The organism is Rhizobium sp. Leaf341, assembly GCF_001424325.1.
GTDB lineage: Bacteria > Pseudomonadota > Alphaproteobacteria > Rhizobiales > Rhizobiaceae > Ferranicluibacter.
In genome coordinates this window covers 123,852-180,101 of record NZ_LMPE01000002.1, presented here as the reverse complement: position 1 = coordinate 180,101, position 56,250 = coordinate 123,852, and the positions used below count along the sequence as shown (strand labels likewise).

Here is a 56,250-nt window from a genome sequence, read left to right as displayed (position 1 = left end):
TGATCAACGAGCTGACCTTGATTCGCAGATTGGCAGGCCAGATGTCGATGGGTCCGAGGGACGTCGCGGCCCAGTCGAAATTCCGGATGCGCTGGCCAAGCTCGCCGCCGCCGAAGGGCCAGGTCGCCTCGCTGGAACCAATGCTCATGATGTTCGTATCTCGCCGGATGTGCGTGATGGATCGGGACAGCATGACTAGTACTGCATTCTCCGGAAAATCGGAATCGATTCGCGGCAAAAAATCCTGCGAAAGCTCAGAGCTTTAGAGCCTGGGAGGAGTGCTTGTGAGGCTCCTTTGTCGAAGGCAGGGTTCACTCTGATGGGGGGCCTTTCTGCTGCTCGACGGAACCCAGATCGCAAACGGTAGTTCGACATGGCATCCATTCAAAGGAGATAAACCCATGAAACGAATTCTTGCTGCCGTAACGGCATCCCTTCTTCTCGCGACCGTCGCCCATGCCCAGTCGGCCGCCGAGAAATCCGGCATCAACAGCGTGGCCGGGATTGCGCCGAAAACGCAGGACTTCGTGCAGGAAGCTGCTGCCAGCGACATGTTCGAGATCGAGTCCAGCAAGCTTGCCGTCGAGCGTGGTGACGAGGCCACCAAGGCTTTCGCGCAGCAGATGATCGCCGATCACGAAAAGACGACCAGCGAGCTGACAAAGATGGTTGGCGACCTCAAGCTCAACCCGCCGGAAAAGAAGATGTCGTCTGCACAACAGGGCATGCTCGATGATCTGAAGGAGCTCAAGGGCGAGGACTTCAGCGAAGAATATCACGACCAGCAGGTTACCGCTCATGAAAATGCTGTCGACCTCTTCAAGCGCTATGGTGAGGAAGGGGAGACCGCGGAACTGAAGGCCTGGGCTGCCAAGACGCTGCCGGCTCTCCAGCACCACTACGAGATGGCTCAGAAACTCGACGCCGAATAACGGCGCCACGCTCGCCGGGGCATTTCATTCACGCACCTGAAATCGGCCAACTGGAAAGGCAGTGTCGACGCTGCCTTTCCAGGAACCCATCGTCTGGTGGATAATGATCCGGCAAACGGAACCAATATTCGGCATCAGTGTTCTCTAAAGCTCGGCCGGAAGCCGCGCTACGCGGGTTTTGGAGAGACATGTGAGCAGCAACGCGACCGTTACACCGCCTCTTCACAAGACCGGTCTCCCTCTGCCGCGCGATCCCGGCACAGGAAACAGATTGTCGGGCCATGTCCTGTTGATCCTGATCGGCGTTACCGTCGTGCTCAAGGTCGGGCAGGAGATCTTCGTTCCGCTCGCGCTCTCCCTCCTCCTGACCTTCACGCTCGCGCCGATCGTCTCGTTTCTGCGGCGCCGCTCGGTTCCGAAAATCGCCGCGGTGATGATCGCGGTCGCCTCCGCCTTTTGCGCGATCGCGCTGTTCAGCGTCATCGTCGCCTCGCAGGTGGCAAACCTCGCGCAGAATATCCCGGCCTATCAGCGCAACATCGTCGTCAAGGTCCAGACATTGGCGCAGGCGGGGTCTGGCGACGGCATCATGAAACACCTCAGCGGCATCGTCGAACGGGTCGGCGAAGAGATCGAGACCCGCGCGGAAGAGAGCCGGGATGCCACTGCCGCCCCGACCTCGCGGGAGCCGATGCCGGTCGAGATCGTCACGCGCTCGAATCCGATCCAGACGCTCGGAAATCTCATCCTGCCACTGATCAGCCCATTCGCCACGGCCGGCCTCGTCATCGTGCTCGTTATCTTCATGCTTCTTGAGCGAGAGGATCTACGCGACCGATTTATCCGGCTTGTCGGTCTCAACGACCTGCATCGCACCACCGAAGCCCTGCAGGATGCCGGAAAACGCGTCGGCAAATATTTGCTGATGCAGCTGGTGGTCAATGCGCTTTATGCCTTTCCGATCACCATCGGCCTTTGGCTTCTCGGGATTCCCAACGCCATTCTCTGGGGCCTTCTGACGCTCGTCCTGCGCTTCGTCCCGTATATCGGACCTGTCATCGGCATGATCCTGCCGCTTTTCCTGGCCCTGGCGATCGCTCCCGGCTGGTCGCTTGTCCTCTGGGTCGGTGCGCTGTTCCTGGTGACGGAACTGATCAGCAACAACGTCGTCGAACCCTGGCTTTACGGGTCGCATACGGGCCTGTCTCCTCTCGCGATCATCATCTCTGCGATCTTCTGGTCCTGGCTCTGGGGACCGCTCGGTTTGATGCTGTCGACGCCGCTGACCGTCTGCCTCGTCGTCCTCGGTCGATATGTTCCGCAGTTCAGTTTCCTTGACGTACTGCTCGGCAACGATCCCGTGCTTGAGCCACACGAAAAGCTCTATCAGCGCCTTCTGGCGGGCGACCCGGACGAAGCGACGGCCAATGCCGAGGACTATCTAGAAGACGAGTATCTGCTCGACTATTATGAAAAGGTCGGCATGCCGGCGCTGCTGCTGGGCGAGGTCGACAGGCAGCGCGGTGTCATGTCCGATGCACAGGTCGAACGCTTTTCCGGCAGCGTTCGTTCGCTGATCGACAATCTTTCGGAGATCGCCGACGAAGAGGAAGCCGAGGAAGAGGCGCCGAACGACCAGCAGACGGACAACGGCACGGATGAAAGTGTGGCGATGGACCTGCCCGACGGCACCGGTCGTTCTCTTCTCTGCATCGGTGGACGCGGAGACATCGATGACGCTGCGGCGACCATGCTGGCCCAGCTCCTGGAAATCCAAGGTGCGGATGCGCTCGTTGCCGCCCATTCCATGACGGACATGCGCATGCTGAAGGAAAACGACACGATCGACACGGTCGTGTTCACGTTTCTCAACGGAAACTCCAAGACACATGCACGTAATCTCGTCCGGCGACTGAAACGCTTGAAGCCCGGCCTACGCGTGGGTCTTTTCGTACCGCTTGCCAACGGCGAGGATAACCCGCGCTTGAAGCTGGAAGATACGAATGCGGACTTCATCACGCTTACACTTGCCGAAACGGTGCGTTCGGCGTTGACCGACACCGGTCCGGTGCCGCTGATGAGCTTGACGCGAAAGCTCGGCAGACCGCGCATCCGTCTTGCCAAAACGGCCTAAGAAAGCGCATCCCGATAACCGACGGGTTGATGATTGCCCTCGTCCGACGTTTTCGGACGCGGTCCGCTTGCGGCCCTACGGCGACAGTCCGGCGCATCGCGCCGTGTTGCGGATATGCGCTTCCATCTCACCGCGCGCCGCCGCGGCATCGTTGTTGCGCAAGGCCGCAATGATGCGGCGATGCTCGGCGATCGAATGGCGCATGCGTTCGGGGTCGGTGATCGGGATCGGTTGGCGCTGGGTCTCCGTGATCTGGTCGCGCACCGTCTGATAGAGCGCCTTCAGCATGGCGTTCGAACAGGCCGAAACGATCGTGCCGTGAAAGGCGAGATCCGCCTCCACGTTGGAGAGCAGGTCCTGGCGCGCCCAGCATTCTTCCATCGTTCGCGTCGCCGTTTCCATGCGGTCGAGCTGCAACTGGGTCAGACGACCGGCCGACAGCCGCGCGATCTCTCCCTCGAGAAGGATCCGGGTTTGGAAAACGTCGAACACGGAATAGCTGTCGGAATATCGCCACGGCGCCATGTGCCCGGACGCGCTTTGGGTTCCTTCTCCTGCCGTTGCGACGAACGTACCGCGTCCTGCCTCCGTCTTCAAAAGCCCGAGTGTCTCCAGGGTCAGAAGGGCCTCGCGCAGAGAAGCGCGGCTGACGCCGAGCGTCTGGGAGAAGCCGCGCTGCGAGGGGATCTTCTCACCCGCCTTCAACGTGCCGTTCTGAATCATCGCCTGGATTTCACGGGCGACCGACTGTGGAACGAGCGTCTTGTTCAGCATGAAAACCCCACTTCAGCCCGATCCTGCGTACTCAGCCCGGCGTCACAACGCTTTCTGTGAAGGCGTGTGCATCCTCGGTCCGCGGTCGACCCATCCATCCTGTATCCGGGCTCGCTCCCGTGAGCAGGCGCACAATCTATTTTTTTCGCAGCCATTGCCAAGCAGAAAGCATCGTGCTTCTTTGGCCTGACTGGTCTGACCAGTCAGGCCACTGTAGATTGAGTCATGTTCAAATAACAAGGGGAACTCTCATGACACGAACGAACGCAATCAAGACCACACTTTTCGCGGGCGTCCTCGCGATCTTCGGAACCACCGGTGCTTTCTCGGCCGACCTGACAGTCGGCGCCAATATCGGGAACGTGCCGTGGGAATTCGAGGATGCGAGCGGCAAGGTGACCGGCTTCGAGGTGGATCTCGTCAACGAAATCGCCAAGCGCCTCGGCAAGACGGTCGAATTCGTCAACACGCCGTTCAACGGTCTTTTCCCGGCCGTCCAGTCCGGTCGCATCAACATGGCGGTGTCCTCGATCACCATCACCGAGAAACGCCTTGCCTCCGTCACCTTTGCGCAACCCTATTATGACAGCGACCAGTCGCTGACCGTAACGGCCGCCTCCGGCATTGCCGGTCTGAAGGACATGGGCGGAAAGGTCGTCGGCGTCGACACCGGCTCCACCGGCGACATGTGGGTGGATGCGCACAAGTCCGAATACAAGCTGGGCGAAGTTCGCCGTTTCGAAGGCCTGCAGCCTGCCATGCTCGATCTGGTGGCTGGCCGTGTCGATGGTTACATCTCCGACATCCCGGCACTGCTCTATTATGTCAAGGACAAGCCCGAGCTGAAGGTCGTCGAACGCATCCCGACCGGCGAGAAGTACTCGATCATGTTCAACAAGGGCGATCCGCTGGCCACGGAGGTCAATGACGTGATCACCAAGCTAAAGGGCGAAGGCTTTATTGCCAAGCTTCACGAGACCTGGTTCGGCGCCAAGGCCGAGGATAGCACCTCGACCGTGGCCGTCATGGACATGCCAAAGGCCAAGTAAGCCGCAACCGCACCGGCAGGACGCAAGACCCGTCCTGCCGGATGCCAGGGAGCCGTCTCGGCCATGAATCTGATCAATACCTTCTTCAACATGCAGGTGCTGGCCGATAGCCTGCCGCAGCTGCTTTGGGGGCTTGTGGTCACGCTGCAGATCGGCGTCACCAGCATTCTCTGCGGCCTCGCCGGCGGCCTGTTTCTGGCCATCGCGCGGTTGTACGCGCCTGCCTTCTTCAAGCTGCTGATCCGCATCTATATCGACATCTTCCGTTCGATCCCGCTGCTCGTCCTGCTGATCGTCGTCTACTATGCACTTCCCTTCGTGGGCATCCGTCTTTCTCCCTTCCTGTCCGCGGTTACCGCCCTTTCTCTTGTCTCGGCTGCCTATACGGCGGAAATCTTCCGTGCCGGGATCGAGGCTATTCCGCACGGGCAGTTCGAGGCATCCGCCGCACTCGGACTGTCCAACAAGGACACGATGATCGACGTGATCCTCCCGCAGGCCATCCGGATCGTGATTCCGCCGCTCACCAACAATTGCATCAACGTCATGAAGGATACGGCGCTCGCGTCCGTCGTCGCCATGCCGGACCTCTTGAAGCAGGCAACGCAGGCGCAAGCCCTTTCCGCCAATCCGACGCCGCTGATCGGTGCCGCGATCATCTACGTCATGCTGCTCTGGCCGATGGTGGCGATCGTTGCTCGTCTCGAAAAGCATTTCGCACGGGGAAAACGCTGATGTCCGCATCCATGTCCACGTCATCATCGCCGTCGGCGCCTTCGATCATCTCCATTCGTGACCTGAAAAAGGCCTACGGCACCTTCACGGTTCTCCACGGCATCGATCTGGATATTGCCGAAGGGGAAGTTGTCTGCGTCATCGGGCCGTCCGGATCCGGCAAATCCACGCTGATCCGCTGCATCAATCACCTCGAGGCCTTCTCGCCGGACAGCACCATCACGGTCGACGGCATCAGGGTCGCGCCCGGCAAGGCGCTGGCCAAGGTTCGCGCCGAGGTCGGCATGGTGTTCCAGTCGTTCAACCTCTTTCCCCACATGACCGTCCTGAAGAACGTCATGCTTGCCCCGATGCGGGTGCGGGGCACGACAAAAACCGAGGCCGAGCGCAAGGCGCGCGACCTGCTCGCGCGGGTCGGCATCGCCGAGCAGGCCGAGAAATACCCGGGTCAGCTTTCCGGCGGACAGCAGCAGCGCGTCGCCATTGCCCGCGCGCTCGCCATGGAGCCTCGCGTGCTGCTTTTCGACGAGCCGACCTCGTCACTCGATCCGGAAATGGTGGGCGAAGTGCTCGATGTGATGCGCAAGCTCGCCGGCACCGGCGTCACCATGATCATCGTCACGCACGAAATGGGCTTTGCCCGCCAGGTTGCCGACCGCGTCATCTTCATGGACGGCGGACGCCTGGTCGAGGCAGGGACGCCGGCCCGGATCTTTGACAATCCGGCAGAAGAGCGGACACGCAGCTTCCTGCGCGCCGTTCTCAATCACTAACAAGAAAACGATACGGAGGAACACCCATGGCCACCACGACGCCGCTCGATCTCGAGTATGTGCGCAGCCAGTTTCCCGGTCTTAGCCGAGGCTGGACCTTCTTTGACAATGCGGGAGGATCGCAGATCCTCAAGGGCGCGCTCGACCGCATCAACACATTCCTGATCGAGAAGAACGTCCAGATCGGCGGCTCGTACGACGTTTCGCAGGAGGCTGCCCGTGCGCTCTATGAGGCGCGAACGGCCGCCATGCATCTGGTCAATGCACACCGGCCAGAGGAGATCGTATTCGGCAGTTCGACCACGGCGCTCCTGCAGAACCTTGCCCGCGCCATGCAGAGCCAGCTGTCGCCGGGCGACGAGATCATCATCACCGTCAGCGACCATGAGTCCAATATCGGGCCTTGGGACCGGTTGCAGGCAGCCGGCATGACGCTCAAGATCTGGCCGCTGAATACGGAAACGATGACGCTCGATCTTGCCGATCTCGCGCCCCTGATGACCGAGCGCACGAAGCTCGTCTGCGTCACCCACGTTTCCAACATCCTCGGCTCGGTCAACCCGATCCGTGAAATCGCGGATTTCGTGCATGCGCGCGGCGCGCGAATTTGCGTCGATGCCGTGGCCTACGCGCCGCACCGCGCCGTTGATGTGCAGGCCTTCGATGCCGATTATTACGTCTTCAGCCTCTACAAGACCTATGGTCCACACTACGCCTTGATGTACGGCAAATACGATCTGCTGCTCGAGCTCGACACGCTCTATCACTACTTCTACGGCAAGGACAAAGTGCCGGGGAAGCTGGAACCGGGGAACCCGAACTACGAGCTTGCATACGCCACCTGCGGTATCGTCGATTACCTCGCGACGCTGGGCGAGCAGGCCGGCGAGACCGGCACGACCCGCCGCAAGATCGAGGCCGCCTTCTCGGCAATCACCGCGCAGGAGAATGCGCTGGCCGAGCGTCTGCTGGGCTATCTCCGTGCGCGCAACGACTGCCGCATCGTCGGGCAGGCCACCAATCGAGACGATGCACGCGTGCCGACGATTGCCTTCCGCTTCGACGGCCGCGATGCGGGCGAGCTCTGCAAGGCCATGGACGCGGAGAGGATCGCCATGCGCTTTGGCGATTTCCATTCGCGTCGCCTGGCGGAATATCTCGGCCTCACCGACCATGGCGGCATGCTGCGGGTTTCCATGGTTCACTACAACACGCTGGACGAGGTCGATCGCTTCACGGAAGCCCTCGACCGTATTCTCGCCGGCGATGCCGGGCTTGCCAAGGCGAGCTGAGCAAGCGGCCCTGGCCAAGGGAAGAAGGAGAGAACGATGCGCTTCGACACGGTGATCCGCAACGGAACTGTGGTAACGGCCTCCGATACGTTCAAAAGCGATATCGGCATCCGCGACGGCCGCATTGCGGCCCTTGCGGCCGAGCTGACGGATGCCGACGAGATCATCGACGCGACCGGTCTTCTCGTTCTTCCCGGCGGGATCGACAGCCATGTGCATCTCGACCAGCCCTCCGGCGATGGCATCGTCATGGCAGATGATTTCGACAGCGGTACCCGTTCCGCCGCCGTCGGCGGCAACACGACGGTGATGGCCTTCTGCATGCAGGAGAAGGGCCAATCGCTGCGCGAAGCCTTGAAGATCTATCACGCCAAGGCAGAGGGCAAATGCCATGTGGACGTCTCGTTCCATATGGTCATCACCGATCCGACGCCGGAGGTGCTGGGTCAGGAAGTGCCGGCGCTGGTCGAGGACGGCTATACCTCGATGAAGGTCTTCATGACCTATGAAGGCCTGCGCCTTCGGGATGACGAGATCCTCGCCACGCTCGACACCGCGCGGCGCACCGGCGCACTCGTCATGGTCCACTGCGAGAACGAAGATGCCATCCGGTATCTCATCGGCCGCCATGAGGACGAGGGCAAGTTCGCTCCAAAGTTCCACGCGACCACACGTCCGGTTGCGGCGGAACGCGAAGCGACCCACAGGGCTCTGTCGCTGGCCGAAATCGTCGATGTCCCCATCGTCATCGTGCACGTCTCCAACCGCGAGGCGATGGAAGAGATCCGCCGGGCCCGCCAGCGCGGCCAGAAGATCGCCGGAGAGACATGCCCGCAATATCTTCTCCTGACGGCGGATGATCTGGATCAGGATGCACTCGAAGGCGCAAAATACGTCTGCTCGCCGCCACCGCGCGACAAGGCCAGTCAGGATGCCTGCTGGGAAGGTCTCGAACAGGGTGTGTTCGACCTTTTCTCCTCGGACCATTGCCCCTTCCGGTTCGATGACCCCGAGGGCAAGTTAAACGAAAAGGGCAAACGGCATTTCCGGTGGATCCCCAACGGTATTCCGGGCGTCGCCACGCGCCTTCCCATTCTCTTCTCCGAAGGCGTCATGAAAGGTCGCATCGACCTCAATACCTTCGTCGCGGTTACCGCCACTAACCATGCCAAACTGTACGGTCTGTATCCGCAGAAGGGCACGATCGCGATCGGTTCGGACGCCGACCTTGCGCTCTGGGATCCGGAAAAGCGTACCACGCTGACGAACGACCTTCTTCATCATGGCGCCGATTACACGCCCTATGAAGGTTTGGCCCTCAAAGGCTGGCCTGTCCGCGTCCTCCTGCGTGGACGGACGATGGTCGAAGACGGCAGGCCGGTCGCCCTGGACCAGCCAGGCGGCACCTATCTGCCGCGCGGCAAGTCTGCCCTGATCCGATAGGAAGGGTTGTCGTCGGGCGATCGTCGTGGCACGGCGTCGTCAGGGCACTGGGTGCCGCCCCTTCGCAGGGGCGCGCCTAGTGCGTGCGATTGGCGACGAAGGCAGCGGCCTCGACCAGCGTCCTTGCAGCATCACCGTACGGCGTTAGGAGAGCGCTTGCCTCCGCGACAAGACGCGCAAGCTCGCCTTCTGCCCAATCCGGACCTCGGCAAGCGACCAGGGTGGCCTTGCCGCGGGCCTCGTCCTTGCCTGTCGCCTTGCCCATCGTCGCCGCATCCGCCGTGAGGTCGAGCAGGTCGTCCGCCAGCTGAAATGCGCGGCCGATATGCTCGCCGAACTGTCGAAGCCGCGCCCGGTCGCTGGCATCCCTGCCGGAAACGATGGCGCCGGCTTCGCAGGCAAAGCGGATCAGCGCACCCGTCTTCATGGCCTGAAGCGTGACGATGCCCTGCTCGTCAGGCGCGCGGCTTTCCGCGGCAAGATCGAGCGCCTGCCCACCGGCCATGCCGCCAAGACCGGAGGCGCGTGCCAAGGCCAGCACAAGAGCCGTCTTTACGGCATCCGGAAGCACCGTCTCGGGGCCTGCCAGGATGTCGAAGGCAAGCGTCAGCAAGCTGTCGCCGGCCAGAATGGCATTCGCCTCTCCATAGGCGATGTGGACCGTCGGCTGGCCGCGCCGGACGGCGTCGTCGTCCATTGCCGGCAGGTCGTCATGCACGAGAGAGTAGCAATGCACGCATTCGAGGGCCGCCGCGACGCGAAGGGCAGCCTTTGCGTCTCCTGCGAACAACGCGGTGCTTTCCATGACCAGAAAGGGGCGCAAGCGCTTGCCGCCGTTCAGCACGCCATGCCGCATAGCGGCCAGAAGAGCTGGCGGGCGGGCGATCTCGTCGGACGCTGGCGTGTCGCCGAGGAGCGCGTCAAGGCAGGCCTTGACCTGGTCGGCACTCTGCCGGAGTCGGGCGTCGAAGGTCGGGGCGGCTGCGTTCATGGCGGCTCTTTGGCATGGGCAGGCGGCGACTTGCAATGAATTTCACCGGGAATGCCCTTTCCACCGGGGACAGCGGTGAAAATGACGTTCAAATTGCAAGCGTCTTGGATTAAGACAAGAAGCACGGATGGGGCCACGGACGGGTTGATCAGGCGGGACGATCAGAGCTGGGATATCGTACCGGAGCCACGTGATCCAGGATCGCGGGGATCAGAATCCCGTAAGCTACAGGCCGATACGTCCTGGACGACGCCGGAGGACGACGAGGGCCGCGAAGCCGACCCTGCGCCGCAGCCGGAACGCGAGGCTCCTCTTGCGCAAGTGTCGTCAGACGCTCTCGAGGGATCGGCTGCGCCGCCTTTGCTCACGGCCGAAGAAAGACGTTCGGCGGCGCAGGAAGGAAGCGGTCCGGACACAGCTGGAGATGAGGCGCTGCCATCAAACGCCAAACGAGGCATGCTCGCACGGATCCGGCGCCGGTGGCGCCAGCTCGTCGTCGTTGCCGTCATCCTTTTGCTGATGCCCTATGCGCTGATCATTCTCTATGCCCCGAATTTCGTGCATCCGGTGTCGTCGCTGATGCTGCGCGACCTCGCCCTGTTGCGCGGCTACGACCGGCAATGGGTGCCGTTCGAGAAGATCTCGCCCAATCTCGTCCAGTCGGTCATGATGTCGGAGGACGGACAATTCTGCATGCATGCCGGCGTCGACTGGGTCCAGATGCGCGGTGTCGTGGACGACGCGCTGGAGGGCGAGCAAACGCGGGGTGCGAGCACCATTCCCATGCAGACGGCCAAGAACCTGTTTCTCTGGAACGGCCGCTCCTTCGTGCGCAAGGCCATGGAGCTGCCCTTGGCGCTGGCCGCCGATTTCGTCTGGACCAAACGACGCCTGATGGAGATCTACCTCAACATTGCCGAGTGGGGGCCGGGAATCTACGGCGCTGAGGCCGCGGCGCAGCATCATTTCGGCGTCCCGGCGTCGAAGCTGACACGCCGACAGGCCGCGCTCCTTGCCGTTTCCCTGCCCAACCCGATCGACCGCAATGCCGGCAAGCCCGGGCGGGGGCTGAAGCGGCTCGCCGCCATGATCGAGCGGCGGGCGGGGGCGTCGGGCGAATACATCAAGTGCCTTTATCCCTGAAATCACGCCTTTTGATTGGATGGGCACTCCGGCGTCTGCTCTAACGCAAGGACGGTTACAGGAGAACCTTGCATGAGCGACCTCGTCCTTTATGTCGGCAACAAGAACTATTCCTCCTGGTCGCTGAGGCCGTGGCTGGCTTTGAAAGCCTGCGGCGTTCCTTTTGTCGATGTGGTGATCCCGTTCGACTTTCCTAACGGCAATCCGAAATTCCGGGAGATCTCGCCAACGGCACGGGTTCCTGTCCTGCATCATGGCGATATCAGGGTCTGGGAATCGCTGGCGATCATCGAATATGTCGCAGAACTCTTTCCGCAGGCCGCCTTGTGGCCCGAGGGCCAGATCGACCGTGCGATAGCCCGGAGCATCTCGATGGAAATGCTGGCCGGCTTTCGCGCGCTCCGCGGCGCCTGCCCGATGAACATTCGCCGCCCCGTCGGAGCCATCGCTCTGCCGAACGGCGTCGCGGAAGACGTTGCGCGGATCGAGGCAATCTGGGCCCAGGCTCTGGCCAGGTCCGGCGGACCCTTCCTCTTCGGGCGGTTCACGGCCGCAGATGCCATGTTCGCGCCGGTCGTCAATCGGTTCGAGATCTATGCGCTCACGCAGGATCCGGTATCGTTGGCCTACATGGCGGCCGTCAAGGCGCATCCGGCTTTTCTTGCCTGGCAGGCCGATGCCCTCAAAGAGACCTGGATCGTACCGGAAGACGAAGCCTGAGAGCGACCTGCTGTTCGTTCGCGATGCGGCGTCAAAAAAAACCTGTGGGGTCTGGCCAAGAGGACATCTAGCATGTATAAGCCCGGCCAATTCCGAGATTGAAACGCCTTCATCCCGGCCCGTTCAACGGTCCGCAGACTGGTGGTTTCCCCCGATACGTGGAGTGTTTGAAATGGCTGTTCCTAAGAGAAAAACGAGCCCGTCGAAGCGCGGCATGCGCCGTTCTGCTGATGCGCTGAAGACCCCGACCTACATCGAAGACAAGAACTCCGGTGAACTGCGTCGCCCGCATCATATCGACATGAAGACCGGCATGTATCGTGGTCGTCAGGTTCTGACCCCGAAGGCGAGCTGATCCTCGTCTGTCCGGCTAACGGCTTTTGGCCATGCCGAACGACGTAAAAGCGATCGAATTTGCAAAAGGCTGGCCTCGCGCCGGCCTTTTCTGCGTTCTCAAGGTCTGCTGCTCTCGTTGTCGCCTGCTCTGCCCGTGCCTTGCTTGCTGTGCACGGCTGGTTCATACCTCGGCACGACCCGGACCAAGCCAGATGATCTCGACAGACAGGAACCTGCCATGCTCGCATCCATCCCCCTCCTGATCCTGCCGTTCGCGCTCTACAATCTTGCCATGACCGGAGCCTTCGGATCGGGTGGCGTTGCCGCTTTCGACAACACGGTCACAAGCCTTGCCATGCTGTCGGGCGCGACCTGGCAAATGAGCGTCGGCGATGTCCTGATCGTCGGAAGCCTGGCTCTCCTGTTCGTGGAAATTCTCAAAGCCACCCGCACAAGCTCGAAGACCCTTTTCGATCATATTCTGTCGATGGTGCTCTTCATCGTCTTTCTCATCGAGTTCCTGCTCGTGGCGGGGGCCGCAACCGACGTCTTCTTCATCCTGATGGTGATCAGTTTCATCGACGTCGTCGCCGGATTCACGATCTCGATGCGCACTGCCGGGCGGGATGTCTCGATCGGGCTCTGATTGCACATCCTGGAAGCGTATCGAGGGTGAAGCGCGACGGGCGACAAAACCCGTCGCCCACCGTGTCCCGTCGCTCATGGTGAGTCAGGCTCGGTTCGGGCCGAGCGCACAACAAACCCGCGCCTTTAAGGTCAGGTCAGGTTCTCGAGCTTGCTCTGGAGCGCGCGCAACTGCTCCTTGAGCTCGTCAATGTCCTTGGCCTCTGCCTTGCGGGGCTCGCGCGCCTGCGGTGCTGCCGCCATGAACGGCGAGAACATCTGCATGGCTTGATGAAACATCTCCGTGTTCCGCTTCACCTGTTCTTCGACAAGCTGTAGCGGAACCTGAAGGTTCTTGCTCAGGGGCGTGTCTCCGAAGGCCTTGCCGATCTGCTCGCGCATCTGGGCCTGCTGGTCGGTGAAAGCCTGCATGGAATGCTCGAGATAGCTCGGCACGACGGCCTGCATCTGGTCGCCGTAGAAGGCGATGAGCTGGCGCAGGAACGATATTGGCAGGAGCGTGTTGCCGGTTTTGCTTTCCTGCTCGAAGATGATCTGCGTCAGGACGGAATGGGTGATGTCCTCCCCTGTCTTGGCGTCCTGGACGTTGAACTCCTCGCCTTTCTTGACCATGACCGCGAGATCGTCGAGCGTGACATAGGTACTCGTGCCGGTGTTGTAGAGACGTCGGTTCGCGTATTTCTTGATTACGATCTGCCCGTCCTGCTTCGCCATCAGGGTCTCCTCCCCAAATTGCTGTTTTTATGGCATTTCAGAAGGATATGCGGAAAGAGCGGCATAAGACAATCTCTTTGTGCGCTGCAGTGATCACGCCTGCGTATCAACTTACAGGTTTATTGAGTTACGCTTTGACTTGTCAGCTGACCTCGTTCAGACTCTCCTCATAGAGGGTCTCGGCAGCAGGATCCGTTTGCATCAACAGGGAGGAGACCGTGATGAGCACATCATCCATCGTCATCGCCAGCGCAGGCCGTACCGCCGTCGGCGCGTTCAATGGTTCCTTTGCCAATACGCCAGCCCACGAGCTGGGCGCCGCCGTGATCAAGGGCGTGCTCGCTCGCGCAGGCGTTGAAGCCGCCGAGGTTGACGAGGTCATTCTCGGCCAGGTGCTCGCCGCTGGCGAGGGGCAGAACCCGGCGCGTCAGGCAGCGATGAAGGCCGGCGTCCCGCAGGAGAAGACGGCCTGGGGCATGAACCAGCTTTGTGGTTCCGGTCTGCGGGCCGTCGCACTCGGCATGCAGCAGATCGCGACAGGCGACGCCGCCATCATCGTGGCCGGTGGCATGGAGTCGATGTCCATGGCGCCGCATTGCGCGCATCTGCGCTCGGGCGTGAAAATGGGCGATTTCAAGATGATCGACACCATGATCAAGGACGGCCTGACGGACGCTTTTCATGGCTACCATATGGGCGTGACAGCCGAGAACATCGCCAAGAAGTGGCAACTGTCGCGCGATGACCAGGATCAGTTCGCTCTCGCCTCGCAGAACAAGGCCGAGGCTGCCCAGAAGGCGGGTCGCTTCACGGACGAGATCATTCCGTTCGTCGTCTCGACGCGCAAGGGCGACGTGACCGTCGATAGTGACGAGTATATCCGCCACGGCGCAACGATCGAAAGCATGGCGAAGCTTCGTCCGGCCTTTGACAAGGACGGCACCGTGACGGCCGCGAACGCGTCGGGCCTCAATGATGGTGCTGCCGCAACGCTTCTGATGAGCGAGCAGGAAGCGGTGCGCCGGGGCATAACGCCACTTGCCCGGATCGCCTCCTGGGCAACGGCCGGCGTGGATCCGCAGATCATGGGCACCGGCCCGATTCCCGCATCGCGCAAGGCGCTGGAGAAGGCCGGTTGGTCTGCCTCCGACCTCGATCTCGTGGAAGCCAACGAGGCGTTTGCGGCGCAGGCCTGCGCCGTCAACAAGGATCTCGGCTGGGACACGTCCATCGTCAACGTCAATGGTGGTGCGATTGCGATCGGACATCCGATCGGAGCGTCGGGTGCGCGTATTCTCAACACGCTGCTTTTCGAAATGAAGCGCCGGGGCGCCAAGCGCGGCTTGGCGACGCTTTGCATCGGCGGCGGCATGGGCATCGCCCTCTGCGTCGAAGGTCTTTGAGGAGAGGCTTACAGCCAGGACTGGCGGTGCGGGCGGCACCCCGCCGGCCCGCGCACGTCTTGCGGAGGTTCATCGGGACGACACGATCGCTTTGTAGACCGTCACGAAGAGGGAGGACGTGCATGAGCAGGGTTGCCTTGGTTACGGGAGGAACGCGCGGCATCGGCGCTGCCATTTCGATTGCGCTTAAGGGGGCTGGTTATCGCGTTGCAGCGAATTATGCCGGCAACGATGAAAAGGCCCAGGCCTTCTCCGACGTCACAGGCATTCCGGTCCTCAAATGGGACGTATCAGATTATGCCGCTTGCGCCGCAGGCGCTGCCAAAATCGAGGAGACGCTCGGACCGGTCGAGGTTCTCGTCAACAATGCCGGCATTACGCGCGATGCCATGTTCCACAAGATGACGCCGGCCCAGTGGAACGAGGTCGTGAACGTCAACCTCAATGGTCTTTTCAATATGACGCATCCGGTCTGGTCCGGCATGCGGGACCGGAGCTTCGGCCGCATCGTCAATATCTCGTCCATCAACGGTCAGAAGGGGCAGATGGGCCAGGCCAATTATTCCGCCTCCAAGGCCGGCGACATCGGGTTTACCAAGGCGCTGGCGCAGGAAGGTGCCGCCAAGGGCATCACGGTCAATGCCATCTGCCCAGGCTATATCGGCACCGAGATGGTGCGAGCGATCCCGGAAAAGGTTCTGAACGAGCGGATCATCCCCCAGATCCCGGTCGGGCGGCTCGGCGAGCCCGAGGAAATCGCGCGTTGCGTGGTGTTCCTGGCCTCCGATGATGCCGGTTTCATCACCGGATCGACGCTCTCAGCCAACGGCGGACAGTTTTTCGTCTGAGAATTCGCGGTCATCGCACCGGGAGGGGCGGTCTTTTTGCCGGCATGCCCTTGTGTTTCCCGCGCGGCGTGGTCATGTGTGTCGCGCCGCCGACGTTTTGATGTCTGCCGCCCGTACAATGCGCAAGGTCTGAAACGTGCCTGACCAACCGATGATCTTGAGCGGCCGCGGCGTGATCGCGGTCCTCGGCCCGACCAACACCGGCAAGACGCATTATGCAATCGAACGCATGGTCGCGCACGAAACCGGCGTCATCGGTCTTCCCCTGCGTCTTCTCGCCCGCGAAGTCTACACGCGCGTGGTCGAGCGGGTCGGAGCGCACAATGTCGCGCTTGTCACCGGCGAAGAAAAGATCACCCCGCATCTTGCCCGCTATTCCGTCTGCACCGTGGAGGCGATGCCGCGCGAGACGAAGGCGGCCTTCGTCGCCATCGATGAAGTCCAGCTGGCTGGCGATCTCGAGCGCGGGCATATCTTTACCGATCGCCTGATGCACCTGCGCGGCCGGCAGGAGACGTTGTTGCTCGGTGCTTCGACCATGCGGCCAATCCTCGAGCAACTGCTGCCGGGGATCACGATCGTCGAGCGTCCCCGCCTGTCGCAGCTTCTCTACGCAGGCTCCAAGAAGATTACGCGCCTTCCGCAGCGCTCGGCCATCGTCGCCTTCTCGGCCGACGAGGTCTACGCCATCGCAGAGCTCATTCGACGGCAACGCGGCGGCGCGGCCGTCGTCCTCGGAGCGCTGAGCCCGCGCACGCGCAATGCGCAGGTCGCGCTCTACCAGGAGGGCGACGTCGAATACCTGGTGGCGACCGATGCCATCGGCATGGGTCTCAACCTCGATGTGGACCATGTCGCCTTTGCGCAGGATCGCAAGTATGACGGCTATCAGTTTCGCAGTCTCAATCCGGGCGAACTCGCACAGATCGCGGGCCGCGCCGGACGACATCTGCGTGATGGAACCTTCGGCGTCACGTCGCGCGTCGAGCCTTTCGACGACGAACTCGTTCACCGCATCGAGCAGCACCAGTTCGATCCGGTCCGCGTGCTGCAATGGCGCTCCAAGGCGCTCGACTTCACGTCGCTGACCACGCTGAAGAAGACGCTGGAGACACCCCCCGCCGTGCACGGGTTGACGCGGGCGCTGCCGGCGGTTGACCAGCAGGCTCTCGAATTCCTCACGACCTATCCCGAGGTCAAGTCGCTGGCGACGACGGCGCCGCGTGTCGAGAAGCTCTGGGAAGCCTGCGCGCTCCCCGATTATCGCCGCATCGCTCCCGCGCAGCACGCTGATCTCATCGCGACCATCTATTCCGATCTTGTGCGACGTGGCACCGTCAACGAAGAGTTCATGTCCGAGCAGGTGCGCCGGGCCGACCATACAGACGGCGAAATCGATACCCTGTCGGCGCGAATCGCGCAGATCAGAACGTGGACCTATGTGTCGAACCGGCCCGGCTGGCTTGCCGATCCGACACACTGGCAGGAAAAGACGCGGGAAATCGAAGATCGATTGTCCGACGCGTTACATGAACGGTTGACGAAACGGTTCGTTGACCGCAGGACATCTGTGCTCATGAAGCGGCTGAGAGAGAATGCGATGCTGGAAGCGGAAATCAGTGTGAATGGCGATGTCTTCGTGGAAGGACATCATGTGGGACAACTCACCGGTTTCCGGTTCGTGCTGGCCACCACGACGGACGGGCTCGATGCCCGCGCCGTGCAGGGTGCAGCGCAGAAGGCTCTGGCGCTCGAGTTTGAAGCCCGCGCCGCTCGTCTGCACGCTGCCGGCAATGCTGATCTTGCCCTGTCGTCCGACGGCCTCGTGCGCTGGCTTGGCGATCCCGTGGCGCGGCTCGCTCCCAGCGAGCACATCATGCGTCCGCGCGTCATCCTGCTGGCGGACGAGCAGCTGCAGGGTGCAGCGCGCGATCATGTCGCCGCCCGCATCGAGCGCTATGTCAATCACCACATCGCGACCGTGCTGAAGCCGCTCGACGACCTGTCGCGCGCCGAAGACCTGCAAGGTCTTGCCAAGGGTCTGGCCTTCCAGCTGGTCGAAAGCCTCGGCGTCCTCTTCCGTCGCGATGTTGCCGAAGACGTGAAGTCGCTCGATCAGGAGGCGCGTGCCTCGATTCGCCGCCACGGTATCCGGTTCGGCGCCTATCACATCTTCATGCCGGCGCTGTTGAAGCCGGCCCCGGCCGAACTGATCACGCTGCTCTGGGCGTTGAAGAATGATGGCCTGGACAAGCCGGGCTATGGCGAACTTATCCCGGTTCTTGCGGCGGGCCGGACCTCGATCGTGACCGATCCGTCCTACGAGCGTATGTTCTACAAGCTTGCCGGGTTCCGATTCCTCGGCAAGCGCGCGGTGCGCATCGACATTCTGGAGCGCCTTGCCGATCTCATTCGCCCGCTTCTGCAATGGAAGCCCGGCACGACTGCGCGGCCGGATGGTGCGTATGACGGCCGCCGGTTCACGACCACCACCGCCATGCTGTCGATTCTTGGCGCAACACCCGACGACATGGAAGAGATTCTCAAGGGTCTTGGCTATCGCGCCGACAGCGTGAAGCCGGAAGAGGCTGCAGCGTTTCTCGGTGCGCAGGCCCCGGCAACGAGCACGGCTGTTGCGACAGCCGAAACAGCGCAGGCAAACGAAACCGATGCGATCGCGGAAGCGCCCACCGACGACAGTGTTTCCGCGGCAACGAAGGGCATGGCCGAACCGGCTGCCGAGGCTGAAGCCGCCGAACCGGTGGTCGTGCCGTCCGACGTCGTGCCGGAGACCCCTGTCGCTGCCGACGCGCCGAGCGGCGAAAGCGCGCCGGAATCCGAGCAGGCATCCGCGGCGTCGTCCATTGCTGCGGATACCGCAACATCGGACGCGGTTGCCAGCGATGTGCCTGAAGCCGAGGCAAAGCCGGTGCTTCTGTGGCGTCCGGGTGGGCGCAGCGACAACCAGCGCCCGGGAGATCGTCGTCCTGGGCAACGCGAGGCGCGGTCCGGCGACCGCCGTGGCGGAAACCGCTCCGGTCAGGATCGCACGGCCTCTGGGCCGAGCGACGGTTCCCCGCCATCGGAAGGCCGCCCGCAGGGTCGTGACGGCGATCGCAAGGCCGGCGGTGGCCGCACCGACGGCGGACGCCCGGACCGGCATCGCGGCCGTGATGGCAAGCCGGGTGAGGGCCCTCGTTCCGACCAGAAGGGTGATCGCGCCGATCGTCGCGACCGCAACGATCGTCCGGGTGGCAAGCCTGGCAATGGTGGGCATGGCAAATCACAGGCGCCGGCGACGTTCGAGGCGCGTCCTCCACGCAAGGACAAGCCGATCGATCCCGATTCACCTTTCGCCAAGCTCGCTGCCCTCAAGGAGCAGATGAAGAAGTAGGGAGCCGCAGCGTCATGGCCGAACCGGAGATCACGCCTGCAGAGGCTGTTTCCCGCCAGCGCCTCGATAAATGGCTCTTCTTCACACGGCTGACGAAGTCTCGCTCGATTGCCCAGAAGGCCATCGAGGGCGGCAAGGTTCTCGTCAACGCGCATCGCGTGACGCAGCCTTCGCATGCCGTGAAGGCTGGCGATGTCGTGGTGTTGTCTCTCGATCGCCGCGATATCACGGTGCGCATGCGCAGCGGCGGCAACCGACGGGGCCCCTATGAGGAAGCGCAAAAGCTTTATGACGACCTGACGCCGGTCCCTATTCCCGGAGAGCGCCTGACGCCTTTCGAGCAGGCCACGCGCGAGCCAGGCAGCGGCCGGCCGACCAAGCGGGAGCGCCGCGAGATCGACCGTTTGCAAGACGGGTGGGACAGCGGGGACGAGGAGTAAAATCGTCCGTTTTCAGGGCTGAGATCGGAACGTAAGAGCCTTGCAAAGGTTGGGCAAAGCCGTTACCTCACGCTACAACACCGGGAATGCCACGGGGCGCGGTGCGCTGAGGCCCGACGATCTGGGCCCATTTTGCGCAGGCGTTCGAGCAAATCCGGGCGACAGGCCGGCGCGGGCGTGCAACGTGCCATAGGAATTCTTCTGATGATCGGGTTCTCGCGAAGGGAACCGCAAGATCCTCGCTCATGCCAGGGCTTCCCAAGCGCCCCGGGTTCGAGACGAGAGCGACTGGAGTGAGAGCATGACCTACGTCGTCACCGACAATTGCATTCGCTGCAAGTACACCGACTGCGTCGAGGTGTGCCCGGTCGATTGCTTCTACGAGGGCGAGAATTTTCTGGTCATTCATCCGGACGAGTGCATCGACTGCGGTGTTTGCGAGCCCGAATGTCCGGCAGGCGCGATCAAGCCCGACACGGAGCCGGGCCTTGATATGTGGCTCCAGGTGAATGCCGAATTCTCGACGCAGTGGCCGAACATCACGATCAAACGCGAAGAGATGCCGGAAGCCAAGGAAATGGACGGCATTGAAGGGAAGTACGAAAAGTTCTTCTCGCCCAACCCGGGTCAGGGCGACTAAGCTCGCCGGAACGTGCTCCTGCAGTGCGTGATTCGAAAGCGGTCTTCCCCGCGAAACCAGCGCGCCGTTTTTAACGACATGCGGCGAAGCTTGCCTGTGGCTTAAGCAAAACATTGATTTCGACAGATTTTTGTGGTAGGGTTCACATACTGATCCACATCGTGGCATTTTTGCATGCCCGAAACCATCACGAAAGCAAATTCTCCTTCGCCACGGTTCATGTCTCCATGCAACGTCCGTTGCCTGTGTGTGATCTGTTTGCCGAAGCGTTTGAATTCGTTTGGTGCGTTTCAGTAAGGAGTGACCCGCAGGATGCCCGTCCATCCCGGGCCTGACTGACCCGACCCCGGCCCATGCCGGGAGCGTAACAGGGAGTTTTTGAAACGAATGACGACCCAGCAGAAAAAATCCTCCACGCGCCATGGCTTCAAAACCGGTGAATCGATTGTTTATCCGGCTCATGGTGTTGGACAAATCGTCGTTATTGAAGAGCAGGTTGTCGCCGGCATGTCGCTCGAACTCTTCGTGATCGATTTCGACAAGGACAAGATGCGCCTGAAGGTGCCGGTCGCCAAGGCCGTCAGCATCGGCATGCGCAAGCTGTCTGAGACGGATTTCGTCGAGCGTGCGTTGAAGGTCGTCCAGGGCAAGGCACGTGTCAAGCGGACCATGTGGTCGCGTCGTGCGCAGGAATATGATGCCAAGATCAATTCCGGCGACCTGATCGCCATCGCGGAAGTCGTTCGCGATCTGTACCGTGCGGAAAACCAGCCGGAGCAGTCCTATTCCGAACGGCAGCTTTATGAGGCCGCTCTCGACCGCATGGCGCGCGAAATTGCCGCCGTCAACAAGATGTCCGGCACCGAAGCCGTGCGCTTGGTCGAAGCAAACCTTGCCAAGGGTCCGAAGCGCGGCAAGACCGTCGAGGAAGACGAAGCTCAGGAAGAAGAAGCCGCATAACCGGCGCTGCATCTTTCTGTTCAAAAACCCTGCCTTGCGAAAGGCGGGGTTTTTTTATGCCGCTCACGAGGGGCAGGGATGCCGAACCGGTGTCTTGAGGTGCGCAGCGTCGATGCCCTGTCTGTCGTGTGACGGCCGTTGAAGGTGGGCGGCATGCAGCCGTTGTTGCGAGTACTTCATAAGCGCGTCGGGGCAAGCTGAAGCGATTGCGCCTGACGTCGAATCCGATCCTGGGCAACTGTGCCGCCACCATCGCGGCGTTGCACCCGCACAAAAAAGCCCCGCCTTTTGCAAGGCAGGGCTTCATGGTCAGGTCTTCGTCAACGCCTTATGCGGCGCCAGCCGTGCGGCTCTTTTCGAAGCGCTTGCGGTCGTTCGGGTCGAGATACATCTTGCGAAGACGGATCGACTTGGGGGTCACTTCCATCAGCTCGTCGTCCTGGATCCAGGACAGCGCGCGGTCGAGCGTCATGCGGATGGGCGGCGTGAGCTTCACGGCTTCATCCTTGCCGGCGGCGCGGATGTTCGTGAGCTGCTTGCCCTTGAGCACGTTGACCTCGAGGTCGTTGTCGCGCGAGTGAATGCCGATGATCATGCCGGCATAGACCTTCTCGCCGGGCTCGATGATCATCGGACCGCGATCTTCCAGGTTGAACATGGCGTAGGCCACGGCTTCGCCCGAGCCATTGGCAAGCAGCACGCCGTTGACGCGGCCGCCGATGGCGCCCTTGAAGGGCTGATAGTCGTGGAACAGGCGGTTCATGATCGCCGTGCCGCGTGTGTCGGTCAGAAGCTCCGACTGGTAGCCGATCAGGCCGCGCGTCGGAGCGTAGAAGCGCAGACGCAGACGGTTGCCGCCCGACGGACGCAGCTCGACCATTTCGGCCTTGCGCTCGGACATCTTCTGCACGACGACGCCGGAATGTTCCTCATCCACGTCGATGACGACTTCCTCGATCGGCTCCAGGAGCGTGCCGTCCTCGTCCTTGTGCATGACGACGCGCGGACGCGACACAGCCAGCTCGAAGCCCTCGCGACGCATGGTTTCGATCAGAACGGCGAGCTGCAATTCGCCGCGGCCGGAGACGTAGAACGAGTCCTTGCCCTCGGCTTCCTCGATCTTCAGCGCCACGTTGCCTTCGGCTTCCTTCAGCAGGCGGTCGCGAATGACGCGGCTTGTGACCTTGTCACCTTCGGTGCCGGCAAGCGGGCTGTCGTTGACGATGAACGACATGGTGACGGTCGGCGGATCGATCGGCTGTGCCTTCATCGGCTCGGTGACCGAGGGGTCGCAGAAGGTATCGGCAACCGTTCCCTTGGAAAGCCCGGCGATCGCGACAATGTCGCCCGCCTGGGCTTCTTCGATGGCCGTGCGCTCGATGCCGCGGAAAGCAAGAATCTTGGAAATACGGCCGGTTTCGACGAGCTTGCCGTCCTGGCCCAGAACCTTGACGGCCTGGTTCGGCTTGATCGTGCCGGATGCGATGCGGCCGGTGATGATGCGGCCGAGGAAGGGGTTAGCTTCCAGGATCGTGCCGATCAGACGGAAGGGGCCTTCTTCGACGGTCGGTTCGGGAACGTGCTTCAGCACGAGATCGAGAAGCGGTGCGAGACCCTCGTCCTTCGGGCCTTCCGGGTTGACGTTCATCCAGCCATCGCGGCCCGAGCCGTAGAGGATCGGGAAATCGAGCTGCTCGTCGGTGGCGTCGAGATTGGCAAAGAGGTCGAACACCTCGTTGATGACTTCCTCGTGGCGGCCGTCCGGGCGGTCGATCTTGTTGATGGCGACGATCGGACGGAGGCCGACTTTCAACGCCTTGGAGACCACGAACTTGGTCTGCGGCATCGGGCCTTCCGAGCTGTCGACCAGGACGATCGCGCCGTCCACCATCGACAGGATACGTTCGACTTCACCCCCAAAGTCGGCGTGGCCGGGCGTGTCGACGATGTTGATGCGAACACCCTTCCACTCGATCGAGGTCGCCTTGGCGAGAATGGTGATGCCGCGTTCTTTTTCGAGGTCGTTGGAGTCCATCATGCGCTCGACGGTGCGCTGGTTTTCGCGGAACGAGCCCGACTGCTTCAGAAGTTCGTCGACGAGGGTCGTTTTCCCATGGTCGACGTGTGCGATGATCGCGATATTGCGCATATTCATGATTTGGGTATCCGGGGGCTCGGGGCGTGTCTTGGGAACGCCGCAACTTCATTGCCCGGGCTCTTACATGTTTTTTTGCAAATGCGAAAGAGGGTGCCCGGCGCTCGGTTCAATGAGCGCCGGTTGAGGCCTTTTCAGGCGTCGCTGCCGGCCAGCGCCTCCATGACGCCCAAGCCCTTCTTCCGCAACATGGCTTCCGGGCTTGGCAGCTTGCCGCGGAATGCGGTGTAGGCGTCTTCGGGATCGATCGACCCGCCAACGGAATAGATATGATCGCGTAGCCGCTTTGCCATGGCGGGATCAAACGGATTTCCGGTTTCCTCGAAAGCGGCGAACGCATCGGCATCGAGCACTTCCGACCACATGTAGGAATAGTAGCCGGCCGAATATCCGTCGCCGGAGAAGATGTGCTGGAAGTGCGGCGAACGATGCCGCATCGTGATCGATTGCGGCATGCCGAGCCGATTGAGGACGGCTGCCTCGAATTCCGAGGGGTCGTCCACGCTCTCGGCCGTATGATAGGCCATGTCGACAAGAGCCGACGCGGTGAATTCGACCGTGTTGAAGCCGGAGTTGAAGGTGCGCGCTGCCATCACCTTGTCGAACAGGGCCTGTGGCATGGGTTCGCCCGTCGTCTCATGGACAGCATAGCGTTTCAGGATATCCGGCACCGTGAGCCAGTGCTCATAGAGCTGGGACGGGAGCTCGACGAAATCGCGCGAGACGCTTGTTCCGGACACGGACGGGTAGGTTACGTCCGACAGCATGCCGTGCAGACCGTGGCCGAACTCATGGAACAGCGTGCGGGCATCGTCGAGCGACAGGAGCGCCGGCTTGCCGTCGGCAGGCTTGGCGAAATTGCAGACATTGTAGATGATCGGCAGTTCACCCTTTGCGCCATTCGGCAGCGGCAGGCGATGCTGGGACTGGAAGGCGCTCATCCAGGCACCGGAGCGCTTCGATGCGCGAGCGAAATAATCCCCAAGGAAGAGCGCGACGAGCGTCCCGTCCGCATTGCGGATGTCGAAGACGCGGACATCGGGATGATAGCCCCGCACGCGTGGCTTTTCCGTGGCGGTGATGCCGAACAGCCGGTTCGCGACATCGAAGCAGGCTTCGATCATGCGATCGAGCTGGAGATAGGGCTTCAGCTCGCTTTCAGAGAAATTGAAACGCTCAGCACGAAGCTTCTCGGCATAGTGCCGCCAATCCCATGGCATGACCGGATGGTCGCGCCCTTCTCGGGCAATCAGCGTTGCGAGATCGTGCTCCTCCCGACGCGCCTTGGCCACGGCCTTGTCCCACACCGCGCTCAGGAGGCCGTTCACGACTTCCGGTGTCTTTGCCATGGTGTTGTCGAGCTTGAGGGCGGCATAGTTGTCGTAGCCGAGCAGCCTTGCCTTTTCGGCACGTAAAGACAGCGTTTCCCGGATAACCGCGCCATTGTCCGTCGCACCGCCGTTCTCGCCGCGGGACGACCAGGCGCGGAACGCCTTTTCGCGCAGATCGCGAACGTCGGAGAAGGTCAGGAAGGGCTCGATGATCGACCGGGAGAGGGTGACGGCATAGCCGCTCTCCGCGCCGCTGTCTCGCGCTGCCGACGCCATGGCATCACGCAGGAAGCCGGGAAGGCCTGCCAGATCCGCCTCGTCTGTCAGGATCAGCGACCAGCCCTTCTCGTCCGCCAAGACGTTCTGTCCGAAGGCCGCACCGAGGCCCGCAAGCCGCTCGTTGATGGCGGCAAGGCGCTCCTGCTCGGGCTTGGCGAGCTGCGCACCGGATTTGACGAAGCCTTTCCAATGTCGCTCGAGCACGCGCGCCTGTTCCAGGGACAGGCCAAGCGTTTCGCGCTTGTTCCACAGGGAATCGATTCGCGCGAAAAGGGCGGTGTCCATTCCGATCTTGGAATAGTGTCGCGACATCTTTGGTGCGATCTCGCGCTCCAAAGCCTGGATCGTCTTGTTGGTATGGGCACCGGCGCGGTTCCAGAAAAGCGCCGATACGCGAGACAGGCGATCGCCGGCGATTTCGAGAGCTGTGATGGTGTTTTCAAACGTCGGAGCATCCGGATGATGCGCGATGCCGGCAATTTCCGTCTCGTGCTCGGAAAGCGCTGCATCGAAGGCCGGTGCAAAATCGGTATCGTTGACCGCTTCGAAATGCGGCAGCCCGTTCGGGCCGATCCATTCTGTCAATGCGGGGTTCAGATCGGGGGTGGCCATCGTCAAATCCTTCAAGGCGTGGTCTGTGATCATGGAATGCCGCGGGTCGGCGAACCAGCGTTCGTGGCGAAAGAGGTAGCATTGCTATAGGGCGGCTTGCAAAGCCGGGCTCAAAGAAGCAATTGCTTGTAAGCCCATTGAATGATAAGCAATGCTTATTGCATGTATTCTGAAACAGGAATGGATCCAGCGCGTTATGCCGCGGCGATCATCGCCTGTCACCCCACACGGCGGCGCATTACGGAGATTTCATGACCGTCCGACTGGAAGCCGACACTGTCGGCATGCTTCTCACCGATGTTTCCCGTTTGCTGCGCAGTGCATTCGACCGGCGGATCAATGCCGCCAATCTCGGGGTAACCCCCGGTGAGGCACGCGCTCTCATCCAAGTGGCAGTCAACCAGCGCATCAAGCAAGCCGACATTGCCGTCCGCATGGGCATCGAGCCGATGACGCTTTCGACGTATCTTGATCGGCTCGAGGCGCTGGGCTTCGTGGAGCGAATCCCCGATCCGTCGGATCGGCGCGCAAAGAACGTGGTAGCGACGCCGGCGGCCGATGGCGTGCTGTTGGATATCCGCACGCATGTTCGTGCGCTGATGGACGAGGTCACCGCCGGCCACGATGCCGCGGAGCTTGAAATTCTGAGGCGCAGCCTTAAGATGATGCGAGATAACCTGCACGATCTCGATCGCAATCTGACGCCATCCTCCGGGACGGGAGCAGCACCGGCAGGCGAGGACGTACCAGCGAACATCTTCCGGGCGGCTGATCGAAAAAATTGATGAGCCGAGCGACACGGGGACGCATGAGCGAGCGTCGGACCAGCATTCTCGGCGCGTTGCTGGCGACGCTGGGCCCGATTTCCATGTCCATCTACACGCCGGCCATGCCGCAGCTGGTAAGCGCCTTTTCCAGCACCGAGTCGATGATCAAGATGACGTTGACCGTCTATTTCGCCGGCTTCTCGGTGGCGCAGCTCGTATCCGGGCCGTTCTCGGATGCGTTCGGGCGGCGAACTGCGACCCTGCTCTTTGTCGGCATCAATGCGATTGGAGGCCTCGTCTGCATCTTTTCGCCGGATGTCACATGGCTACTCGGCGGGCGGCTGGTGCAGGGTATCGGCGCATCCGTCGGCATTACGGTGGCGCGCGCCGTCGTGCGGGATCAGTTCAAAGGCGCCGAGGCGTCGCGCATCATGAACCTCATCGGGATCATGCTTGCCATCGGTCCGGCGACAGCGCCTGCGATCGGCGGGCTGTTGCTTGGCGCTTTCGGGTGGCACGCTATTTTTCTTGCGTTGATCGGCTTTTCTCTGGCGATCATCGTCTCCGTGCTTGTTTTCATGCGGGAAACAGGACGACCGGATCCGGCCCTCGCGACGCCGAGACGGGTCGTCGCGTCCTATCTGGAGGTGCTCGGCGATCTCCGGTTTATCGCGGCCACGGCTGTGCTCGGCGGATCGATCGGTTCGCTCTATGCGCAGGCGACCCTGCTGCCCTTCATCCTGATCGACCAGGTCGGTCTGTCTCCCACCGCCTTTGGCGTCGGCATGCTGATGCAATCCGGGTTCTATTTTCTCGGATCGGTCTGCCTTCGGTTGACCTCAGCCCGGCTTGCAGGCGAGCGTTCCGTGCAGGTAGGCTTGGCGATGCTGGCCTCGGGCGGCATGCTGATCGCGCTCTCGACCCACCTGCTGCCGCCGACCTATCTGTCGGTCATGGCACCTGTCGCCTTCTCGAGCTTCGGCATCGCATTCCTGACGCCGCACATGACGACGGCCGCACTTCAGTCGTTCCCGCACATTGCGGGTTCCGCCTCCGCCATGCTCGGCTTCATTCAGATGGCGAGCGGGTTTCTCGGAGGACTGGCAGCCGCGCGCATCGGCGCGCCGCTGGTCGCTTTCGGTACGATCATACCTTTGATGTGTCTTTGCGCCGTCGCAGCTTATCTGGTCTTTCTGCGCATGACGCAGATATCGGTCGCAACGTGATCGCCAGAGCGGCCGGTTTCCCGACCGTTCCGGCGTTGTCGTTTATCGGTTGCGGGCCGCCAGAGTGCGCAGGCGCAATGCGTTGAGCTTGATGAAGCCGGCAGCATCCTTCTGGTCGTAGGCACCCTGGTCGTCCTCGAACGTGACGAGCTTGTCGGAGTAGAGCGACTTTTCGCTTGTCCGTCCGATGACCATGACATTGCCCTTGTAGAGCTTCAGCGTCACTTCGCCTTCCACATGCTCCTGGCTCTTGTCGATCAGGGCCTGCAACATGTCGCGTTCGGGCGAGAACCAGAAGCCGTAATAGATCAGCTCGGCGTAGCGCGGCATGATCTCGTCCTTGAGGTGTGCAGCACCCCGGTCGAGCGTGATGCTTTCGATGGCGCGGTGCGCCGTCAAAAGAATGGTACCGCCGGGCGTCTCGTAGATGCCACGCGACTTCATGCCGACGAAGCGGTTTTCCACGAGGTCGAGACGGCCGATGCCATTGTCGCGGCCGAGCGCGTTGAGCGCGGTGAGGATCGAGGCCGGGCTCATCTCCTTGCCGTCGATCGAAACGGCGTCGCCCTTGCGGAAGCCGATCTTGACGGTGGTCGCCACATCTGGCGCCTCTTCCGGCGAGATGGTGCGCATGTACACGTAGTTCGGTGCTTCCTGCGCCGGATCCTCGAGCACCTTTCCTTCGGACGAGGAGTGCAAAAGGTTTGCATCGACGGAGAAGGGAGCTTCCCCCTTCTTGTCCTTGGCCACGGGAATCTGATGCTTCTCGGCAAATTCCAAAAGGTCGGTGCGGCTCTTGAACGACCAGTCGCGCCAGGGCGCGATGATCTTGATGTCGGGATTGAGCGCATAGGCCGAAAGCTCGAAGCGGACCTGGTCGTTGCCCTTGCCGGTCGCGCCGTGCGCGATCGCATCGGCACCGGTTTCCCGGGCGATTTCGATCAGATGCTTGGAGATCAGCGGACGTGCGATCGAGGTGCCGAGCAGATAGACCCCTTCATAGACGGCATTGGCGCGAAACATCGGGAAGACGAAGTCGCGCACGAACTCCTCGCGGACATCCTTGATGTAGATGTCCTTGATGCCCATCATTTCGGCCTTCTTCCGTGCCGGCTCCAGTTCCTCGCCCTGGCCGAGATCGGCGGTGAACGTCACGACCTCCGCGCCGAGTTCCGTCTGCAGCCATTTGAGGATGATGGATGTGTCGAGCCCGCCGGAGTAAGCGAGCACGACCTTCTTGACGTCTTTGGGAAGTGCCATGGTGATCCGATCCGTCTGATGTAGCGGCGGCAGGATGCGCCGTATCTCTTGGAAATGGCGGAACTCTTACTGCATATTCCGGAAATCCGAAATCCCGCACCGGGAGAAATTCGCAGCGCCGCGGGACGCTTGTCAGGTACGGTCGAGACCCATCTGCCAGAAGTCTGCCTCCAGCCGGGTCGCCTCGCCGAATATTTTCGAGAGGCGATCGACCGCACGATCATCAAGCCCCGCGAGCTGGTGGTCGAGCCAGCGGATCTCGCTTTCCAAAAGCGTCTGATATTCGGGGCTCCCATACACGGCGATCCAGGCGGTGTAGGGGTTCCCTTCGGTTTTCAGGAACGGTTGCGCCTGAAGCCAGAGTGCGATGTCGCCATAGCCGATGATGCAGGGTGCCAGCGCCACATGCAGGTCGAGTAAGTCTCCGTGCAGCCCCGTTTCGAGAACATAGTCCGTATAGGCAAGCGTCGCGGCCGATGGCGAGACCTCGGCAAGGGATGTTTCCGAAATGCCCCATTCGGCGCAATAGCCGACGTGCAGACCGATCTCGACGTCGACAATGGCCTTCAAGCTGTCCAACCCTTGCCGGATCTCCTGAAGATCTCGGCTCTTGTAGACGGCAAGGCCCCAGGCGCGGGCGAACTGGACGAGGAAGAGATAATCCTGCTTGAGATAGTGGCGGAAGCTCTCCTCCGACAATGTGCCATCCCCCAGGCAGCGGACGAAGGGATGCTCGCAGTAAGCCTGCCATCCCTTGATGTTTCGGCTCTTCAGGCTTTGGAAAGACGATGTCATCAGGAGCCTTCACGTCGAGATTGCGGGTTCTTGCCTTGCCAAGGAATAGCTGCAAAAGCTGAGGAAGCACAGAACCGTTCTGCGAGACGATGCCATGGACCTCATCCCCAGCCTGCCAACCCTCCTGGCCTTCGCCGCGGCGAGCCTCCTGCTTGCGATCACACCCGGACCGGACATGACGCTCTGGATCAGCCGCGCGCTCTCGCAAGGGAGAGCGGCGGCTTTTCAGGTCAGTCTGGGCACCAATCTCGGTTGTCTGGTGCACACATTTCTCGTCGCCTTCGGGGTCTCGGCGCTCGTCACCGCATCGCCCACCGCCTTCTTCGTCCTGAAAACGGGCGGTGCGGCCTATCTGCTCTACATCGCCGTTCAGGCCGTCCGGTTCGGGTCGAGCCTTTCGGTAAAGCGTCTTGCGGCCCCCAAGGCGTCGGCCATGACGAACGTCCTGTCCGGCCTGTCGGTCAATCTTCTCAATCCCAAGGTCATCATCTTCTTCATGACCTTCCTGCCGCAATTCGTGACGGCCGGAGATCCGAACATCCGAACGAAGCTGATCGTGCTCGGATTGGTTCTGATCGGTGTTTCGCTGCCGATCAATATTGCGGTCGTGCTCATGGCGGACCGCCTTTCGGGATGGCTTCAGGCGCGCCCGGGCGTCATGCGCACCATCGACTACGTCTTTGCCGGGGTGTTTTCACTGTTTGCCGTGAAGATCGTTCTGACGCAGGCCCGCTGAGCGGCGTCCCCCTTCGTTTGCCCAGTGTCGATCCGGCGCCTCAATCGTCGGCGCCGTGATTTGCGATCATCATCGCTTCGAAGGCCATGCGATCGACCTTTCTCATGCGCTCGGACTCCGACTTCAACTGACCGCAGGCGGCGAGGATATCGCGGCCGCGCGGTGTGCGAATGGGTGAGGCATAGCCGGCGGCATTGATGAAATCCGCAAACTTTTCGATCTGGTCCCAGGAAGAGCACTGGTAGTTCGTGCCGGGCCAGGGGTTGAACGGGATCAGGTTGATCTTGGCCGGCACGCCCTTCAAGAGCTTCACGAGTTCCTTGGCGTCCTCGAGGCTGTCGTTGACGCCTTCCAGCATCACATATTCGAACGTGATCCGGCGGGCATTGGACAGCCCCGGATAGGCGCGGCACGCCTCCATCAACGCCTTGAGCGGATACTTCTTGTTGATCGGCACCAGCATGTCGCGCAGATCGTCGCGCACGGCGTGGAGCGAGATCGCCAGCATGACGCCGATTTCCTCGCCGGTGCGATAGATTTCCGGCACGATGCCGGAGGTCGACAGCGTCACACGTCGCTTCGACAGAGACAGGCCGTCGCCATCTGTCGCGATCAAAAGCGCGGTCTTGACGCTTTCGAAATTGTAGAGCGGCTCGCCCATGCCCATCATCACGACGTTGGAGACTTTGCGGCCTTCGGCGGGTGCGATCGTGCCGGGCGGGGTGTCGCGGTCCGGGAAATCACCCAGACGGTCGCGGGCCAGCAAGAGCTGGGCGAGAATCTCTTCAGCGGTGAGATTGCGCACGAGTTTCTGCGTGCCGGTATGGCAAAACGAACAGGTCAGCGTGCAGCCAACCTGGCTGGAGATGCAGAGCGTTCCCCTGCCTTCCTCGGGAATATAGACTGTTTCGATCTCGACCGGGCGACCAGCGCCGCGCGCAGGAAACCGCAGAAGCCATTTCCGGGTCCCGTCGGTGGAGATCTGCTCCTCGACGACCTCGGGCCGCGCAATCGTGAAATGTTGCTTCAACATCTCCCGCATGTCCTTGGAGACGTTCGTCATATGGTCAAAGTCGGAGACGCCGCGAACATAGAGCCAGTGCCAGAGTTGGCTGACCCGCATCTTCACCTGCCGCTCGGGAACGCCCACCTCGGCCAGCGCCTTGCCCATCTCGTCGCGGGTCAGGCCGATCAGGGAGGGCATTTCCGCGAGCGCAGGCGCACGGGCGGCAGGGCGAGCGGGACGGTCGAGGGAAAGGATATCGGTCATAACACAATGTTCCTGTCGCAGCTCTGCCCGCAACGCCGAACGGTTCCCTTCGATGCTGCGTAGGGACGGAATGGCGGAACGGGAGCAGGCTATATCCGGCGCACGGGGAGCGTCTCACCCGTGCTGCATGTCATTGCCGCGGCGTCTAGCATGATTTTGGCCGGGCGTCACCTCCCGCATCAAAAGGCGTGCTGTGCCGCGCTTTAGGTCTTGTTGTGATGCATGTCGTTTCCCGACTTTCGGGCGACATGCATGAGGCCGAAACGACGAAGGCCGGCAAAGCCGGCCTTCGAGCGATATGCCTTTTCGAGACGCTTACTTGCAGCTCTCGATCTGCTTCAGCGCAGCGGAAATCCCGGAAAGCGAATAGGAATAGTTGGTCTGTGTGCCCTTGCGCGACTTTGCGACGACGGACATGGCCTTGCCCACCTTCATCGCCGCAACCAGAGCCGGCTCTTCTGCGGCATTTTCGACCCAGGCCGAATTGCCCTTCGTAAACAGCGTGAAGTTCTTGGCGTCGATCGTGACAATGACCTTGGAGTTTTCCTGGAGCGCGTAGCCCATCATGGCCTGCGGCTCGTAGGAGATGTTCTGGCCCGGTCGCTGGGAAACCAGGAAGAAGATGTCGCCGTGATCGACATTGGCCGGGCTCTTCTCCTTCGGAACGGACAGGACGTAGCAGACCTTGGACTTGCCCGACTGGTAGGAATAGGCACCCCACGCATTGAACTGCTGGATGCGTGTCGGAGACTGCGCCGAAGCGATGCCTGCGCCGGCGAGTAGGAGTGCGAGTGCGGTTGAGAGCTGTCTTACAAACATCTTGTCCTGCCGGTTGTCTTGCTGCCAGCGCCCGTAAATTGTCGGGCGATGCATGGTCGCGATTACGATTATTGTGACTTCATTCAGGTTACCAAACCGTCAACACCACAGGAATAAGGCAGGAGCGTGCAGAAAGAGATCGGCTGACAAATCCCATCACCTCGACGTCGAAGGCTCCACCTTGGACGCTTGCCCATCTTCCTTCTCGCCGCCGCCCCTCTCTGGATGTCCCCTGCAGACGGCCTGCTTGTTCTTTCGGTGCGCACTTCCCGATCCGCTGTCGAACCTGGGGCGCGAAGCTGTCAAAGCGTTGAAAACTGGTTGGTAAACGACGGAAGAACGTCTGATTTCATGTGAAATCAACTCTAATGACCGCTAATGTCACAAAGAATCGGGCAACAGTTTGACGTTTACCGAATGAGCTTTACCTGTTGTTTCACCAACACCGGATCTTGGGCGCGGAGGCCCTGAAAGCAGGCATGACAGGGGACGCGAGACAGCATTTCGCAGGGCTGGCGGATGCCGTCGCGAAAAAGCGGGACCAGGCCGCTTTCGCCGAACTGTTTCATTTTTTTGCACCTCGCCTGAAATCCTTCCTGCTGCGACAGAATACGCCTGCCAACGAAGCGGAAGAGATCGTGCAGGAAGTCATGATCGTTCTCTGGCACAAGGCCGATCTCTACGATGCCGAAAAATCCTCGCTCTCCACGTGGCTCTTCCGAATTGCGCGGAACCGGCGGATCGACGCCGCACGGCGGCAGCTGACGCGCAAGCTGGACGAGAAAGATCCGCTCCTTCTGCCATCCGCGCCACCGGCGCCGGACGAGTTCGTGCAGAGCGGAGATCGGGAGGACGTGGTGCGCGCGGCGCTCGCCAAGCTTCCGAGCGAACAGGTGAAGCTGATCCAGCTCGCTTTCTTCTTCGGCCAGTCGCATTCCGAGATTGCCGCTTCGACGGGATTACCCTTGGGAACCGTGAAATCGCGGATCAGGCTTGCCTTCGGGAAGCTGCGCACACTTCTTCAGAATGACGGCTTCAACGGTTCGGATTAAGCGAACGACCGGAGCCCGTCAGGCCGCGAGGCCTTCTTCGCCAAGTGCTGTATCGGCCTTGACGTAGTGGTCTTCCTTGATCTGCCCGCTGATGGCGGCAAAGGCCGCGGTCAGGACGGCAATATCGTCAGAGAAGCCCACCACGGCAAGGACGTCCGGAAGGACGTCGAAGGGCATGACGAAATAAGCCAGAGCTCCAAGCAGGATACCGCGCGTGCGCAGCGGCGTTGCGGGATCCATCGCGCAAAAATAGGCCGCAACCAGATCCCGACTGAAGGGAACCTGACGGACCGCCCGTTTGAGGGTCGGCCAGAACCGCCGACGGACCTTCTGCGCCTTGGCTTCCTGCTCGCTGCGATCGCCCGGCAGTAGGATTTCCCCGATCTTCACGTCGTCCATCGTCCTGTCCGCCTTCATGCGCCTCACCCGCCTTTCTCTCTTCCCGTGCTCGGGAACGTGTCTAGGCCTGATATGGGAAAGCATTGCGGCAATTCAAACAGCGGTCATGTCCAACAGCTGGTGCCAGTGGTCGGAGCAGTCGTCAGGCGTGCGCGGACGAAGCCGCCTTTTCCATGCGCGCAGCCAGAGCGAGGTCGAGGGCCGTCACGCCCTTGGCGCTATGAGTCGTCAACGTCACCTCGACACGGTTGTAGACGTTGAACCATTCCGGGTGATGATCGAGCTTTTCGGCCGCGAGTGCGCTCTGGCTCATGAAGCCGAACGCCTCGACGAAAGAGGAAAACCGGTAGCTCTTCGTGATCGACAGGCCGTCTGCAGACAGGGACCAACCTGCGAGATCGGCGAGACCCGACGCTATGTCCTCGGGGGCCAGTCTGTCCCGCTCCGTCATAGCAGACCCTTGGGCATATGTTCCTCACCCCTTGCCGGACCGGCGAGCCGCGGTTCGTGGAGCTGGAAAACCTCTTCGGTAAGATAAGGTCCGCCGCCCACCGAATCGCGCGACGACAGAAGAACAAAGCGCGAGACCGTGAAGGGCGTGGTGTGAAAGCCGCCGCGGCCGGAGAGGTAATGCACCACATCGTCGACACGCGAGGAACGCAGCCGGGCCAGCGTGACGTGCGGCGTGAACTTTCGGGGATCGGCAGCAAGGCCCAGGCGCTGACATATGCGTTCGATCTCCGCCTGCAGGGCGATCAATTCGGGTGGATTGGAGACGCCTGCCCAGACCGAATGCGGCTTCTTCGAACCGAAGGCGCCGGTCCCTGTCAGCTGGATGTCGAACTCCGGTCGCTCGATCCGGTCGAGGCGATCGACCACTTCGTCGGCCGTCCGGTTGTCGACATCGCCGATGAAGCGCAGGGTAATGTGATAGTTTTCGACGTCGATCCAGCGCGCGCCCGGAAGACCTCCGCGCAGGAGGGACAGGCTCATCGCCGCATTGCGCGGGATTTCGAGGGCGGTAAACAGTCTCGGCATGACGAGCTCCCCGAATCTTGCAGACCTTCCTGCAGACGTCCCAGCCGACCACGACGCGTGCCGTCTAGCAACTACAAATTCGCACCCGCAATATTTGTCCAACGCTCATTGCTGATCGCCGAACCTTAGCACGCGCTGGCCGGCAGCAGACGGCAGGCGCGCAATCCTCGCGACAGGCACCCGTCCGGCACGCTTTTGGATGCCCGGCTTATTTCGGCAGTTCCTGGACGAACGTTTCGACCAAGGGCAGGATCCGGTCCACGATGATGCCGACGCCCTTGGGGTTCGGATGCATGCCGTCCTCAATCTTAAGGTTGGCATCCTCGACCACGCCGTCCAGGAAAAAGGGATAAAGTGGAATGCCATAGGTCTTGGCAAGATCGGGATAGATCGGGTTGAAACGCTCGGCATAGTCGCCGCCCATGTTCGGCGGTGCGAGCATCCCGACGAGAAGCACGCCGATGCCACGCGCCTTGAGCTTCTCGATCATCGCCACGAGGTTCTTCCGGCTCTCTTCGGGCGGAATGCCCCGCAATGCATCGTTGGCGCCGAGTTCGAGGATCACACCCTTCGTGCCGTCGGGGACGGACCAGTCGATCCGCGCGAGGCCGCCCGACGTCGTGTCACCAGACACCCCGGCATTGGAGATCGACACATCGATGCCCTTGTCGCGCAGCGCTTTTTCCAGTCGGGCCGGGAAGGCGTCAGCCGGCGGGAGCTGGTAGCCGGCCATCAGGCTATCCCCGAAGCCGACGATTTCGATGGGCGCAGCTCGGAGCGGACACGCCACGATCAAACCTGCGAGAGCAGCCAGGAAAAGCGTCCTGAAACCTTTCATTCGCATCATGTCGCTCCTAAATCGGATGTGAGCAATTGCAGCATGACCCAGATATAGGGCGGACAAGCGTGGCAAAAACCATGATCGAACTGAAAAATGCGGATCTGACCCTCGGGCAGGCCGCGGCGTCCGTCCACGTGCTGAAAGGGATGAGCCTCCAAATTGATGCCGGGCAATCGGTTGGCATCGTCGGTCCCTCCGGGTCCGGCAAATCGACCCTGCTGATGGTCCTTGCCGGCCTGGAGCGCCTCGACAAGGGCGAGATCGTCATCGACGGGACGCCGCTTCACGGGCTCAGCGAAGATCGGGTGGCCGATTTTCGCGGACGCAACATCGGAATCGTCTTCCAGTCTTTTCATCTCATCCCCAACATGACGGCGCTCGAGAACGTGGCCGTGCCGCTGGAGCTTGCCAATGTGCGCGATGCCTTCGACATCGCCCGCCGCGAGTTGACATCGGTTGGGCTCGGTGAGCGGCTCACGCATTATCCCGGCCAGCTCTCCGGCGGCGAACAGCAGCGCGTCGCCATTGCAAGGGCTCTTGCGCCATCACCGAAACTGCTGATCGCCGACGAGCCGACCGGCAATCTCGATACGGAGACGGGCCGCCAGATTGCCGACCTGATCTTTACGAAACAGGCCGAGCGCAACATGACGTTGATCCTCGTGACCCACGACAACAGCCTTGCTGCCCGCTGCTCGCGGCAGATCAAGGTGCGGTCCGGCACCATCGTCGATGACGGACGGCTGACGGCTGCTCCCGCGCCGTCAGCAGTTTCGGCATGAGGGCGTCAATGCACCTGCCCAACGTCTCGCTTGCCCTGCGGCTGGCATTGCGGGAAATGCGTGGCGGCCTATCCGGCTTCTACATCTTTCTTGCCTGCATTGCGCTGGGAACGGCCGCGATCGCCGGGGTCAACTCGCTGTCCCAGGCCATTACGGGGTCCATCGCGTCGCAGGGACAGTCGCTTCTGGCCGGAGATCTGAGGTTCGAGCTCAACAATCGCCTGGCCAATGCCGAAGAAACATCCTTTCTGGACAGCGCCGGCACTGTTTCCCTGACCTCGGGCCTGCGCTCCATGGCGCGGCTCGCCGATGGCTCGAACCAGGCTTTGGTGGAATTGAAGGCGGTCGATTTCGCCTATCCTCTTTACGGTGCCGTGGAGAGCGAACCCCAGGCGCCGCTTGCCGTGCTCCTGGCGGCTGAAAATGGAACCTTTGGGGCTCTTGCGGCTCCCCTGCTTCTGGAGCGTCTCGGCGTCAAGACGGGCGATACGCTGCTGATCGGGAATGTCCGGCTCAGGATCACGGGCACGCTGGTGCGCGAGCCGGACGCGCTTTCCGACGGCTTCGGATTTGCCCCGCGGCTGATGGTGTCACAGGCGGCGCTGTCGGCCAGCGGGCTGGTGCAGACCGGAAGTCTGGTCGAGCACGCCTACAAGGTCCGTCTTGCCGATCCGACCGGGGTGCCGGCCGTCCGCAGCCAGGCAGAGCAGCAGTTTCCGCAGGCCGGCTGGTCGATCCGTTCCAGCCAGAATGCTGCGCCATCGCTGACGGCCAACATCACGCGCTTTTCGCAATTTCTCACGCTGGTCGGGCTGACGGCGCTGATTGTCGGCGGTGTCGGGGTCGCCAACGCGGTCCGAGCCTATCTCGATTCAAAGCGCGGCGTCATCGCGGCATTCAAGTGCCTCGGCGCGCCCGGCGCTCTCGTGTCCACCATCTATCTTATCCAGATCCTGTTGATCGCGATGTTCGGCATCGTCCTCGGGCTTGTCGTCGGCGCCATCATTCCCCTGGTTGCTGCTCACTTTCTTGCCGACGTCCTGCCGATCTCCACGGATTTCCGGATTTACCCGTCTGCCCTCGGGCTTGCCGCTGTGTTCGGCCTGCTCACGGCGCTGGCCTTTGCGTGCCTGCCGCTCGGTCGTGCCCGCAGCGTGCCGGCAACCGCGCTCTTCCGCAATCAGGACTTCGATCGGAGCCGCTGGCCGACCTGGCCCTATCTCCTGGCCGCAGCCCTCAGCCTTGCGGCCCTTGGCGGCCTTGCCATCTTCACGGCCTATGACCGGACGATCTCGCTCGTGTTCCTCGGCGCCATCGCGTTTTCCTTCGTTGTGCTGCGGGGCGTCTCCGTGCTGGTCGCCGGCCTTGCACGGCGCAGCCCAAGGGTTTCGTCGCCGGCCCTGCGGCTTGCTATCGGAAATATCCATCGGCCGGGGGCGCTGACGCCCTCCGTCGTTCTCTCGCTCGGCCTTGGGCTGGCACTGCTGGTCACGCTGGCCCTGATCGATGGAAACCTGCGGCGTGAATTGACCGGCAACCTGCCGGAACGGGCGCCGAACTTCTTCTTCGTCGATATCCAGGGAAGCGAAATCGAGGGCTTCCGCTCGCTGCTCAACACGGCGCTGCCTGGCGGCAAGGTGATCGAGGTTCCGATGCTGCGCGGACGTATTCTCGCCTTCAACGGCGAGGATGTTGCCAAACGCGAGGTTGCGCCGGCCGGGCGCTGGGTTTTGCGAGGCGACCGCGGCATCACCTACGCCAGGAACCTGCCGGAAAATTCGCGTCTCGTCGAAGGCCAGTGGTGGCCGGATGGCTATAGCGGCGAGCCGCTTGTTTCGTTCTCCGAGCAGGAAGCACGGGAGTTGAACCTCAAGATCGGAGATACCGTCACGGTCAACGTGCTGGGACGCAATATCACGGCGCGCATTTCCAACTTCCGCACGGTCGAATGGGAATCCCTCTCGATCAACTTCGTCATGGTGTTTTCGCCCAACACATTCGCCGGGGCGCCGCATGCCTGGCTCGCCACGGTCATCGATCCCTCGGCCACCGCCGAGCAGGAGGCGGCGGCCCTGCGCCAGATCACCAACACCTATCCGACCATCACCAGCGTCCGGGTGAAAGACGCGCTCGACATCGTCAACGGCCTGCTGGGTCAACTGGCGACTGCCATCCGGGCGGCTGCCGGCGTCGCGCTCGTCGCCTCGGTTCTCGTGCTGTCAGGTGCGCTTGCGGCGGGCAACCGTGCCCGCGTTCATGACGCGGTGGTGCTGAAGACGCTGGGGGCGACCCGCGCGACGCTGATCCGGGCGTTCTGCTACGAATACGCAATCCTCGGCCTGTCCACCGCTGTCTTTGCGCTTCTGGCCGGAGGGGTCGCGGCATGGTTCGTGGTGGCACGCATCATGACGCTGCCATCATCGTTCCTCCCGGATGTGGCGGTTCTGACGATCGTGGTGGCCCTCGTCATGACGGTCGGCATTGGCCTTTTGGGAACATGGCGCGTGCTCGGGCAGAAAGCCGCGCCGATCCTGCGCGACCTGTAGAGTGCTCGTCGGGCCCGGTAACCGTCCGAGCATTACAATCCTGTCATCCCCGTGTGCCGCTCTTGAGATATCTGTGGTTCGGCATCATATTGTCATCAGGCTAGCTGAAGCTCCACAGCGGTGCCTGGTCTGTTGAAAAGCGACCTCTCCGTCATCTGGAGCTCATATGAGGATAAGAATGTCTGATCCCAGAAACTTTCGCATGCAAACCGCTGGCGCGCGCGCTGACGCTGCTGTCGACCAGGGCCTGCGCGCTTATATGCTGCGGGTCTACAATCTCATGGCACTCGGCGTGGCCATCACCGGCGTCGCCGCGTTTCTTGCCTTCCAGTTTGCCTTTGCCGACGGTCAGCTGACCGCGTTCGGCCAGGCGATCTATCTCAGCCCTCTGAAATACGTCATCATGCTGGCGCCGTTCGGCATGGTCCTGTTCCTGAGCTTCCGGATCAACTCGATGAGTGTTTCGGCCGCGCAGACGACATTCTGGGTCTACGCCGCGCTCATGGGCCTGTCTCTGTCGTCGATCATGCTGATCTACACGGGACAGAGCATCGTGCGCACGTTCTTCGTGACCGCGGCTTCCTTCGGGGCATTGTCGCTCTACGGGTACACGACGAAACGTAGCCTGTCGGCCATGGGTTCGTTCCTGGTCATGGGCCTGTTCGGCCTGATCATCGCCTCGATCGTCAACATCTTCTTCGTGTCGTCTGCCCTGCAGTTCGCCATTTCGGTCATCGGCGTGCTGATCTTCGCCGGTCTGACCGCTTACGATACGCAGCGCATCAAGGAAATGTACTTCGAAAGCGACGGCTTCGAGGCTGCTGGCCGCAAGGCGATCATGGGCGCGCTCACGCTCTATCTCGACTTCGTGAACCTGTTCCTCTTCATGCTGCGGTTCCTCGGCAACCGCAACTGAGGATAAGCGGTCTCTCACACGGACTTTGGAAAGGCGGCTTCGGCCGCCTTTTTCGTCTCGCAGGCTTTGCTTGAAGCACAAGCTGCGAACATTCCGTCTGCTCCCTTGATCGGGCCGGGGGAATATGGAAGGACGGTGGGACGTCTAAGACCCCTTTGCCGTTTTCGAGATTGCTCCCATGCCCTTCACGCTGCGCGATGCCACCCTTGCCGATATCCCTGCAATTACGGACATCTACAGTGAATCGGTGCGCAACGGCGTCGCCACCTACGAGATCGCCGTTCCGGATCAGGCGGAGATGACAACGCGCTTTTCCACGATTACAGGCAACAGCTATCCCTATATCGTTGCGGAAGACACGGACGGAACCGTCATCGGCTATGCCTACGCTTCCGCGTTCCGCACGCGCAGTGCCTATCGGTTCCTGGTCGAGGACTCGATCTATCTTGCGCCGCAAGCCCGTGGGCAAGGCGTTGGAAAAGCTCTCCTCACCGAACTGATTGCGCGCTGCACCGACCTCGGATTTCGTCAGATGGTGGCCGTCATCGGCGGTGCGCATCCAGCTTCCATCGCGGTCCACCGGTCCACCGGCTTTGTCGATTGCGGCACGATGAAGGGGAGCGGCTTCAAGTTTGGTCGCTGGCTCGACACCACATTCATGCAACTGGCGCTCGGCGATGGCCTCGAAACGGTCCCTGCCGACGGCGTCTATCCGGATACCCTCTACGCCGGCTGACTGCATCTCTAAAGTGCGTTGCGTGAAAGAGGATTCACGCAACGCGCTTTTAGGTCTTGTTTTGATGCATGTCGTTCCCGAAACCGCTGCACCCTTTCAGGTGACATGCCTCAGGAGACAATGCAGATCTGCCGAGGGTTCAGCTCTTCACGACCTTCAGCAGCTTGTCGAAGACCTTGAGAACTTGCGGCAGCTCATGCCCGCGTTTCAGGATCATACCGTGGGTATTGACCACGGCATAAGCTCCCTGCTTGGCGGCAAGCTTCGGCACCTTTTCCACCCGGTAAAGCGGCATTTCGCCGGATCTCTTGAAGACGGAGAAGACCGCCTTGTCGCGCATATGGTCCAGCGCGTAGTCCCGCCACTCGCCTTCTCCGACCATGCGGCCATACACCCAGAGAATCTGGTCGAGCTCTCTGCGATGAAACGTTACGGGAAGCGGGTCTTTGACGTGGCGGTACTCATTGAGATCGACGACCACGTTTTCCGATGGCGCAAGAGCCTGGCGGCCTTGCAAATCCGTCTGATCGGTCATGCACATCCGGCCTTTTGTTATGACAGAACGGTAACAGTTTGCCCGAGTGCGGCTGAAAATCAAGCCGGAATGGCAGCGCGGCGCGCGGAACCATCTCTATCGTAGCGACAGCTTTATTGTGCATTGCCGCATTGCGGCCAAAGAGGCGCCCGAATTACACGGTTAAACTCGTCGGCCGCTGCTGCTTCGATTTGCGAAGCGCGGCGTGTGTCCCGACCGGTCGAACGCGTATCTTGTTTCCCCGGTCCGGTCTCTGTGCTGCCGTGCCGACCTTCGGCAAGGGTAGCCACAGATGGTCACGTCGGGATCGGCCTTAGGCCGGTGCCGCCTGACCTCCCGGTCCGGTGCTATCGAAACCCTCAGCCCCCAGCCCTCGATATGCCGGACCGGGTACTTCACTGGCCGACGCTGCGGCCTTTGAAGACTATTGCGAGGCCATCAGGGTGGCCGCACCGACAATAGCGCCAGGCGTTTCCGCGTCTTTCATCCGCTGCAGAAGGACGGCGCAGCCACTGTCCTTTTCCTGGTCGAGCACGGAGGCAGGCAGGACGAAACGCGCGGACTTGCCGTCCCACATGCCGATCGTCTGAATGTCGCGCACCGCGTGCCAGTAGGACATCATCTTGCCGCCGTTCTCGCCCTTTTCCACGTTCACCACCTTCTGGCGGTTGAAATAGACGATGACGACGTTGGCCTTACCGTCGCCTTCCCCGATCGAGATGTCGATCTCGTCGTTCTTGCGTTCCGCCGAAATCGGCACCTTCATGCCCTCATTGGCCCCGCTCAGCGCCATCAGTCGTCCCTTGATGCCGGAGAGGTTGGCACCATTGACCTGGTCGCGACCATTCAGAACGGCTTGGGGCGTGTAGACGCCGTTGCGGCCGAACATCTTGGCATAGGCATACTGGCGCGCTGTGTTTTCCTTTGATGCAAGCGTGTCCGCCCAGCCGAGATAGTTCCAGTAATCCACGTGATAGGAGAGGGCGACGATCGACCCGTCGTCGATCAGATGCTTCAGAGCCGCGTCCGCCGGAGGACAGGAAGCGCAGCCCTGACTCGTGAAGAGTTCAACCACGCCCTCAGGCTGCTTGACATCCAACCCGCCGGTTGCCTGTCTCGCCTGCGTCGTTTCTGCCATCGCGTGTTGTTGTGCGTCCTGCGCTGCCGCTGGAAAAGCCGCCAGCGCAAACAGGCTGCCAATCAGGCTTCGACGAAACATCTGGGAGATGGGCATGCAGGTTCCACTTCGGGCAGAGTCCAATTCGGGCAGGATTGCGGCAGCCGGAAACCGGTTCTTCATACGCCGCGACGTCCTCAACACAAAGTCACGTTGGAGTGAAATTTCGATAACGAGAGGGGTGGGCCAAACATGCAGAAGGCCGGAACGAGGTTCCGGCCTTCGCGATTTTCCAGCTCTCGCTGCCTCAGGCTGCGAGGTCGCGCAGAACCGTCTGGAGAATGCCGCCATTGTTCATGTAGGTGACTTCGTCCAGCGTATCGATACGGCAGATCAGCGGGATGTTCTTCACCGTGCCGTCAGCATAGGTGATCACGGCCGTTCTCTTCTCGCGCGGCTGGACATTCGTCAGGCCCTCGATGGTGACGATCTCGTCGCCCTTCAGGTTGAGCGAAGCCCAGGTGGTCCCCGCCTCGAAGACGAAGGGGACGACGCCCATTCCGACGAGGTTGGAGCGATGGATGCGCTCGAAGCTCTCGGCGATGACCGCCTTGACGCCGAGCAGGTTGGTACCCTTGGCCGCCCAGTCGCGTGAGGAGCCGTTGCCATATTCGCCACCGGCGAAGATGACGAGCGGGACACCCTCTTCCTTGTACTGCATGGCCGCGTCGTAGATCGACATCTCTTCCTTCGACGGATAGTGGAACGTGTAGCCACCTTCCTTGCCGTTCGGGCCGAGCATGTGGTTGCGGATCCGGATGTTGGCGAAGGTGCCGCGCATCATCACTTCATGGTTACCGCGGCGCGTGCCGTACTGGTTGAAGTCGGCAACGCCGACGCCATGGCCCGTGAGGTAAGCACCAGCCGGCGACGCTGCCTTGATCGAACCAGCCGGAGAGATGTGGTCGGTCGTGATCTTGTCGCCGAAGAGGCCGAGAATGCGTGCGCCTTTGATGTCAGAGATGCCGGAGCCCGATTTGCCCATGCCCACAAAGTAAGGCGGGTTCTGCACATAGGTCGAATCATCGTCCCAGGCATAGGTCTGGCCCGCAGGAACCTGAACGCCCTGCCAGTTGACGTCGCCCTTGAACACGTCGGCATACTTGCTCTCGTAGAGCTCGCGCGTCACGTATTTCAGGATGAATTCCTGGATCTCGTGCGAGGTCGGCCAGATATCCTTGAGGAAGACCGGCTGACCGTCCGAACCCGTGCCGAGCGGCTCGGTCGTCAGGTCCTTCTGGACCGAACCGGCGAGCGCGTAGGCGACGACCAGCGGCGGCGAGGCCAGGTAGTTCGCCTGAACGTCCGGCGAGATCCGGCCTTCGAAGTTGCGGTTGCCCGAGAGGACGCCGGCCGTGATCAGGCCCTTGTCGTTGATGGTCTTGGAGATCGGTGCCGGCAGCGGACCGGAATTGCCGATGCAGGTCGTGCAGCCGAAGCCGACGAGGTTGAAGCCGAGAGCATCGAGGTCCTTCTGGAGACCCGATTTCTCGAGATATTCGCCGACGACCTGTGATCCCGGAGCAAGCGAGGTCTTGACCCACGGCGCGCTTTTCAGGCCCTTGGCGACCGCGTTGCGGGCAAGAAGGCCGGCAGCGATCAGAACGGACGGATTCGACGTGTTGGTGCAGGAGGTGATGGCGGCGATCGCCACGTCACCGTGCCCGAGGTCGTAATCCGTACCTTCCACCGGGTAGCGGTTCTCCAGCTGGCCGGGCTTCTTGTAGTCCGCTTCAAGCGACGTGGCAAAGCCGGGCGCGATGCCTTCGAGCGGAATGCGGCCTTCGGGGCGCTTCGGGCCGGCCATGGAGGGCACGACATCGCCGAGGTCGAGTTCCAGCGTATCGGTGAAGACGAGCTCCGCACCGTCGCCGTTGCGCCACATGCCCTGCGCCTTGGAATAGGCTTCCACCAGGGCAATCCGGTCCGTGGTGCGGCCGGACATGGTCAGGTAGTTGATGGTTTCGCCATCGACCGGGAAGAAGCCGCACGTCGCGCCATATTCCGGACCCATGTTGCCGATGGTGGCACGGTCGGCAAGCGACATCGAGTCGAGGCCGGGGCCGAAGAACTCGACGAACTTCGACACCACGCCCTTTTTGCGCAGCATCTGGACGACGGTCAGCACGAGGTCGGTGGCGGTCACGCCTTCCTTCACCTTGCCGGTGAGCCTAAAGCCGATGACTTCCGGCAGAAGCATGGAAACCGGCTGGCCGAGCATCGCCGCTTCCGCTTCGATGCCGCCGACGCCCCAGCCGAGAACGCCGAGGCCGTTGATCATCGTGGTGTGGCTGTCCGTGCCGACGCAGGTGTCGGGATAGGCGACCGTTTCGCCGTCCTCTTCCCTGGTCCAGACCGTCTGGCCGAGATATTCGAGATTGACCTGATGACAGATGCCGGTGCCGGGGGGGACGACACGGAAGTTCTTGAAAGCCTGCTGCCCCCATTTGAGGAAGCGATAGCGCTCGCCGTTGCGCTCGTATTCGAGCTCGACGTTGCGGGCGAAGGCGTTCGGCGTGCCGAATTCGTCAACGATGACGGAGTGATCGATGACCAGATCGACGGGCACCAACGGGTTGATCTTTTCGGGATCACCACCGAGTGCCACCATGGCGTCGCGCATGGCTGCGAGATCGACCACGGCCGGAACGCCGGTGAAGTCCTGCATCAGCACGCGGGCCGGGCGGTAGGCAATTTCGTTTTCAGCTGTGCCCTTGTCGTTAAGCCAAGCTGCGATGTTCTGGATGTCCTGCTTGGTGACGGACCGGCCGTCTTCGTTGCGCAGCAGGTTTTCCAGCAGCACCTTCATCGAATACGGCAGCCGGGAGATGCCGGCGAGACCATTCTCTTCCGCCTTCGGCAGGCTGAAGTAGACGTAGTCTGTGCCGTTGACCGACAGGGTCGAACGACAATTGAAGCTGTCTAGGGACTTGGACACTTGGATACCCCGTTCCGTCTGATCGCCATAAACTGACGTGCGAACGCCCGAGCGCCTGAAGGCGCAGATTGGGATGCGGGTACGGTCATTTCCGCTGTCCGCACGTGGAAAATCTTCCATGTTCGGCGCTAGGATGAAATTCACGCCGACCGCTGGCGTGTTGGGCGGGTTATAGATAATTTCGCCAAAACGTGCCAGATCGAACGCTGTCAATTCGAGACAATTTTTTTCAATGCGACCAACGTCGTAAAAGGACGATGAATGCCATTTCGCCTGCGTGTGGACGGGCTGGGCGCGAGCCGCGGCGAAGACCCGATCTTCCGGGACATCTCGCTGATTCTGGACGCTGGTGGTGCGTTGCTGGTTACCGGTCGGAACGGCACCGGAAAATCCACCTTCCTGCGAACGCTTGCAGGTCTTCACCCGGCTGACAGCGGCACGATCGTCATCGAGGACGGGGGCGACGCGACCGCACCCCCGCGCGAATCACTGCATTATCTCGGCCACCGTAACGCCATGAAACGCGACCTGACCGTCGAGGAAAATCTCTTGTTCTGGTCGCGACTGACCAAGACGGCCGGTGACACGGTGGGGCGCCTCGACGCCACGGACGGGACCGTCGAAGCTCTCGAGACGGTCGGTCTTGGTGGTCTCGGCCATCTCCCGTTCGGCTATCTCTCCGCCGGACAGCAGCGTCGCGCCGCTCTTGCCCGCCTGCTTGTCGCGCATCGCCCGGTCTGGCTCATGGACGAACCGACCGCGGCACTCGATACGGCGAGCGAGCGCATGGTGGAGGCTCTGATCGCCGGACATCGGTCCATCGGCGGCATCGTCATCGCTGCCACGCACCAGGCTCTCGATATCCCCGGCGCGCAGACATTGACCATGGCGGGTTTCGCGGTGACGGCATGAGGATCGCGCGCCGCCATCCAGGGACCGCAACTTTACCCGGATGCCACCGATGATGGCTCTCTACTTTCGCGATCTCAAGCTTGCGACGCGGGCTGGCGGTGGCGCGCTGACCGGCATTCTGTTCTTCATGGCCGTGGTTGCGGTCGTGCCGTTCGGACTGGGGCCGGATCTGAAGCTTCTGGCGCGGGTGGGCCCGGCGATGTTGTGGATCGGCGCGCTGCTGGCCTCGCTGCTCGGGCTCGAGCGCCTCTTTCAGGCCGAGCGTGAGGATGGGTCGCTCGATGTGATGCTGATGCAGGACACGCCGCTGGTGTTCACCGTCTTCATCAAGTGCCTGGCCCATTGGACTGCGTCCGGCCTGCCTCTGGTTCTCGTCACGCCGCTGCTCGGCCTTTTCCTCAACATGGAACCGAGAGCGATCGGCGCGACGATGCTGACGCTGCTTGCGGGGACGCCGGCGATCACGCTGATTGGCGCGATGGGTGCCGCCGTTGCCGTCGCCCTGCCGCGCGGAGGACTTCTCGTGTCCATCCTGGTTCTGCCGCTCGTCGTCCCCGTGCTGATCTTCGGTGTCAGCGCTGCCTATGCCGCAGTCGAAGATCCTGCACCCTTCCTGCCGCCGTTTCTCATCCTCACCGCCATCACCCTGTTCTTCGCCGTCATCGGTCCAACGGCGGCCGCCGTCGCCCTGCGAGCCGCTTCGGAATGACGCAAAGATGACCAGTCCAGGCGTTGCGAGGTTCATTGAAGAGGCTTTGCGAACTTGGTAGAGAGAACGAATGCGTGACCGAAGCCTTGCTATTCGCAGCTTTACCGACCTTGCCAATCCGACGCGCTTCATCGCGCTGGCCGGACGGCTGCTGCCATGGCTTGCCGGCCTGACCGCGCTGCTGTTTGCCATAGGCCTGACTCTCTGCTTCACCACCGCGGCCGACTATCAGCAGGGCGAAACCGTGCGGATCATGTATATCCATGTTCCCGCGGCCTGGTTGTCGATGATGGGATATTCGGTCATGGCGGCATCGGCACTCGGCACCCTCGTCTGGCGCCATCCGCTGGCCGACGTCGCGGCGAAATGTGCTGCGCCGATCGGCGCCGGCTTCACGGCGCTGGCCCTGGTCACTGGTTCGCTCTGGGGCAAGCCGATGTGGGGGACGTGGTGGGTCTGGGACGCGCGGCTGACCTCCGTCTTCATCCTGTTCCTGATGTATCTCGGCCTGATCGCGCTCAACCGCGCCATGGACGACGCTGGTCGGGCCGCAAAGGTCTCGGCCGTTCTGATCCTTGTCGGATTCGTCAACATTCCGATCATCAAATTCTCCGTCGACTGGTGGAACACGCTGCATCAGCCGGCCAGCGTGTTGCGCCTCGGCGGTTCAGCGATCGATCCTGAGTTTCTGCGTCCGCTTCTCGTGATGGCGCTCGCCTTTACCTGCCTGTTCTTCACGCTTCATCTTGCGGCCATGCGCACGGAGATCTGGCGGCGGCGGATCGCGGCCATGCGTCGGCAAGCGGCACGGAGCGCGGCCTCCGCATGAGCGCGCATCTAGCCTATGTCGCGGCAAGCTATGCAGCTGCTCTGCTTGTGATCGCAGGTCTTGTCGTCTGGGTCGTCCTCGACGCGCGTGCGCGTCACCGCGAACTCAAGGCCCTGGAAGAAGCGGGCATTCGCCGACGTTCCCAGGGTGGAGGTACGGTGTGAGCGCGGGGCCGGAACGCCGCGGCTTGGCAAAGGGACGGATCGCGCTTGCGCTCCTGCCGCTGACCGTTTTCGCCTGCCTGGCCGCGATCTTCTGGAGTCAGCTCGATTCCGGACGGGATATCAGCGAGATCCCGTCGGCCTTGATCGGGACGAAGGCGCCGTCACTTGAGCTTCCGCCACTGGAAGGTGCAACGCTCAAGGATGCCCCCATGCCTGCGCTGACGGACGCGGCGATCAAGGGCAAGTTGACGCTCGTCAACGTCTGGGCGTCGTGGTGCGTCCCCTGCCGTGCGGAAAATCCGATCATTCTTGCTCTGGCGAAGGATCCGCGCCTTCAGGTTGTTGGCATCAACTACAAGGACCAGACGGACAATGCGCTCCAATTTCTCCAAGAGCTCGGCAATCCCTTTTCCGCACTCGGCGTCGATCCGCGTGGCCGGGCTGCGATCGATTGGGGTGTCTACGGTATCCCCGAGTCCTATCTGGTCGCTCCCGACGGCACGATTCTCTACAAACGCGTCGGCCCGTTCGACGACCGCAGCCTGAGCGAAGGTCTGATGCCGGCAATCGAGAAGGCGTTGGCCGGCTCCTAGAGCTTTGCTGCCTGTGTCGTTCGTCTGTGTCGTCCGACGCCAGGCGATCCCGTTTCAATTGGAAATCGTCTAAAGCGCGCCCTGCCACGCCTTCACCGCGTCGATCGGCCAGACGAGCATCAGGACGTTGAGCGTCAGGTTGTCGCGGATCAGCCAGCCTGTGAAGAGTTCGAAAACAATCGCGATGGCAATCGTCACGGTGACGGGCAGGCGGGCGGCAAGCAGAAAACCGAGGCCCATGAAGACGGTGTCCATGGCCGAATTCAGCACGCTGTCGCCGATATAGTTGAGCGAGACGGTCGCGGAGCGATAGCGCTCGATGACGAGGGGCGAGTTTTCGAGCAGCTCCCAGCCGGCCTCGATCAGTGTCGCGACGAACAGCCGGGCCGTTCGCGGCTTTCTGGGAGACAGCCAGCGGGTCAGCGCATAGAACAGGAAGCCGTGGATGATGTGGGACGGCGTGTACCAGTCGGCCAGGTGCTGGGAGTTGCCGGGACTGTTGACGACCGGCTCGAACAGCTTCACGAAGCCGCAGGTGCAGATCGGCGTGCGGCCCATGACGAGCTCCACCGCCACCTGCAGTGCCAGCACGGCAAGGCAGGCGCCGATCCAGAGAAGGGTGCGGGGGCGTGGCGACGTCTCAACGGGGGGAACGACCGTCATGGCTTGCCGGACGCCGGGTCGACCGAGTGCCGCAGGATGAGCGGCATCTGCGCCATGGTGAAGAGGATGGTGATCGGCATGGTGCCCCAGACTTTGAACGCCACCCAGAAATCATCGGCCGCCTGGGCGTCGGGCGCATACCACACGGCCGCGCCGCGCCAGACACCTTCATTGAGCACGGCCAGAAACAGGAAAAAGATGCCCCAGCGCAAGGTCAGCTTGCGCCAGCCGTCGGCATCGAGCTGGAAGGCCGCATTGAAGACATGGCCAAGCAGCGATTTTCCAAACACCAGCCCGCCCAGCAGAACGGCTCCGAACAGCGTGTTGACGATCGTCGGCTTCATCTTGATGAAGGTGTCGTTCTGAAGCCAGATCGACAACGAGCCGAACACCACGACGACGATGCCCGAGACAAAGGGCATGACAGGGAGATGGCCGAGCACAATCTTCGACACGAGCAAAGAAATGACCGTTGCCGCCATGAAGAGGCCGGTGGCGATGAACAGCGGCCCTCCGAGTTCGGTAAGGACAGGAAAGGTTGCAGCGAGCCAGGGTCCGCGCAGGTTGGCAAAGAAGAAGACCAGGAGAGGGCCGAGTTCCAGCGCGAGCTTGAGGCCCGGATGGTGACGCTCGGCCGGGGTCGGCGTGACGTCGGTGTCTACGGGCCGTTGGGTCTTCATCGTCTCTGCCTTGTGGTCTTCTGGTAAGGTGCGTGTGATGTGGCCGCAGACGGCGGCGGAATTTCGGCGGGGAAGGGTGTCTACTCCGCAATCCCGGCGATCGCCTCGGCGAAATCCTGGGCCTCGAAAGGCTCGAGATCGTCGATGCCTTCACCGACGCCGATGAAATAGACCGGCAGCTTGTGCTTGGCGGAAATGGCGACGAGGATGCCGCCGCGCGCGGTCCCGTCGAGCTTGGTCATGATGAGGCCATTGACCCCGGCGACGTTGCGGAAGATCTCGACCTGGTTGAGCGCATTCTGCCCGGTGGTGGCGTCCAGCGTCTGCAACACCGTGTGCGGCGCGTCCGGATCGAGCTTGCCGAGCACGCGGACGATTTTTTCGAGCTCGGCCATCAGTTCGGTGCGGTTCTGCAGGCGGCCGGCGGTGTCGATGATCAGCACGTCGCTCTTCTGGCGGCGTGCCTCTTCGAATGCCTCGTAGGCAAGGCCCGCTGCATCCGCGCCGAGCTTGGACGAGACGATGTGGCTGTTCGTCCGCTCCGCCCAGATCTTCAGCTGCTCGATGGCGGCGGCGCGGAAGGTGTCGCCGGCGGCGAGCATCACTTTCAGACCCGCCCCGGAAAGTTTTGCCGCAAGCTTGCCGATGGTCGTCGTCTTGCCGGTGCCGTTGACGCCGACGACGAGGATCACGTGCGGGCGGTGGTTGAGGTCGAGCTGGAGAGGCTTGGCGACGGGGGTCAGGACCTTGGTGATCTCGTTGGCCATGATGCGCGAGACATCTGCGCCGGACACATCGCGACCATAACGTTCGGACGCAAGCGTGTCGGTTATGCGAAGGGCGGTCTCGACGCCAAGGTCGGCCTGGATCAGGAGGTCTTCGAGCTCCTCGAGCGTTGCGTCGTCCAGCTTGCGCTTGGTGAACAGCGCGGTGATCTGGCCGGTCAGCTGCGAAGAGGTGCGCGACAGGCCGGCGCGCAGGCGTTGGAACCAGGTCAGACGCTCCGTCTCCAGTGCTGCTTCCGGTTCGGGTGCCGGACCCGTGGCAAAGCCTGCAGGCAGGACCGCGATGTCGCGCGGACGGTCGATGTCGGCGGTCGGGCTCTCACCCGGGGGGAGTTCTGCTTCCGCTTCGAGCAGCGAGAGCGGCACGACGCCGAGATCGCCGATATCCTCGACGGGCGGAAGCGGCAGGAGCGCCTCCTCGACAGGTTGTCCGTCGTCTTCCGGGGCGCCGTCATCGTCCGAAGGACCGCCGCCTGTAGCGAACTCCTCCGCCAGAACCGGATCTTCAGCAACAGGAAGAGCGTCGTCGATAGCCGGGTCGGTCGGTTGGAGCGCTTTGGCGTCCGCGGTGACCGGTGTTGCTGTTTCCGGAGGCTCGTCCGGGGATCGCGCGGCGGGCGCTTCCGGCGGCACCTGGTCGAATGTGAAGACCCTTTTGAGGAAGTCGAACGCCATCTTAAATCCTAAAACCTGCGGAGCCGCTCATATCACGCGGCCTGTCTTTCGGCGGTGTCGATGGAGAGGTTCTTGCCATCGTGGCCCGTGATCGTCGTTGCGACCAGCGTGCGGGGCTCGAGCCCTGGGGTCGCGACGCGGGTGAAGTTTTCCGTATGGCCAGTGCCATTGCTCTCGACCAGCACAGTCTGTTGGGTGCCGACCATGGACGCCAGATGGTTGCGTGCCAGCTTCTCGCCGATCGCCCGCAGGCGCGACGCGCGCTCGCGGATCACGGGAGCAGCGAGTTGCGGCATGCGGGCGGCGGGCGTGCCTTCGCGCGGACTGTAGGGGAAGACGTGCAGGCTCGCTATCCCCGCCTCTTCGGCCAGCGTTCCTGCGGCGTCGAACATGTCGTCCGTCTCCGTCGGAAAGCCGGCGATCATGTCGGCACCGAACGCGATGCCCGGTCGCAGGCGCCGTGCCTCGTGGATGAAGGCGAGCGCGTCGGCGCGCGAATGCCGCCGCTTCATCCGTTTGAGGATCATGTCGTCGCCATGCTGCAGCGACAGATGCAGATGCGGCATGAATCGCGGTTCGTCGGCGATGAGGTCGATCAGATGCCGGTCGGCCTCGATGCTGTCGATGGAAGAAAGGCGCAGGCGGACAAGCTCCGGCACCTGTTTCAGAAGCGTCTTGGCGAGCAGGCCGAGCGTCGGGGTGCCGGGCAGATCGCCGCCATAGCTGGTCGCATCGACGCCGGTGAGCACGATTTCACGGTAACCATTCTCGACCAGCATGCGGGCCTGGTCGACGACGGCGCCCATCGGCACCGAGCGGGAATTGCCGCGACCGTAGGGGATGATGCAGAAGGTGCAGCGATGGTCGCAGCCGTTCTGCACCTGCACGAAGGCACGCACATGGCCCTCGATCATCCGCACCATCTGCGGTGCGGTGGCCCGCACGCTCATGATGTCGTTGACGCGCAGCTTCTCTTCGCGCCCGACGCCGAAATCCGGCAAGGCACGATAGGCGCTGCTTTCCAGCTTTTCCGCGTTGCCGAGAACGGCATCCACTTCCGGCATCGCAGCAAAGGTGCCGGCCTCCGTCTGGGCGGCGCATCCTGTCACAATGATGCGGGCATCCGGATGTTCGCGCCGGGCGCGGCGGATCGCCTTGCGCGCCTGGCGGACGGCCTCGCCGGTGACCGCGCAGGTGTTCACCAGAACGGCGTTGTTCAAGCCCGCCTTTTCCGCTGCGCCGCGCATGACTTCGGACTCATACGTGTTCAGGCGACAGCCGAATGTGATGATCTCGACGCCGCTCACCGGGGCTGCGCTCCGGTGTCCGCAGCGGGGTCGCGCGTGAAGGTGCCGGTCAGAGGATCGACGCGGCCGGACCATTCCCAGGTGGCCGGCCCTGTCATCACGACGTGATCGTCGCGTTCGCGCCAATCAATGGTCAGCACGCCGGGCGGCACGGCACTGGCGACCGTCACCGACACCTTGCGCCCGGTGCGTCCCGTGCGGGCCCCGCTGACGGCTGCTGCGCAGGCGGCAGAGCCGCAGGCAAGCGTCAGTCCTGCGCCACGCTCCCACGTGCGCGTGGTCATGTCGGTCTTGGACCTCACCTGCGCCAGCGTAATGTTGGCGCGCTCGGGAAACATCGGGTGATTTTCCAGCAAAGGGCCGAAACGCGCGAGATCGTAGGACATGACGTCACGGTCCACCCAGAAGATTGCATGCGGGTTGCCCATCGACATGACGGAGGGCGAATGCAGCACCGGATCATCGATCGGGCCGATCTGCAGTTCGATACGGCTCGTGTCGTGAAAATCCTCCGCAAGGGGGATCCGGTCCCATTCGAACACCGGCTTGCCCATGTCGACGGAAATCGTGCCATCGGCATGTTCCTCGGCATTGAGAATGCCGGCGACGGTATGGAAGGTGAAGCTCTTGCGGCCGGTTTCCGCCGCCAGAGCCTGGACCACGCAGCGGGTTCCGTTGCCACAGGCCTGCGCCTTCGTGCCGTCGGAGTTCAGGATGTCGATCCAGGCATCGGTTCCCGACGCTTTCGGATCATGGATGGCCATGATCTGGTCGAACCGTGTCTGCGGGTCTGCATTGAGTGTGATCGCGGCTGCGGACGTGACGGTGTCGCTCCGGCCGCGCATGTCCACGACGAGGATGGCGTTGCCAAGCCCGTTCATCCTTGCGAATTCGACCGTCGTATCCATACTTGTCCATATCTTGCGCAACGCCATGCGAGAGGGCGTATATGGCGGAAATAACCCCGGATTACCAGAGGGCCGGCAGGGCCAGGAAGGCCGGCAGGGCCGAGGCAATGCCGCTTACGGCCTACGGCAAGACCCTCACCGATCTGGCAGCGGAGTTCGCACGGGGTGTCGTGCCGGCTGCTACCGGCATGCCGGTCGTCAGGCGGGGTTCCTTTGCTGGGGTACGTCGAAGACCCCGCCGGCGTGGAGGGCGTGCACGCGGGCAGGATCGACGCCGTGTTTCGCAAGCGCTGCGGCCAGCGCTTTCTCCGGCGCGTCCATCGCCTCGTCGGTCAGCTGGATGGTCGCGAAATGATGGCCGACGGCATAGGACGCATTTGCCAGTAGCATGCCCTCGATTGCCTCGTCCGGGTTTTGGTGCTGACCCTGCATGAACCATCGCGGCTCGTAAGCGCCGATCGGGAGGATGGCGAGACGGAAGCTGCCATATCGCGCTCCCGCCGCGCGATAGTTGATGCCATCGTGAAACCCGGTGTCGCCGATATGATAGATTCGACCGGCGGGCGTCGAAAGGACGAAAGCCGCCCAGAGCGCTTTTCGTCGATCGCCAATGCCGCGCGCCGACCAGTGATGGGCGGGCTCGCAGTGGATCGAGACGCCGTTCCGGACATCGAAGCCGTCGCCCCAGTCCATGAGGACGACGTGCGCATTCGGTGCGACCTTGCGGATGAACACGTCGTTGCCCAGGGGAGTGACGAATGTGGGGTTGTGGGCTTTCGCGAGGCTCGCGATCGTTGGCTGGTCGAGATGGTCGTAATGGTTGTGGCTGATCAGGACGATATCGATGCGCGGAAGATCCTCGAGCCGGATCCCGGGCGGCGAGACGCGACGCGGACCGGCAAAGGAAACGGGGCTTGCGCGCTCCGACCAGACGGGATCGGTGAGAATGTTGAGCCCGGCGACCTGGATGAGCATGGAGGCGTGGCCGACCATGGTGACGCGCAGGTTCTGCCCGGTGATTTCCGCGTCCGGCTTGACGATGGTTGCGCGCGGATCGGGCGCGTCCGGCCAGGTTGCCCGCTGCCCGTTGAACCGCCAGCGCAAAAGGTCGCCAAAACCGTTGGGCTCGACGCCGCCGGGATTGAAGAAGCGCGTCCCGTCGAAATGGTCGCTGACGGGGCCTTTGTAGTAGCGATTGGCGGCCATGCTGCTCCTTGCGGTGATGCTGCCGGACAAAGCGATGAAAGCGCCGGCGAGTGACCATTTGAAGAATGTGCGGCGTTTCATGCACGTCCCCGTGAGTGAGCGGTGGCTTGCGACGGCGGGTTTCACGCTCGTGCGTTGTGCACCGTGCTGACGAGGATGATGGCGGCTTTTTCTCCCCGGCGCCATCGGAAAGCGTCGACATGCGCGTCAGGGCATCGATCGGTCGTAGGGCGCGCACATGCGGCAAGCCTTGACTTTCCGGGGCGTTTGCTGTTTACCGCGCTTCATCTGCGACGAGATACGACTCCGAGCCGCCGACCGGGACCCTTTCAAAGGTATAAACGATCCCGGAGGTCAACACCCGACAGCGCGATGCGCCCTCGGGTGCCGTTCGGCTTTGCGTCTTGTTTCAAAACGACCCGGAACCCACGTTTGCGGCCCATGCTCGCAGACGAAAAGGAAGAGCCGATGTTTGAAAGCCTCCAGGACCGCCTTGGTTTAATCCTCAACGGATTGACGGGACGCGGTGCGCTGTCGGAAGCCGACGTTTCGGCTGCCCTGCGCGAGGTTCGCCGCGCACTGCTGGAAGCCGACGTCGCGCTGGAAGTCGTGCGGTCGTTTACTGATCGCGTGCGCGCGAAGGCCGTAGGCGCCGAAGTCTTGAAATCGATCAAGCCGGGACAGATGGTCGTCAAGATCGTCCACGACGAGCTGGTCGAGATGTTGGGCGCCACTGGCGTTTCCATCGATCTCAATGCGCCCGCGCCCGTCGTCATCATGATGGTTGGCCTGCAGGGCTCGGGCAAGACAACGACATCGGGCAAGATCGCCCACCGGCTGAACACGCGCGAGAAGAAGAAGGTCCTGATGGCCTCGCTCGACACGCGTCGTCCGGCCGCCCAGGAGCAGTTGCGCCAGCTCGGTGTACAGGCCGGCATCGACACGCTGCCGGTCATCGCCGGGCAGTCGCCGACCGATATCGCCGCCCGTGCCGTGCAGGCCGCCAAGCTCGGCGGCCATGACGTCGTGATTCTCGATACTGCGGGCCGCACGCATATCGACGAGCCGCTGATGATCGAGATGGCCGAGATCAAGCGGCGCTCGAACCCGCATGAGATCCTGCTGGTCGCGGACGCGCTGACCGGTCAGGACGCCGTCAACCTTGCGCGCAACTTCGACGAACGCGTCGGCATCACCGGCCTTGTGCTGACCCGCATGGACGGCGACGGCCGCGGCGGTGCGG

General features: G+C 62.1%; 54 protein-coding genes (2 of these 54 running past the window's edge). 31 read left to right on the top strand and 23 right to left on the bottom strand.

Features of this window, described 5'->3' with window-relative positions; genetic code table 11:
* Window positions 1-148, bottom strand: partial view of a PAS domain-containing protein gene (locus ASG03_RS00845; protein ID WP_062691769.1) — the 5' end (the start) only. It extends 2,921 nt beyond the left edge of the window; 148 of the gene's 3,069 nt are visible here — the first part of the coding sequence; the start codon lies at window positions 146-148; its stop codon lies off the left edge, out of view.
* 253 nt (window positions 149-401) lie between these two features.
* Here ASG03_RS00845 and ASG03_RS00840 point away from each other — a divergent pair, with 253 nt between their 5' ends.
* On the top strand, window positions 402-932 hold the full coding sequence (locus ASG03_RS00840; protein ID WP_062691513.1) for a DUF4142 domain-containing protein: 531 nt from the start codon (window positions 402-404) through the stop codon (window positions 930-932).
* A 271-nt stretch (window positions 933-1,203) separates the two neighbouring features.
* Complete coding sequence (locus ASG03_RS00835) at window positions 1,204-3,066, top strand: AI-2E family transporter (protein ID WP_244475119.1); 1,863 nt, start codon at window positions 1,204-1,206, stop codon at window positions 3,064-3,066.
* 75 nt (window positions 3,067-3,141) lie between these two features.
* Here the strand turns inward: ASG03_RS00835 and ASG03_RS00830 are convergent, their stop codons facing one another.
* Window positions 3,142-3,840, bottom strand: a complete 699-nt coding sequence (locus ASG03_RS00830; protein WP_062691511.1) for a FadR/GntR family transcriptional regulator — start codon at window positions 3,838-3,840, stop codon at window positions 3,142-3,144.
* Between the two features lie 251 nt (window positions 3,841-4,091).
* Between ASG03_RS00830 and ASG03_RS00825 the strand changes: the two genes are divergently transcribed.
* The 5 genes from ASG03_RS00825 (at window position 4,092) to hydA (ending at window position 9,132) form a co-directional block, all read left to right on the top strand.
* A complete protein-coding gene (locus ASG03_RS00825) occupies window positions 4,092-4,889 on the top strand; it encodes an ABC transporter substrate-binding protein (RefSeq protein ID WP_062691509.1) in 798 nt (265 codons plus the stop codon).
* A 63-nt stretch (window positions 4,890-4,952) separates the two neighbouring features.
* Window positions 4,953-5,624 carry an amino acid ABC transporter permease gene (locus tag ASG03_RS00820; protein ID WP_062477616.1) on the top strand — a complete coding sequence of 224 codons (672 nt, stop codon included), beginning with the start codon at window positions 4,953-4,955 and terminating at the stop codon, window positions 5,622-5,624.
* Window positions 5,624-6,397: an amino acid ABC transporter ATP-binding protein gene (locus ASG03_RS00815; protein WP_162241349.1), complete on the top strand. Its 774-nt coding sequence runs from the start codon at window positions 5,624-5,626 to the stop codon at window positions 6,395-6,397. The genes ASG03_RS00820 and ASG03_RS00815 overlap by 1 nt, the downstream gene beginning before the upstream one ends.
* Window positions 6,398-6,423: 26 nt before the next feature.
* Window positions 6,424-7,689 (top strand): cysteine desulfurase-like protein, encoded by a 1,266-nt coding sequence (locus ASG03_RS00810; protein ID WP_062691507.1) that lies wholly within the window; start codon window positions 6,424-6,426, stop codon window positions 7,687-7,689.
* 36 nt (window positions 7,690-7,725) lie between these two features.
* Window positions 7,726-9,132 (top strand): dihydropyrimidinase, encoded by a 1,407-nt coding sequence (gene hydA, locus ASG03_RS00805; protein WP_062691505.1) that lies wholly within the window; start codon window positions 7,726-7,728, stop codon window positions 9,130-9,132.
* Between the two features lie 76 nt (window positions 9,133-9,208).
* Here hydA and ASG03_RS00800 read toward each other — a convergent pair whose 3' ends face one another.
* Window positions 9,209-10,123 carry a polyprenyl synthetase family protein gene (locus ASG03_RS00800; protein WP_062691503.1) on the bottom strand — a complete coding sequence of 305 codons (915 nt, stop codon included), beginning with the start codon at window positions 10,121-10,123 and terminating at the stop codon, window positions 9,209-9,211.
* Window positions 10,124-10,579: 456 nt separating this feature from the next.
* Here ASG03_RS00800 and mtgA point away from each other — a divergent pair, with 456 nt between their 5' ends.
* The 4 genes from mtgA to ASG03_RS00780 all read left to right on the top strand — a co-directional run bounded on the left by mtgA (window position 10,580) and on the right by ASG03_RS00780 (window position 12,968).
* Window positions 10,580-11,266 carry a monofunctional biosynthetic peptidoglycan transglycosylase gene (mtgA, locus tag ASG03_RS00795; protein ID WP_062691501.1) on the top strand — a complete coding sequence of 229 codons (687 nt, stop codon included), beginning with the start codon at window positions 10,580-10,582 and terminating at the stop codon, window positions 11,264-11,266.
* Window positions 11,267-11,338: 72 nt separating this feature from the next.
* Entirely contained in the window at window positions 11,339-11,986 is a 648-nt protein-coding gene (locus tag ASG03_RS00790; RefSeq protein ID WP_062477629.1) for a glutathione S-transferase family protein, read from the top strand.
* 172 nt (window positions 11,987-12,158) lie between these two features.
* The gene (rpmF, locus tag ASG03_RS00785; RefSeq protein WP_062477634.1) at window positions 12,159-12,341 is read left to right on the top strand and encodes a 50S ribosomal protein L32; all 183 of its coding nucleotides are present in this window, start codon (window positions 12,159-12,161) and stop codon (window positions 12,339-12,341) included.
* 219 nt (window positions 12,342-12,560) lie between these two features.
* Window positions 12,561-12,968, top strand: a complete 408-nt coding sequence (locus ASG03_RS00780) for a hypothetical protein (protein WP_062691499.1) — start codon at window positions 12,561-12,563, stop codon at window positions 12,966-12,968.
* 131 nt (window positions 12,969-13,099) lie between these two features.
* Here ASG03_RS00780 and phaR read toward each other — a convergent pair whose 3' ends face one another.
* Window positions 13,100-13,681, bottom strand: coding sequence for a polyhydroxyalkanoate synthesis repressor PhaR (gene phaR / locus ASG03_RS00775; protein ID WP_062477641.1), 582 nt, complete (start codon window positions 13,679-13,681; stop codon window positions 13,100-13,102).
* 221 nt (window positions 13,682-13,902) lie between these two features.
* On the opposite strand from phaR, the gene ASG03_RS00770 reads away from it, so the two are divergent.
* The 6 genes from ASG03_RS00770 to ASG03_RS00745 all read left to right on the top strand — a co-directional run bounded on the left by ASG03_RS00770 (window position 13,903) and on the right by ASG03_RS00745 (window position 21,366).
* On the top strand, window positions 13,903-15,084 hold the full coding sequence (locus tag ASG03_RS00770) for an acetyl-CoA C-acetyltransferase (protein WP_062691498.1): 1,182 nt from the start codon (window positions 13,903-13,905) through the stop codon (window positions 15,082-15,084).
* A gap of 122 nt (window positions 15,085-15,206) precedes the next feature.
* A complete protein-coding gene (locus ASG03_RS00765) occupies window positions 15,207-15,932 on the top strand; it encodes a beta-ketoacyl-ACP reductase (RefSeq protein ID WP_062477648.1) in 726 nt (241 codons plus the stop codon).
* Between the two features lie 151 nt (window positions 15,933-16,083).
* Complete coding sequence (locus tag ASG03_RS00760; RefSeq protein WP_062691497.1) at window positions 16,084-19,326, top strand: helicase-related protein; 3,243 nt, start codon at window positions 16,084-16,086, stop codon at window positions 19,324-19,326.
* Window positions 19,327-19,340: 14 nt separating this feature from the next.
* Window positions 19,341-19,766: an RNA-binding S4 domain-containing protein gene (locus ASG03_RS00755; RefSeq protein WP_062691496.1), complete on the top strand. Its 426-nt coding sequence runs from the start codon at window positions 19,341-19,343 to the stop codon at window positions 19,764-19,766.
* 301 nt (window positions 19,767-20,067) lie between these two features.
* Window positions 20,068-20,406 (top strand): ferredoxin FdxA, encoded by a 339-nt coding sequence (gene fdxA, locus ASG03_RS00750; protein WP_062477657.1) that lies wholly within the window; start codon window positions 20,068-20,070, stop codon window positions 20,404-20,406.
* Window positions 20,407-20,793: 387 nt separating this feature from the next.
* Window positions 20,794-21,366, top strand: a complete 573-nt coding sequence (locus tag ASG03_RS00745) for a CarD family transcriptional regulator (protein WP_062477660.1) — start codon at window positions 20,794-20,796, stop codon at window positions 21,364-21,366.
* Window positions 21,367-21,694: 328 nt separating this feature from the next.
* Here the strand turns inward: ASG03_RS00745 and typA are convergent, their stop codons facing one another.
* Window positions 21,695-23,521, bottom strand: a complete 1,827-nt coding sequence (typA, locus tag ASG03_RS00740; RefSeq protein ID WP_062477663.1) for a translational GTPase TypA — start codon at window positions 23,519-23,521, stop codon at window positions 21,695-21,697.
* A gap of 134 nt (window positions 23,522-23,655) precedes the next feature.
* Window positions 23,656-25,743 carry a M3 family metallopeptidase gene (locus ASG03_RS00735; RefSeq protein ID WP_062691762.1) on the bottom strand — a complete coding sequence of 696 codons (2,088 nt, stop codon included), beginning with the start codon at window positions 25,741-25,743 and terminating at the stop codon, window positions 23,656-23,658.
* A gap of 251 nt (window positions 25,744-25,994) precedes the next feature.
* Between ASG03_RS00735 and ASG03_RS00730 the strand changes: the two genes are divergently transcribed.
* Window positions 25,995-26,528 (top strand): MarR family winged helix-turn-helix transcriptional regulator, encoded by a 534-nt coding sequence (locus ASG03_RS00730; protein ID WP_082475470.1) that lies wholly within the window; start codon window positions 25,995-25,997, stop codon window positions 26,526-26,528.
* Between the two features lie 23 nt (window positions 26,529-26,551).
* A complete protein-coding gene (locus ASG03_RS00725; protein ID WP_062477666.1) occupies window positions 26,552-27,736 on the top strand; it encodes a multidrug effflux MFS transporter in 1,185 nt (394 codons plus the stop codon).
* A 42-nt stretch (window positions 27,737-27,778) separates the two neighbouring features.
* Here ASG03_RS00725 and ASG03_RS00720 read toward each other — a convergent pair whose 3' ends face one another.
* Together ASG03_RS00720 and tenA are read right to left on the bottom strand one after the other, a co-directional pair.
* Window positions 27,779-28,996, bottom strand: a complete 1,218-nt coding sequence (locus ASG03_RS00720) for an argininosuccinate synthase (protein ID WP_062691495.1) — start codon at window positions 28,994-28,996, stop codon at window positions 27,779-27,781.
* Between the two features lie 132 nt (window positions 28,997-29,128).
* Window positions 29,129-29,791, bottom strand: a complete 663-nt coding sequence (gene tenA, locus ASG03_RS00715; RefSeq protein ID WP_062691493.1) for a thiaminase II — start codon at window positions 29,789-29,791, stop codon at window positions 29,129-29,131.
* Between the two features lie 94 nt (window positions 29,792-29,885).
* On the opposite strand from tenA, the gene ASG03_RS00710 reads away from it, so the two are divergent.
* Window positions 29,886-30,527 carry a LysE family translocator gene (locus ASG03_RS00710; protein WP_062691490.1) on the top strand — a complete coding sequence of 214 codons (642 nt, stop codon included), beginning with the start codon at window positions 29,886-29,888 and terminating at the stop codon, window positions 30,525-30,527.
* A 40-nt stretch (window positions 30,528-30,567) separates the two neighbouring features.
* Here the strand turns inward: ASG03_RS00710 and rlmN are convergent, their stop codons facing one another.
* Window positions 30,568-31,797: a 23S rRNA (adenine(2503)-C(2))-methyltransferase RlmN gene (rlmN, locus tag ASG03_RS00705; protein ID WP_062691488.1), complete on the bottom strand. Its 1,230-nt coding sequence runs from the start codon at window positions 31,795-31,797 to the stop codon at window positions 30,568-30,570.
* A gap of 315 nt (window positions 31,798-32,112) precedes the next feature.
* Window positions 32,113-32,616 (bottom strand): invasion associated locus B family protein, encoded by a 504-nt coding sequence (locus ASG03_RS00700; protein ID WP_062478098.1) that lies wholly within the window; start codon window positions 32,614-32,616, stop codon window positions 32,113-32,115.
* A 479-nt stretch (window positions 32,617-33,095) separates the two neighbouring features.
* Here ASG03_RS00700 and ASG03_RS00695 point away from each other — a divergent pair, with 479 nt between their 5' ends.
* Complete coding sequence (locus tag ASG03_RS00695; RefSeq protein ID WP_062691486.1) at window positions 33,096-33,668, top strand: sigma-70 family RNA polymerase sigma factor; 573 nt, start codon at window positions 33,096-33,098, stop codon at window positions 33,666-33,668.
* A gap of 18 nt (window positions 33,669-33,686) precedes the next feature.
* Here the strand turns inward: ASG03_RS00695 and ASG03_RS00690 are convergent, their stop codons facing one another.
* From ASG03_RS00690 to ASG03_RS00675, 4 genes are all read right to left on the bottom strand, one after another.
* Entirely contained in the window at window positions 33,687-34,067 is a 381-nt protein-coding gene (locus tag ASG03_RS00690) for a YkvA family protein (RefSeq protein WP_062477685.1), read from the bottom strand.
* A gap of 142 nt (window positions 34,068-34,209) precedes the next feature.
* Window positions 34,210-34,518 (bottom strand): 4a-hydroxytetrahydrobiopterin dehydratase, encoded by a 309-nt coding sequence (locus ASG03_RS00685; RefSeq protein ID WP_062691484.1) that lies wholly within the window; start codon window positions 34,516-34,518, stop codon window positions 34,210-34,212.
* Complete coding sequence (thpR, locus tag ASG03_RS00680; RefSeq protein ID WP_062691482.1) at window positions 34,515-35,105, bottom strand: RNA 2',3'-cyclic phosphodiesterase; 591 nt, start codon at window positions 35,103-35,105, stop codon at window positions 34,515-34,517. Before thpR ends, ASG03_RS00685 begins: the two co-directional genes overlap by 4 nt.
* 208 nt (window positions 35,106-35,313) lie before the next feature.
* Window positions 35,314-35,949, bottom strand: coding sequence for an arylesterase (locus ASG03_RS00675; RefSeq protein WP_082475485.1), 636 nt, complete (start codon window positions 35,947-35,949; stop codon window positions 35,314-35,316).
* A gap of 62 nt (window positions 35,950-36,011) precedes the next feature.
* On the opposite strand from ASG03_RS00675, the gene ASG03_RS00670 reads away from it, so the two are divergent.
* From ASG03_RS00670 to ASG03_RS00655, 4 genes are all read left to right on the top strand, one after another.
* Entirely contained in the window at window positions 36,012-36,728 is a 717-nt protein-coding gene (locus tag ASG03_RS00670; protein ID WP_062691480.1) for an ABC transporter ATP-binding protein, read from the top strand.
* Window positions 36,729-36,736: 8 nt separating this feature from the next.
* A complete protein-coding gene (locus ASG03_RS00665) occupies window positions 36,737-39,274 on the top strand; it encodes an ABC transporter permease (RefSeq protein WP_162241348.1) in 2,538 nt (845 codons plus the stop codon).
* 178 nt (window positions 39,275-39,452) lie between these two features.
* Window positions 39,453-40,190 (top strand): Bax inhibitor-1/YccA family protein, encoded by a 738-nt coding sequence (locus ASG03_RS00660; RefSeq protein WP_062691476.1) that lies wholly within the window; start codon window positions 39,453-39,455, stop codon window positions 40,188-40,190.
* A 178-nt stretch (window positions 40,191-40,368) separates the two neighbouring features.
* Entirely contained in the window at window positions 40,369-40,926 is a 558-nt protein-coding gene (locus ASG03_RS00655; protein ID WP_062691474.1) for a GNAT family N-acetyltransferase, read from the top strand.
* A gap of 139 nt (window positions 40,927-41,065) precedes the next feature.
* Here ASG03_RS00655 and ASG03_RS00650 read toward each other — a convergent pair whose 3' ends face one another.
* The 3 genes from ASG03_RS00650 to acnA form a co-directional block, all read right to left on the bottom strand.
* Window positions 41,066-41,461 (bottom strand): DUF2794 domain-containing protein, encoded by a 396-nt coding sequence (locus ASG03_RS00650; protein ID WP_062478103.1) that lies wholly within the window; start codon window positions 41,459-41,461, stop codon window positions 41,066-41,068.
* Between the two features lie 424 nt (window positions 41,462-41,885).
* On the bottom strand, window positions 41,886-42,695 hold the full coding sequence (locus ASG03_RS00645; protein WP_443216571.1) for a DUF1223 domain-containing protein: 810 nt from the start codon (window positions 42,693-42,695) through the stop codon (window positions 41,886-41,888).
* Between the two features lie 190 nt (window positions 42,696-42,885).
* A complete protein-coding gene (gene acnA / locus ASG03_RS00640; RefSeq protein WP_062691756.1) occupies window positions 42,886-45,576 on the bottom strand; it encodes an aconitate hydratase AcnA in 2,691 nt (896 codons plus the stop codon).
* Window positions 45,577-45,837: 261 nt separating this feature from the next.
* Between acnA and ccmA the strand changes: the two genes are divergently transcribed.
* The 5 genes from ccmA to ASG03_RS00620 all read left to right on the top strand — a co-directional run bounded on the left by ccmA (window position 45,838) and on the right by ASG03_RS00620 (window position 48,783).
* Complete coding sequence (gene ccmA / locus ASG03_RS00635) at window positions 45,838-46,488, top strand: heme ABC exporter ATP-binding protein CcmA (protein ID WP_062691472.1); 651 nt, start codon at window positions 45,838-45,840, stop codon at window positions 46,486-46,488.
* 49 nt (window positions 46,489-46,537) lie between these two features.
* Window positions 46,538-47,197 (top strand): heme exporter protein CcmB, encoded by a 660-nt coding sequence (gene ccmB / locus ASG03_RS00630; RefSeq protein WP_062477708.1) that lies wholly within the window; start codon window positions 46,538-46,540, stop codon window positions 47,195-47,197.
* A gap of 70 nt (window positions 47,198-47,267) precedes the next feature.
* On the top strand, window positions 47,268-48,026 hold the full coding sequence (locus ASG03_RS00625) for a heme ABC transporter permease (RefSeq protein WP_062691470.1): 759 nt from the start codon (window positions 47,268-47,270) through the stop codon (window positions 48,024-48,026).
* Window positions 48,023-48,190: a heme exporter protein CcmD gene (gene ccmD, locus ASG03_RS20870; RefSeq protein WP_082475469.1), complete on the top strand. Its 168-nt coding sequence runs from the start codon at window positions 48,023-48,025 to the stop codon at window positions 48,188-48,190. Before ASG03_RS00625 ends, ccmD begins: the two co-directional genes overlap by 4 nt.
* Window positions 48,187-48,783: a DsbE family thiol:disulfide interchange protein gene (locus ASG03_RS00620; RefSeq protein ID WP_062691468.1), complete on the top strand. Its 597-nt coding sequence runs from the start codon at window positions 48,187-48,189 to the stop codon at window positions 48,781-48,783. The genes ccmD and ASG03_RS00620 overlap by 4 nt, the downstream gene beginning before the upstream one ends.
* Window positions 48,784-48,852: 69 nt before the next feature.
* Here the strand turns inward: ASG03_RS00620 and ASG03_RS00615 are convergent, their stop codons facing one another.
* From ASG03_RS00615 to ASG03_RS00590, 6 genes are all read right to left on the bottom strand, one after another.
* Window positions 48,853-49,446 (bottom strand): DUF2585 domain-containing protein, encoded by a 594-nt coding sequence (locus ASG03_RS00615; RefSeq protein ID WP_062477717.1) that lies wholly within the window; start codon window positions 49,444-49,446, stop codon window positions 48,853-48,855.
* Window positions 49,443-50,126, bottom strand: a complete 684-nt coding sequence (locus ASG03_RS00610) for a septation protein A (RefSeq protein ID WP_062477720.1) — start codon at window positions 50,124-50,126, stop codon at window positions 49,443-49,445. Before ASG03_RS00610 ends, ASG03_RS00615 begins: the two co-directional genes overlap by 4 nt.
* An 80-nt stretch (window positions 50,127-50,206) precedes the next feature.
* Complete coding sequence (gene ftsY, locus ASG03_RS00605) at window positions 50,207-51,586, bottom strand: signal recognition particle-docking protein FtsY (protein ID WP_062477723.1); 1,380 nt, start codon at window positions 51,584-51,586, stop codon at window positions 50,207-50,209.
* A gap of 32 nt (window positions 51,587-51,618) precedes the next feature.
* The gene (gene mtaB, locus ASG03_RS00600; RefSeq protein WP_062477726.1) at window positions 51,619-52,893 is read right to left on the bottom strand and encodes a tRNA (N(6)-L-threonylcarbamoyladenosine(37)-C(2))-methylthiotransferase MtaB; all 1,275 of its coding nucleotides are present in this window, start codon (window positions 52,891-52,893) and stop codon (window positions 51,619-51,621) included.
* Window positions 52,890-53,801: a diaminopimelate epimerase gene (gene dapF / locus ASG03_RS00595; protein WP_062477730.1), complete on the bottom strand. Its 912-nt coding sequence runs from the start codon at window positions 53,799-53,801 to the stop codon at window positions 52,890-52,892. Before dapF ends, mtaB begins: the two co-directional genes overlap by 4 nt.
* A gap of 198 nt (window positions 53,802-53,999) precedes the next feature.
* Window positions 54,000-55,088, bottom strand: coding sequence for an MBL fold metallo-hydrolase (locus ASG03_RS00590; RefSeq protein ID WP_082475468.1), 1,089 nt, complete (start codon window positions 55,086-55,088; stop codon window positions 54,000-54,002).
* A 387-nt stretch (window positions 55,089-55,475) separates the two neighbouring features.
* Here ASG03_RS00590 and ffh point away from each other — a divergent pair, with 387 nt between their 5' ends.
* A protein-coding gene (gene ffh / locus ASG03_RS00585) for a signal recognition particle protein (RefSeq protein ID WP_062691751.1) crosses the window boundary here: on the top strand, window positions 55,476-56,250 show its start. It continues 779 nt past the right edge of the window; only the first 775 of its 1,554 coding nucleotides appear in the window; the start codon lies at window positions 55,476-55,478; the stop codon falls past the right edge of the window.

Excerpts from the sequence above, each read along its gene's own strand:
- ASG03_RS00840 (WP_062691513.1), top strand. The coding sequence starts at position 402 with ATGAAACGAATTCTTGCTGCCGTAACGGCATCCCTTCTTCTCGCGACC.
- ASG03_RS00830 (WP_062691511.1), bottom strand. The coding sequence starts at position 3,840 with ATGCTGAACAAGACGCTCGTTCCACAGTCGGTCGCCCGTGAAATCCAG.
- ASG03_RS00825 (WP_062691509.1), top strand. The coding sequence starts at position 4,092 with ATGACACGAACGAACGCAATCAAGACCACACTTTTCGCGGGCGTCCTC.
- ASG03_RS00820 (WP_062477616.1), top strand. The coding sequence starts at position 4,953 with ATGAATCTGATCAATACCTTCTTCAACATGCAGGTGCTGGCCGATAGC.
- ASG03_RS00815 (WP_162241349.1), top strand. The coding sequence starts at position 5,624 with ATGTCCGCATCCATGTCCACGTCATCATCGCCGTCGGCGCCTTCGATC.
- ASG03_RS00810 (WP_062691507.1), top strand. The coding sequence starts at position 6,424 with ATGGCCACCACGACGCCGCTCGATCTCGAGTATGTGCGCAGCCAGTTT.
- hydA (WP_062691505.1), top strand. The coding sequence starts at position 7,726 with ATGCGCTTCGACACGGTGATCCGCAACGGAACTGTGGTAACGGCCTCC.
- ASG03_RS00800 (WP_062691503.1), bottom strand. The coding sequence starts at position 10,123 with ATGAACGCAGCCGCCCCGACCTTCGACGCCCGACTCCGGCAGAGTGCC.
- mtgA (WP_062691501.1), top strand. The coding sequence starts at position 10,580 with ATGCTCGCACGGATCCGGCGCCGGTGGCGCCAGCTCGTCGTCGTTGCC.
- ASG03_RS00790 (WP_062477629.1), top strand. The coding sequence starts at position 11,339 with ATGAGCGACCTCGTCCTTTATGTCGGCAACAAGAACTATTCCTCCTGG.
- rpmF (WP_062477634.1), top strand. The coding sequence starts at position 12,159 with ATGGCTGTTCCTAAGAGAAAAACGAGCCCGTCGAAGCGCGGCATGCGC.
- ASG03_RS00780 (WP_062691499.1), top strand. The coding sequence starts at position 12,561 with ATGCTCGCATCCATCCCCCTCCTGATCCTGCCGTTCGCGCTCTACAAT.
- phaR (WP_062477641.1), bottom strand. The coding sequence starts at position 13,681 with ATGGCGAAGCAGGACGGGCAGATCGTAATCAAGAAATACGCGAACCGA.
- ASG03_RS00770 (WP_062691498.1), top strand. The coding sequence starts at position 13,903 with ATGAGCACATCATCCATCGTCATCGCCAGCGCAGGCCGTACCGCCGTC.
- ASG03_RS00765 (WP_062477648.1), top strand. The coding sequence starts at position 15,207 with ATGAGCAGGGTTGCCTTGGTTACGGGAGGAACGCGCGGCATCGGCGCT.
- ASG03_RS00760 (WP_062691497.1), top strand. The coding sequence starts at position 16,084 with ATGATCTTGAGCGGCCGCGGCGTGATCGCGGTCCTCGGCCCGACCAAC.
- ASG03_RS00755 (WP_062691496.1), top strand. The coding sequence starts at position 19,341 with ATGGCCGAACCGGAGATCACGCCTGCAGAGGCTGTTTCCCGCCAGCGC.
- fdxA (WP_062477657.1), top strand. The coding sequence starts at position 20,068 with ATGACCTACGTCGTCACCGACAATTGCATTCGCTGCAAGTACACCGAC.
- ASG03_RS00745 (WP_062477660.1), top strand. The coding sequence starts at position 20,794 with ATGACGACCCAGCAGAAAAAATCCTCCACGCGCCATGGCTTCAAAACC.
- typA (WP_062477663.1), bottom strand. The coding sequence starts at position 23,521 with ATGAATATGCGCAATATCGCGATCATCGCACACGTCGACCATGGGAAA.
- ASG03_RS00735 (WP_062691762.1), bottom strand. The coding sequence starts at position 25,743 with ATGGCCACCCCCGATCTGAACCCCGCATTGACAGAATGGATCGGCCCG.
- ASG03_RS00730 (WP_082475470.1), top strand. The coding sequence starts at position 25,995 with ATGACCGTCCGACTGGAAGCCGACACTGTCGGCATGCTTCTCACCGAT.
- ASG03_RS00725 (WP_062477666.1), top strand. The coding sequence starts at position 26,552 with ATGAGCGAGCGTCGGACCAGCATTCTCGGCGCGTTGCTGGCGACGCTG.
- ASG03_RS00720 (WP_062691495.1), bottom strand. The coding sequence starts at position 28,996 with ATGGCACTTCCCAAAGACGTCAAGAAGGTCGTGCTCGCTTACTCCGGC.
- tenA (WP_062691493.1), bottom strand. The coding sequence starts at position 29,791 with ATGACATCGTCTTTCCAAAGCCTGAAGAGCCGAAACATCAAGGGATGG.
- ASG03_RS00710 (WP_062691490.1), top strand. The coding sequence starts at position 29,886 with ATGGACCTCATCCCCAGCCTGCCAACCCTCCTGGCCTTCGCCGCGGCG.
- rlmN (WP_062691488.1), bottom strand. The coding sequence starts at position 31,797 with ATGACCGATATCCTTTCCCTCGACCGTCCCGCTCGCCCTGCCGCCCGT.
- ASG03_RS00700 (WP_062478098.1), bottom strand. The coding sequence starts at position 32,616 with ATGTTTGTAAGACAGCTCTCAACCGCACTCGCACTCCTACTCGCCGGC.
- ASG03_RS00695 (WP_062691486.1), top strand. The coding sequence starts at position 33,096 with ATGACAGGGGACGCGAGACAGCATTTCGCAGGGCTGGCGGATGCCGTC.
- ASG03_RS00690 (WP_062477685.1), bottom strand. The coding sequence starts at position 34,067 with ATGGACGACGTGAAGATCGGGGAAATCCTACTGCCGGGCGATCGCAGC.
- ASG03_RS00685 (WP_062691484.1), bottom strand. The coding sequence starts at position 34,518 with ATGACGGAGCGGGACAGACTGGCCCCCGAGGACATAGCGTCGGGTCTC.
- thpR (WP_062691482.1), bottom strand. The coding sequence starts at position 35,105 with ATGCCGAGACTGTTTACCGCCCTCGAAATCCCGCGCAATGCGGCGATG.
- ASG03_RS00675 (WP_082475485.1), bottom strand. The coding sequence starts at position 35,949 with ATGCGAATGAAAGGTTTCAGGACGCTTTTCCTGGCTGCTCTCGCAGGT.
- ASG03_RS00665 (WP_162241348.1), top strand. The coding sequence starts at position 36,737 with ATGCACCTGCCCAACGTCTCGCTTGCCCTGCGGCTGGCATTGCGGGAA.
- ASG03_RS00660 (WP_062691476.1), top strand. The coding sequence starts at position 39,453 with ATGTCTGATCCCAGAAACTTTCGCATGCAAACCGCTGGCGCGCGCGCT.
- ASG03_RS00655 (WP_062691474.1), top strand. The coding sequence starts at position 40,369 with ATGCCCTTCACGCTGCGCGATGCCACCCTTGCCGATATCCCTGCAATT.
- ASG03_RS00650 (WP_062478103.1), bottom strand. The coding sequence starts at position 41,461 with ATGACCGATCAGACGGATTTGCAAGGCCGCCAGGCTCTTGCGCCATCG.
- ASG03_RS00645 (WP_443216571.1), bottom strand. The coding sequence starts at position 42,695 with ATGCCCATCTCCCAGATGTTTCGTCGAAGCCTGATTGGCAGCCTGTTT.
- ccmA (WP_062691472.1), top strand. The coding sequence starts at position 45,838 with ATGCCATTTCGCCTGCGTGTGGACGGGCTGGGCGCGAGCCGCGGCGAA.
- ccmB (WP_062477708.1), top strand. The coding sequence starts at position 46,538 with ATGATGGCTCTCTACTTTCGCGATCTCAAGCTTGCGACGCGGGCTGGC.
- ASG03_RS00625 (WP_062691470.1), top strand. The coding sequence starts at position 47,268 with ATGCGTGACCGAAGCCTTGCTATTCGCAGCTTTACCGACCTTGCCAAT.
- ccmD (WP_082475469.1), top strand. The coding sequence starts at position 48,023 with ATGAGCGCGCATCTAGCCTATGTCGCGGCAAGCTATGCAGCTGCTCTG.
- ASG03_RS00615 (WP_062477717.1), bottom strand. The coding sequence starts at position 49,446 with ATGACGGTCGTTCCCCCCGTTGAGACGTCGCCACGCCCCCGCACCCTT.
- ASG03_RS00610 (WP_062477720.1), bottom strand. The coding sequence starts at position 50,126 with ATGAAGACCCAACGGCCCGTAGACACCGACGTCACGCCGACCCCGGCC.
- ftsY (WP_062477723.1), bottom strand. The coding sequence starts at position 51,586 with ATGGCGTTCGACTTCCTCAAAAGGGTCTTCACATTCGACCAGGTGCCG.
- dapF (WP_062477730.1), bottom strand. The coding sequence starts at position 53,801 with ATGGATACGACGGTCGAATTCGCAAGGATGAACGGGCTTGGCAACGCC.
- ASG03_RS00590 (WP_082475468.1), bottom strand. The coding sequence starts at position 55,088 with ATGAAACGCCGCACATTCTTCAAATGGTCACTCGCCGGCGCTTTCATC.